Here is a 56,519-nt window from a genome sequence, read left to right as displayed (position 1 = left end):
AAGGCACGCAAGATCGACCGGATTGACGCGATGATCCCCGAAGGCACGCTCATCCCCGGTATCCTCGAAACTGCGATTAATAGCGATCTGCCGGGTCAGATCCGGGCAATCACGTCCCAGAACGTCTATTCCTTCGATGGTAGGCGCGTCCTGATCCCAACGGGCACGCGGCTGATTGGTGAATACCAGTCGGAGGTGACCCGAGGGCAGAAGCGCATCTTCGTCATCTGGACCAGGCTGCTGCGTGACGATGGCGTCACCGTGCGGCTGAACAGTATCGGAACGGACAGCCTCGCACGCTCCGGCCTCACCGGCATTGTCGACAACAAGTGGCGTGAGCGTTTTGGCTCCGCAATCCTGCTCTCGATTGTTGGCGCCGGCTCGTCTTACCTGACGGGTTACGGAAGCGGCCAATATAGCTCCGGCAGTGGCAACGGAGAATCCGATTCCGACCGGGCCGCAGACCTCGCACGCGAAACGATCGCCCAGACCTTCTCCGACATGGCAAACCAGGCGCTGTCGGAGAACCTCAAAATTCCACCGACCATCAGTGTGCTCCAGGGCGAGCGCATTTTCGTCTACGTCCGGCAGGATCTCGACTTTTCCGCCATGTATCCCGATCCGGTCGAGGAAGCACTGAAGGAGATCAAACATGAACGAGGCCTCGATCAAGGTCGTAGCCGGTAACGATCCGTATTATTTCCTGCGCCGCGCCCTGGCGCCGCTCGGCGAGTTCCTCAATGACCCCGGCGTCATCGAGATATCGGTCAATAGGCCAGGAGAAGTGTTTGTCGAACGCCTTGGCGCGGACGCAATGGAATTCCACGCCATTGCCGCCCTGACAGCTAAGGAGATCGAGCATATTGGCGAACGGGTCGCTTCGGCCAGCAACCAGTTCATCAGCCGGATCAATCCGTTGCTCAGTGCCGCACTTCCCACAGGCGAGCGCATCCAGATTGTCCTGCCTCCGGCTGCCGCGGACGGTGGCTCGATCTCGATCCGCAAACAGGTCGTCAACGACTTCACGCTGGCGGAATATCGCGACAACGGCGGGCTCGACAGGGTGTCCGTCACCGTTGGCGGCGCGAGCGAGATCGAGACGAGGCTGACCGCTCTGCTCGAAGCCGAGCGGATCCATGACTTTATTGAAACGGCGATCCGCGAACGTGTGTCGATGCTGATCAGTGGCGGCACATCGACGGGAAAGACGACGTTTTTCAACGCCTGCCTCAAAAGCATCGATCCGCATGAGCGCATCTTGACGCTTGAAGATACCCGTGAGCTTTTCCCGCCCCATCGCAACAGCGTGCATCTACTGGCGTCACGCGGCGACCAAGGCACGGCGCACGTCTCGATCCAGACCCTGCTTGAGGCATCGCTTCGTATGCGGCCGGATCGTTTGTTCGTCGGCGAGATCCGCGGCGCAGAAGCGTTCGCCTTTCTGCGTGCGATCAACACTGGCCACCCCGGAAGCATGTCGACGGTTCATGCCGATACGCCGGCGGGCGCATACGAGCAACTCGCGATGATGATGATGCAGGCCGGCATGTCCTCCGGCTACTCCAAGCAGGATCTGATGTCCTACATCCGCATGGTCATCCCGATCGTTATTCAGTTACGGCGCGACGGCGGGCGAAGAGGCGTCTCCGAGATCTTCTACGCCAGGCGTACAACATGAGCCGGGGATATGCCGCCGTCTACCTGTTCTTCTGCGCTTTGCTCGCAGTCGCAGTCTGGATGCTTACCTATTCGCTGATTTTGCAGGTCGTTTGGAAGGATGGGCGCGTCCTCCATATGATGACGACGACCAACCCGCTCGTGCCGTTTCAGCAATTTGCCGCTTATATCGGCAACCGGCCGCTTCAACTGGCCGCCTGCGCGGCCGCGATCCCAGCATTGGCTGCCGCTGTCGCAGCCGCGATGTTCGGACTTCGACGACCATCCAATCCGTTGGGAGACGCGGCGTTTCAGGATATGGCTACCCTGCGGCGCGCAGGCTGGTTCCGCAAGGATGGCCATGTCCTCGGCGCCTACGGTAGCAGTATCTTGAGGCGAAAGGACGATCGTCACCACCTGATCATCGGACCGACCCGCTCCGGCAAGGGTGTCGGCTATGTCATCCCGAATGCGCTGATGTTTCCAGGCTCGATGATCGTCACGGATCTGAAAGGCGAAATTTTCGAACTGACCGCCGGATACCGGAAATCGCGAGGGCATCAGGTATTTCTGTTTTCGCCAGGGTCGCCGAAAACGCATCGCTGGAATCCGCTTGACTTCGTCCGGTCCGATCGCGGCAGCCGCACGATCGATATCCAGAATATGTCAGCGATCTTGATACCGGAGACGGTCGGCTCGGAGAATGCCGTCTGGCAGGGCACGGCCCAGCAGGTCATTGCGGGTATCATCAGTTACATCCTGGAGAGCCGCCACTATCACAATCGGCGCAATTTCGGCGAGGTGAATGCTTTCTTCAATGCCGGCGTCGATCTCCAGGCCCTGATGAAGCTTATCAAAGAGAATGAAACGGATCTGTCCCGCTTCACGCTCGATAGCTTCAATGCCTACATCTCACTCAACGAACGCGCTGCGCGCTCGGCGCTCCTCGATATCCAGAAGGCGCTGGCTCCGTTCCGCAACGAGCGCGTGGTCGCGGCCACCGGTATCACCGACATCGACATCGCCTCTCTGCAGCGGCGACCGGTCACAATCTATCTCGCACCCAACATCACCGATATGACCATCCTTCGGCCACTGCTGACACTCTTCGTTCAGCAGATGATGGACCTCTTGACCCGCGAACATAATCCGGCTGCCCTGCCCGTCTACTTCCTTCTCGACGAATTCCGGCAGTTGAAACGAATGGACGAGATTCTCAACAAACTGCCCTATGTCGCGGGCTACAATATCAAACTAGCCTTCATCATTCAGGACCTGAAGAATATCGACGAAATCTACGGTGAAACCGCGCGGCACTCGCTGCTTGGCAATTGCGGCCTTCAACTCATCCTCGGCGCCAACGACCAGGCAACCGCCGATTATACCTCCCGTGCACTTGGGAAGCGGACGATCCGCTATCAGTCAGAATCGAGGACGCTCGAGTTGATGGGGCTTCCACGCCGCACCAAGGTCGAGCAGATTCGCGAGCGCGACTTGATGATGCCGCAGGAGATCAGACAAATGCCGGAGGAGAACGCGATCCTGCTGGTGGAAGGTCAACGGCCAATCCAGACCAAAAAGATCCGCTACTACAAGGTCGAACCGTTCAAGACCGCTGCTGCTGCTCCGTATCGCAATGTGGTCGAAATTCCTGAGGTCGAACTCACAGCGATGCCGATGGTGCCGGCTGCGCTGCAGGACTACGGACAGTCCCCCACCGAAAACCTTGAAAAGCCTGAACTCCCACAAGCAACCGACAAAGAAACGTCTCCTTCGAAAACGCCGAGAAGGACCCGCACTGTTGATCACGCTTCGGCGGGCAGCATCCCGATGCAACAGGCGCCTGAAAAACTCGTGACAGCGGAGCTGCGTCTCGTAAAGACGGCACAAAAATTGAAGGCCGCGGTCGAAAGAGTAGTCGATGACAATCCCAATCTGTCGCCAAAGCAGCGCAAGAGCATTCACGACATCCTTGCAAACACAGTGCCTGATCCGGCGGAGATTGACACCTAGCAACAGCATGCAGCCTACTATAGAACCTGCGCTGGCTCGCCGCTGGCACCATAATGCGTGTGTTGAGAGCGCCAATTCACGACACCATGGGAACGCTCCGTTAGCTGTCTTGCGCCATAGGTTTGTCCCGTTGACGGCAATCTAACGTCCGCAGTCACCACGACGACTAGCAGACCGCCCACATAGCCTTCCATCCCTCGAAGAGGCACACGGAAAGTCTGTCATCAGCTCTTTCACTTGAGGTCGACAAGACATCCTGCATCACGTCAAGCCCCTGCCTAGACGGTTGTCAGCGTTAGCTCTGGATCAACCAATGGAGCCGACAATTGCTTGAGACGGGCGCGACCCTCATCTGCCATCAAAACGGGAGAGCATGTTTCTCAATTGGTCGTTCTGTGTTTCCAGTTTTTCGGCAAGTGTGGCCCTGAGCTGTTTGATATCATCATCCAAGCTGAACGCTGCGGTGACATATTCCCCCCGCTCGTCACTTGGCGGCGTCTCAACGAGTTTGGTTGGGGCTTTGGCCCCTGCGGACTTCAAGGAGACCCGAGACGCCTTGGCCGCTTTCTTCTTAGTTCGAAGATCGTAGGTAGGTCGAGCATCGCTGATCGTTAGCGCATCCTCAGAAACTTGATGCGCATCTCCGGGCTCTTCCGCTACCTCGGTGTGCGTCAGCTGTTCAGTCACCGTCGAGTTTTCCGAGGATACGTGGTGGGCCGAGACCCTGAGGACGACGCGCTCATGCTCGCGTACCATCGCATCTGCAGCCGGGGCGGCCTGTGTGGTCCTCAACTCGTCAGAGGCAACGCTCAACGAGGCCTCTACGCTACGGGGAATTGCCGGCTCATGGGCTGGTTTTGCAGCTTGAGCCGGGGCCTTAGACCTAAATTTCGAGATAATGTTCCATGGCGACATCGACGTTCCCTCTCGCTTGACGCGCCAATATACGCGGCGCAGAGACCGGATCGGAAAGTCCGATCGGGCGAACGATTCTCTACATGGAGTTTAACCGATGGCGGATGCGAAGCAAACCATCCGCCATCGACAGGTGATCACTTCAGTCCAAGACGGCTGCGAAGATCAGCGTTCTCACCGCGAAGCTTTTCTGCCAGCGATTTGCGGAGGCGCTGATTTTCTTCCTCGAGCTGGAGAAGTTCCGCGAAGTCGTCTGCCAGAGGAGATGTGGCCGCTGTTGGATTCGCAGAACGGTTTGGCCCGCGTTTGCCTGTCGTTGGGCTTGCTGCTGTGCGCTTACCGCGGGTCGCTGTGGTGCTGGCAGCTGCCGGCGATGCAGCAACCTCGGTACGCTTGGGACGACCACCACGGTTTTTCTTAACGGGCTCCGCAACCGTTGCAGCTGCCTTCGCATCCGCCTTTTTGACACGAGGTGCACGTTTCTTCTTTGCCGGGGCTTCCGGCGCTACAGCGGCTGTGTCTGGAGCGATGCTTGGATTGTTTTCGTCGGCCATTGGCGTATCTCCTTGTTTGGCAATTTCGTTGTCGTTCGTAGATTCGAGGCTGTCAATATCGCATGCGATACTTCAGCACTCGAGCATAATGCCCAATCTAGTTTGCAATTGTCTTGATGCGCATCGTTGGAGATCTCACAGCGGCACCGAATGTCGGGCGAAAATGATGAGTGCGATGACACACCACACTAAGCCGCCTGACGCGAACGCGCCCTTCAGTACACCTAACGTGTGCCGGATTGTCAGCCCGAACGTCGTTCCAGAGATCACGACGAATACCGCGCCAAGCCCCAGAAGCATGTAAGGGGCAACTGGGCCGGCCCTCGGTGGGATTGATACCGCCGCCGTTTGATACCACGCCGCCTATAGCACCGCCCTACACGGCGGCGTCTAGACCGATGCTTACTGCGGTGAAGTTTTCCCTTACGTTCACGAGACTGCGCTCCTAATTATCCGGTTAGCGAGCGCACCGGATCGCCGTTCTATTGAGGCGACCGAAGTGCCCAAAAATTGAGAATAGGACTCTCCCCGCTCGGCTCTCCGACAGACAGTCAATTCGCAAAGGAGCACGCCTGTTACGAATACAGCGTCTTCGTATCGTCAATGTAGCCCATTTCGACGAGCTCCGAATTGATCAGATCGGAGCCCTCTCAATTGAGCGATTGAGGGCCCGAAGATCAATTTGCGACGATCGTCATCCACCGAGTCTATTTAGGTTTTTGGAGCGCACGCAGACCATACGAATCTCAGTGGAACTGGCCCGCAAAGGAAAACCCTGGCTTAGGCTACCCGCCTCCGCTCGGCCTCCGCCTTGATAGCGGCGTCCTTTGCCATTTTGATAAGGTACACAACAAACGGTTGATCGCTGAATTCGGCGAGTTTTTTGGCTGCTTCGAGATGATCAATCAGATGAACCTGCGACATATAAACCTCCGTTGCAAAGCGCATATTCAGTATTGCTAATGGACATTAATCAAAGCTTACGATGCGAGGTTTGGTCCGGCACCGTACAACTACAGGGGCTGTGGGTGGCGTCTCAGGATCGTCGTTGCCGACGATCAGGTGACGACGACGCAGTCGCGAGAATGGGATAGCGTGCAAACACTATGCCGAGCTCCAGCAGGGCGGCCACCACCTGATCCTTTGCCACCAATATGCTTTCCGGACATGGAACCAGATGGGAAAGAAGTCTATAGATCTGCACGGTCACTCACACGAGCGGTTGAAGTCCCTTCCCCGCCAATCGGCGTCGGAGTTGACGCACAGGGGCTGCGTCCAGTCACCCTCTGTGTGGTCCTTCGGAGAAGTCGGCGGCCGACGAGGAGTGAGGTAGCGTTGAGGACGATTAGCACGCGAGACGCCGGAGGACGAAAGCTGCCGGCGACCAATTCTACAGGCTATCGCGCCATTATGGCGAGTTATCTTCTGTCTTCGGTTAAAGTCGGAACATTCAACGCGCGTGCTCGTTCGCTACTAACCCAAAGAGGAGGAGCATTCATGACCAACGTCTACAACGAAAGCGCGCCCGTATACGCGGGTGACCTGGCCAAAAGTACTTTGACTGCATTCTTTGACAGCCGGAGCAACGCCGAGACTGCCATCGAAAAGCTGAGGTCGGCAGGCGTCGCCGACGTCCGTCTAATGCCGGGCTACGAGGCTGACGGCGAAAACGTTGCAAGCGAAAGGGAAGGTTCCGGGTTCTGGGCCGGGCTGGCCAACTGGTTCTTTCCCGACAATGACCGCGACGTCTATGCCGAGGGCCTTCGTCGCGGCGGCTTTCTCGTCTCCGCTTCGGTCGACGACAGCAACTACGACACGGCGCACGACATACTTGACGATGAGGGATCGATCGACATGGACGAGCGGGCAGACCTGTGGCGCGCCGAAGGCTGGTCTGCCGGCGGATATAACCAGCAGGCCTTAGCGTCTAAGGAGGACGTGTTCCAGGCTGATGCGACCGAAGGCAGCGCGACGGGCATCGGCCGATACAGCAGGAGTTCCAAAGCGACTTCGCCAAGGGTTCGCGGATACGATCTGGCTGAAGACGTTTCGAGCGACGTTGTCGACGACGTTATCCCGACCGGCCACCAACGCGACGTGTCAGAGGGCGACCGCAATGCTAACGAACGGATGTCGCAAAGCCAGTCGATCGACGACTTACGGCAGAGCCAGAGCCTGCCAGGCAGTCGCTGACGCCGAAGACGTTCGAAGCCGCGCACCGTCAGCGCGGCCTCGTATGACTGTATCTCTCAGTGCGTTCGATTTCCGCTGCCTTTGATGCAAGCGAGCGGCGGCTATGCGGCGAGCCCGATCAAGGTTTGAGCCAACGCCTTTCGATTGTATGGCTTTGTGAAGAAAATTCCGCGCTCCGGCATCTGGTGGAGGAGCGGTTTCGTCATCGCTGATACAACAAGTATCTCAATCGGCGGATATCGTTCACGCACGGCTGTTGCGAACACGAGGCCATTCATCGAGCCCGGGATGTCGATATCCGTCCAAATTATTCGAATACCAGGCTCCGCTTCCAATAGCCGTAGAGCGTCGTCCGCGTTGGTTGCTTCTAAAACCTCGAAACCAATATCTTCGACAAGGTCCAGCGCCATCATCAAAAGAAGCGGCTCGTCTTCGACGACTAATACTTGGATCACCGGATCCTCCCCGTTAAGTAGTGCGAACTGCCAGCCTGCAAGGGAGCCCCATAGCTTAATGACTATAATCGAAGGATGCATTATCGAACCTGAGCTCGCTGTCTGCGGCGTTCCGCGAGCTTGAAGCTCTGGGCCGCTCCACATCCACGCAAGAGGCGTCGGCCCTTGCTGCCGAACAAGCCTTAGGTGGTCTCGAATTCAGTGAAACCCGAGCAGAAACCTCAAATACGAGCGCTTTCAAAATAGTGGGAAACACCATATTAGCAGTATATTAGTGTTGGGGCGGGCAGCGTGAACGAAAACTTCCAAAAGGACATCGCTAAAGTCCAGCGAATTTCTGCGGTCCCATCGATACTCGATGTCGTTTGCCGATCGACAGGCATGGGGTTTGCTGCCGTAGCCCGCGTGACGGAAGAGCGATGGATCGCATGTCAGGTCTTGGACAATGCCGATTTCGGGTTGCCGGCGGGTGGCGAGCTGAATGTGGAGACCACTTTCTGTCATGAGATCCGGCAGTATCACGAGGTCATCGCCATCGATAATGTGGCTGAAGACCCGATCTACAGTGACCACCACACACCGCGGATCTACGGCCTCCAAAGCTACATCTCAGTGCCGATCATACTTCCCGACGGAACTTTTTTCGGCACTTTGTGCGCTATCCACTCCAAGGCAGCGAAGGTCAATAACCCCGAGACAATAGGTACCTTCAAGCTGTTCGCAGAACTGATCGCCTACCATCTTGACGCAAGTGACAGGCTAGATGCCGCACAACTAGATCTTGATCACGAAAGAAAGCAATCCGAGCTGCGTGAACAATTCATCGCCGTACTCGGCCACGATCTTCGCAACCCGATCGCCGGCGTGGACGCCGGGATCAATCGGCTTCTACGGGATGGCTGGACCGACAAGGCGCCGCAACTGTTACGCATGATGAAGGCAAGCCTGGTGCGCATGGCGGGACTGGTAGACAATGTCATGGATCTGGCGCGCGCGAGGCTCGGCGGCGGGATCAATCTTGACTTCGATCCCGACCGAACCGTTGAGGACACGATCGAGCACGTCGTTCAGGAGTTCAAAATCGCCCATCCCGAAAGAGAGATCGAGGTGTCGGTGGAAATCGAAGCTCCGCTGCGGATCGACCATGCGCGGATAGGACAGATGTTCTCCAATCTCCTTGGAAACGCCCTAACGCACGGTGCGCCAGACCATCCCGTGCGGGTGAAGGCACTCACCACGGATGACAAATTCGAGTTAAGCGTCGAAAATCGTGGCGAGCCTATTCCGCAGCAATCTCTCAATAAGCTTTTCCAACCTTTTGAAAGAGAGGAGGGTTCGAAGAGTCACGGGTTGGGGTTGGGCCTCTTTATTGCTTCAGAAATTGCCCGCGCCCACGGAGGGACGTTGGGGGTTCTGTCCGACGAGAAGATGACTCGCTTCAGCTTTTCCATGCCCAACGAGTTTGATCCCGTTGCAAGATTGGCTCCGAAATGAGCGCCGTTGGACACCAAGGCATTGCTGGCGCCGTTCAGGTCGCTCGCCGCCGCCGGACAGATACCGCGCCCACTTCCCGTTCTGGACGTTAGACACCGAGGCAGATCGCATCGGGCATGCATCGGGCATGCATCGGGCATGCATCGGGACGATGCTAGCCCACCGTACCTTGCTCGCAAGTGTAAACCTCGGATTTAATCACCGCTGTATCGAGGTAAGGAGCGAATATCTTGGGCCCAAGAGAGCTCCGATGAGCACCAAAACTGTGCGCGTGGTCTGAGATCTTGCCGCTGCGTTATGGTCCCAAGCCGGATTCCAACCTGATTGGCATCCTCGTGTTCGCCGCTCGTATAGATCGGCGAGCCGCAGTTGGAGCAAAAGTATTGCATTCTTCTGCGGCCGTTAGCGGCGGTCTTCACGTACAGCGTTGGATGGCCAGAAGTTAGGCGGAAGTTCTCACGTGAGGCCGTTACGGTCACGCGGTACGCCGCACCCGTAAGCCGCTGGCAGTCGTTACAATGGCAGATCGTGACGTCCTGGGCTTGGACCTTAGCGACGTACATGACCTGTCCACACTGGCACGCGCCGTCGATGTCGATATGCATCTCATCTCCAACCATTTATATCCTTGGCGAAATAGGGGTTGAATGCCTGATGTCGATGTGAGTGTGTCAGATTTTCAGGTCCCCTCACTGATAAAAATCGGAGTTCTTTGGAGCGCCTGCAATCCCAGCGAAACTCAGTGGGACCGAAAGGCTTGGCGGACACCTTGGCAATACCAAAACACGCACTACATGCGTAGTGGGCATGATGACTTCCCTCTTCGTCGTCTTGTCCGCTCCTAAGCTCAATTCCCGAGCACAATTCAGCGCCACCTCCCAGCGGCGCTATTTTTTTCCTTGAATTCTGGGCTATTCTGATTCCCGTGTGGAATTGCCAGTGTCGAGCGGCCGATCCTGACCGGACAAGTTTATGGTTGTGCTCGATTTTCGCCGGCGTTTGACGGCGACAAGGCTCCCCGGGGGCCGCAGACGGACACCACGGCACGCATCGTACAAAGGCCTCCGTGAAAAACAGGGCAGCGCCAATGCAGCGGTTTATGAGTTCACAACCGAGGAATTAGCAAGCCGCTACGCGAGCAAACCAGTGTCGACTTGGTCTTCACTTCACATTGTCCCACGGTTAGTCAGCGCGCTCGACAAAAATATAGACTTAACATGATGATGCCAAGATACCTCTTGACGTTGGACCGATACACCGGCAGACCCACAGCGGTCTTTCCACGGAAGCTAAACTCATAGATGTCTTGGCCGCGGAAGATCTGCCATCCATCATGCAGCCTGACGGGCTTGTTGCAACCATGCAGATGGATATCGAAGGAAGCGGCATCGCAATCCACGAGTCCGCTTTGGACGCCATCAACATGTGGAAGCTTGAACTAACGGTGGTTGCGTGATGATGATCGGTGCGGCCCAATTGAGCCGCACCGCGTAGAAGGCAAATAGCCGTGCATATCTGGCTTCAGAAGCTCCAAGACGCGGTCTACCAGTCTGCAGCGACGTTCAAAGCCGTCTTTGACTTCGTGTCTGCCTTCGCCAAACTCTGGAGAATTCGCTCGTCGGAAAACGGCTTCCCGACCACGTCGACTGCGCCGTCCAAGCCATGACCAACCTCTCGGGGCGTTCCGGTGACGAAGATCACTTTCGTACCATAGCGGTCAATCAACCTTCGGGCCAAGGCGGCTCCACTCAACCCATCTGCCAGACCAAGGTCGACCAGAGCAGCCTCGACACGAGGGGCATGAGCGAGCGCCTGTTCCACTGTGGAAACTGGACCGACCGCGGAATGCCCGGCGTCCGTAACAATCCGCTCAAGCTCCATAGCAATGAGCGTCTCATCTTCAACAATCAAAACCCGCATATGCTCCTCCTGAATATCCGGCGAGTTAGGTCACGTTTCATGCCCGTCGAGGTTTGTTCACGGGTTTTTGACGGCGAGCCAGCGGCTCGATGAGGAGATGTGTGCCGCTCGCAATGGTACGACCCGACGCTCCACATGCTACGGCGCGCTAGCCCTACCTTTAAGCAAGGCTGTGGTCGTAGCCCTCCCTTCCAGCTGCCCGTCATCAGCCCTGCCTGAAGCAAGGTTGCTTGCATAAGATGCCGCTCATGAACTTGGAGCCGCAAGATGCGAATTGTAATAGATACCATCGATACAGAAGGCGGGTGTCGTGCGTTGATCGTAGAACCGATCGATTGCGACGGCATCGTGCTGATTGTTCGGCGCAACGCGAGGGATATCCGAATTCCACTCTCGGCTATCGCAGACTGGAGCCCGGTAGACGGTGAAGAAGGGTCGCTTCCGCTTGATAGCTGGATTAAACGACGACACGATGTCGTTTGCTTCTGACGTTGTTTTTCTGGTTGCAGGCTTCAAAAAGCCATTGCATGTTGCTGCCCGTAAAAACGCCAAGGGGAACAAAAATGGCAACAGGTACAGTCAAATTTTTTAACATGGACAAGGGGTTCGGCTTCCTCACCCCGGATGGCGGCGGAGCGGATATCTTCGTCCACATCTCCGCGCTTCAGGCGTCCGGCATCCAATCCCTGCGCGATGGTCAGAAGGTTTCGTTCGATACGGAGCCTGACAAGAGGGGTAAGGGCCCCAGAGCCGTCAACGTGCAGCTTGAGACCGCATGAGGCTGTATGCCCCTGCGGTGCTGCCACAGAATTCTGTCGCAAGTAAACGGTGCCTTAGAAAGATAATCTTGGTCGGTTTCGGCACTCTACAACTACGCTTCGGAATTGAAAGCCGAGGGATTGGGCGTCTTCAAGCCAAGGCGAACGCTTTGGCCTGATGCCCACGAAAGTGCAAAATGAATGCCTGAAAAATCCTGCTCGGTGACCTTGCCCAGCTCGGTCACCCGAACGATGTATCTGTCTCCGCGAAGGATGAGATCAACAGCCGACTGTTTCATTTTTTCGTCCCATGATCAGTGGAAATACAGTTTCGTGCGTCGGGATCGTGCGAACCACTAAGGTTGACGCGCTTCGCCCAACGCAGCCAGCAACTCGCTTTTGGTTGTATATCCGGCCTGCAAAAGGTCGAAGAGGCGCGATACCAACGAGCATCCCTCCTGGCTGTTCGGACTGACGCGGTGAGTTTCACACCACTCAGCCATGGCCTCAAATACCGGTGTCACGTCATCACTGAACGAAATCGCGCGGAATAGCTCCGACATAGATCGCCCTCCTTGTTAGAGGGGCGAGAGCTCGTATTAACTCCCAAGCGGCCGTTGCCATTGCATTCCAGCCGACGAACAAACATACGCTTATCGGTCGATGCCGCCAATTAATTTTGACATGGTACGGTCTCACAAATTGCCCAACCTCAGAAAAGACTCTGAACTCTGCCGTGACGTCATGGTCAACGCGCTCGTTTGGGGATCTTCATACATTGGAGGGCAAAAAGTGAAACGGATCGAGCCTCGGCGTACAATTTTGGCGCAATATCGCCCATCGATAGTGAAAAGCTAACTAACCGAAACCAAGTCCGGAGTTGCCGATGTCCGACAAATCCTGCCCAGTCCCAACGCCCGAAGAGCGAAAATACATTGAGATCAAGGACGCCGCAGAGCGCGCGATGCTCGACAAGGTTTTCGCGGCTATCAATGACGCTGCCGCGGAGGTCGCGGACAGATTTAGAGAGGCCGGACTGGCGTTCGAGCCAACAAGCGCCGACTATTTTAAGTTCACGGTCCAGCAGGTCATGTTCGTGAGCTTGAGCGGGGGAGATCCCAACACTATGGAGGGCGGCGATGCCGAGATCGGCCAGCGCATTGTCAACAACGGTCAGCATATTATCGACCACTACTGGCGGAGCGCTGGCGAGATAACTAACGACGGCTAGAGCCTTGGCGTCATCCGTTCCGGCATGAAAGCCATATCCTCTTCGTCTGAGCTACCGCGCCGCTTCTCGACGAGGGGCCTGATGTCCTCGGTAGCCACGTAACGGAGCCTGTCGATACCGTCAGTCGCAGCGTCGTATATGACATTCGCAACCTGTTTGCTCGTCGCCAAGCCACGCTTCTGGGCCTCAGCAATTGCTGGCCTCTTGGTCGACCTGCAGATGATTGACTTTGGTCTCACCGAATACCGCCGCAGAACTGATCTCTACCCCACGGTCACCTTGGAGCCGGGATCGCTGATGGTCGTTCACACGGAAGGCGAGCAAGCATACGCTGACATGGTAAGAGGCAATCCTCCGACCTTCAACCGTTCAGGGCGGGCGGCAGTCGATCGACTGAGATCAAGATGTTCTGTCAGCGCGGACCACGGTGGTCGCTTGAATGACGCTCTGAACGGCGCTCACTGCCATCATCGATTGTAGGACTTGGCTGGAACCGTGCATCCGCAGGCAGGTCGCTGCGTGAAACATCCACCCTTTATGACGTCACCGCGATGCCAACGCGGGGGATCGGGCTAACCAGCATCTTCGCGAGGTCAATGCCGCTCAGTCCGCCGGGCATATCGACATCGGTGAAAACCGCGTCGATATCGAGCACGTCTGCCAAGAAGAGGCGGATGAGCGGCTCATGTTCTACGACGCGTTACAGCTTATTCATCTCGGTTCCCCGTGGTTGTTCAGGGAGGTAACGCGATACGGGGCTCGGCTCCCAGGGGATCACGGTGTGGTGGTCCCGTTGTTTTCTAGCAACGTCGTCTGATGCCCCCGAGAGCGCGCGCGCTCGTCGCCCCAATAGCGTCTGTCGCAGTCTGCTACCTTTTCGCATGACCTGTTTCCGGACCCTACCCCCAACGCTCCCCGCCCCGCACCGCGCCTCTTAGGCGATTGCCCGACGGTGCCAGTGGGCAGACGTAACGGCTGGAGTACGAGCAGGACGGGAAATAAGCAAAGTTGAAGTCGAGAATGGCGCTTCCGTCCGGGCGCAACGTACCGAGGTCTGCGCCCTTGATCGTATCGAGAAGGTAGCGCCCGCCTCCGTAAGTTTCGTTGCCTGAGGTGGAGTCAGTGAAAGGTAGGAATACGCCGCCGCCGTAGCCCTCGATCCAGTAAAGCGTCAGTTCTCCTCCGAGCACATCCTGTAACCCGCCGGTACGTGCGAAGGCGCGCATGGTCAACTCGCCATCAGCGCCCGTCGCAACGGTGATCCGCTCCTCGCGTGTCTCCTCGAGGCGAACAGTCAGGCGCAGCGAAGGATCATAGGGAAACACAGCAGGCCCCTGATAACCTTGTCGGTCCTGGGCCTCGATGGGTGATTGGGGATGCCCCCGGAACAGTTGGGAACGGGTGTCGCACCACGTTTGCCAGGCGATCGCGGGGTCTTCGCTCGTTCGGATATTACAGTAGAGATCCGCAATGGTTTGCCGCCACTCCCACAGTTGCTCGATCGAGTTCACCGGACGCTCCTTTTGTAAAACCTTGCCTTCGCCGCCCGACCCGGTGGTCGTCGCGATCACTTGGGACTCGGCTTCATCAAACATAGGAACGGCCATCCGAAAGCCAACCGGATTCCCGCTAACTTCCGGTCTGGTCGAGACCAAAAAAATATGGCTCATAAAGCGGGAGAGGTTTGCCGGCGGCTTTGGCGAAGGCGCGACCGCTATCGCCCCCTGAATCCCGTGATGCTACGCGAAACCTTAGAGCCAGCGCAAACACCTCGATGGCTATTCCTTTTGGCAGTAGTTCGGAATCTCTAGTTACAACGTGGCGGTGTTCTCAAAAGAAAGCGTGTCCACACGAAAATCCGAATAGCCGATCAGCGGCGATCAAGGTCCTCGGGCGATTGCTTTCGTCTTCGGCTATGATCGTAATCGTGTCATTCGCGTCCGTCGACGCTCTTTACACTTCGCTACGCTTCAAAAGGTAGTCCAGGCCGCCGGATCGATACCAACGGAAGCCGTACGGCTCGAGCACCATTCGATGCTTTCCGCCTTGGTCGATATGGTTATCGTGGCCGTCGAGAATGTCGATCAGCACCGACGCGTCTTCGTTGTCTTCGAACCGGAAACTGATCTCGACAGGCTTGTCGTGGAAGCTGTGGATAATCGCCAATACGTTCCTCCTCCATTCGTAACGCAGGATCAGGACACCGGGATCATCGCAGTCGATGACTGCGAATTCGCCCCAGCCGATCTCCGGTGCCTCTTTCCGCATGCGGATCATCCGCTCGGTCCAGTTCAGCATGGATTCGCTGTCTCGGCGCTGAAACGCGACATTGACGTGATCGTATCCATATGGCCCATCGGAAATCACCGGTAGGACCGGCTTCTCGCCTTTGGTGAAACCTCCTTGCGGTTCGTTGGACCACTGCATCGGGGTGCGCGCGCAATTCCGCTCGGGAAGCGTCAGGTCATCGCCCATTCCGATTTCGTCGCCATATCGGAGGACGGGTGTGCCAGGCAGCGAATACATCAGGCTGTAAGCCAGCTTGAGCCGGCGGACGTCTCCCCCAAGCATGGGCGCAAGCCTGCGCCGAATGCCGCGGTCGTATAGCTGCATGTCCTTCTCTGGCCCGAACGCGGAAAACACCGTTTGCCGCTGACTTTCCGTGAGCCGGCCAAGGTCAAGTTCGTCGTGATTCCTCAAGAATACGCCCCATTGCCCGGTCTTCGGCCGCCTTTCAGTATCACGCATCGCTTTGACGAGCGGTCGAGTGTCAGCACTTGCCATCGCATAAAACAGCGCTTGGTTGACATGGAAATTGAACATCATCTGCATGCGGTCGCCGTCGTCGCCGAAATATTCAAGGTTTTCCTTTGGCACGACATTGGCCTCGGCGAGAATGATGCTGTCGCCCTTCCGCCACTGAAGAAATTCACGGAACGCTCGGAGCATTTCGAACTGCTCCCTGGGTTTCTTGACGTCTGCGCCCTTCTCGGCGATGACGAAAGGCACGGCGTCCATGCGAAAGCCCGAAACGCCGAGCTGAATCCAAAAACCCATAATTTTTAGAATTTCAGCCTGGACGAGCGGGTTCGCGGTGTTCAGGTCGGGTTGGAAATCGTAGAAGCGGTGGAAATAGTACTCGCCGGATTGCTTGTCCCGCGTCCACGTTGACTTCTGGACACCTGGAAACACCATCCCTTCGTCGGCGTTTTCCGGCTTCGTCTTCGACCAAACATACCAGTCTCGGTAACGGGAGTCCTTATCCGCCCTTGCCTCCTTGAACCAGGGGTGCTCGTCGGACGTATGGTTGACGACGAGATCGATAAGAACGCGAATGCCCCGTTGTTTCGCGCCATGAGTGAACTCGACAAAATCACCGAGCGTGCCGTAACGAGGATCGACGTTATAGTAGTCGGACACGTCGTAGCCGTCATCTCGTCCTGGTGACGTTTGGAAGGGCATGAGCCATATCGCTGTGATGCCAAGGCCCGCCAAATAGTCAAGACGGCGCTGCAGCCCCTGGAAATCGCCGACGCCGTCACCGTTCGAGTCCATAAACGTTTCGACCGACAAGCAGTAGACAACGGCGTTCTTGTACCAAAGATCGTTAATCATGCGTGTTGCTCCTGCCACCGAAGATGGTGACGGAAGCGCTTTAGAGCCCGAAAGGTTCCGAGCGCCGCGGAGCGGTTCCTATCGGTGAGTGTCTGGCGACTACATCTTTGAAGATGCGACTATCTGCCTCGTTACTCGCCGAAGGTCACGAGGCATGCGTGGCCGTCGGCGTCGTCGACGTAACTACGAAAGCCCCGTGGCCGGGCGCGTCAACTTTGCGGATGAGTTCCCTAGCCTGCACCAACTTTTCGGGGAGCGGCTCTACTTCGTCCTGTCTGGGGACGTTGTGCGAAAGCGATGTTGCTGCTGGACCGGGACCAGCCTTGCGAGAGATGTCGTCCTCCAACGACGATCTGCGGAAAGTCCGAGGACGAACCCGCTCTTTGGCAGAAGACTATTTCGTCATTCTCAAATATCGGCTTCCAGCCGAAACCCTCCGAGAAAATCGGTGGGAGCGTTTGAGGTCGGAAGCACCAAGCGCGAAATAGCGGAAATTTTCTGTTGCATGACCAACACCTCTCATTCGTGGCGCACACCGTCGATTCACGGGCAGAATCCGTGGCTTACGACCTCTCATTCACGGAATATAGGAAGATCGGACCAGCTGTGGCGGGAGGTCTTTTTCCCAGTCAGCCAGGTGAAACCGGCGATCGCCAGCCAAGCGACGTGCCGATCGGCGCTCGGCTTCAGCTCGAAAAGGTCACACCCTTAACAGCTGGTCAGCGACAGCGGCGACATCTTCGCCGAGAGGGCGGTCTTCCTCAACGAACGGCGACAAAATGCGAACGAACGAATGCGTCTTTGCCGTCTCTCGACCACACCGATGGTGCGGACGCAGGTCGACTGCCTGAGCGGCGGCGAGTAATTCGCAGGCAATGACAAGCCGCCACAGGTCGAGCATCTTGCCGAATTTTCGAACGGCAAGCGCCGATTGCGTCGCATGGTCTTCCACGCCCTCGGACACGGTGAGGAAATCGAGGATCACCGGGTTGGCCTTGTGCCGGATATCAGCCATCAGCGCCGCGACCGTCTTCTGCAAGGGCACGAAGCCGGCCGATGGTCCGCCGGTGGGAGAAAGGTAGCGCGGCAAGCCATTTCTGGCCGAACCGGTCAGCTGGATGAAACGGCCAGCGGAGGCCGAAGCCGCTTGAGCGACCGCGAGGCCAAGTGTCTCGAAAGCCAGTGCAAGCGATGGTGTATGAAAATTGCCGCTCGACAGAACCCGCTTTTCGTCGATCAGCACCACCGGGTTGTCGGAGGCCGCGTTAAGCTCGGTCTCGACAGTGGCCCTGGCTGCAGAGAGCGCCGTCGCCAGGGAACCGTGAATGGGTGCGAGGCAGCGAAGGCTGAGAGGGTCCTGCAGCGCCGTTGTTGTCTCGAACAGTGTCGATCCCTCGAGCGCGCTCAGCAGGCACGCCGCTTCCTCTGCCTGCCCGGTTGCCGGACGGGCGGACTGTATTCCTGGAGACAGGATAAGCGGATTTCCACTAAGCGCCTCGAATGTCAGGCTTGCTGCCTTCCGCTGGGCGTCGAAAATGCGCTCCGCATCGAAGAGGAACAGAGCGCCTGTTCCGACGGATAAGGCGGAAGCGTTGATGAGGGAAATTCCATCCTTCGGCAGCAAGCGGGCAGGCGAAAGGCCGGCCAGCCGCAAAGCCTCCTTCGCAGGGTGGAGCTTCCCCAGGAACTCAGCCTCGCCCTCACCCACAAGCGAGCGGGCCATGGCAGAAAGGACGACGAGATCGCCCGCGCCGATCGAACCCAGCGACGGCATGACAGGATGCACCCTGGCATTCAGCATCGCAAGCAGCGCCTCGAAGGCCTCAAGCGAGATGCCCGAGCCGCCAACTGCCAGCGTGGCGATCCGCGTGGCCAACACCGCGCGCGTCGCGTCGCGTTTCAGCGGCTCGCCGACGGCCATCCCCCGTCCACGAATGAGGGTCAGCTGGAAAGCCTCGAAATCGCCAGTGACCGCCGTCTTGAGGTTTGCCCCAAGGCCGGTATTCATCCCGTAGATTTGTTGCCCGGCTGCTGCCGCCTCCTCGAGGATGCGGCGAGCGGTCAGTAGACGGCCGCGAACGGTTGAGGATGCGGCGACCTCCTGATCATCTCTGGCAATCGCGGCGATATCCTCGATCGTGACATCTGCGCCGGAGAACTCGATCGTCATGCGAATCTGAGCCTCTGGCCGATGCCTTCCTTATTGGCCTTCATCAACAATGCATGCCCAAGGGCTATATCGCTCAGCGACAGGCCACGATGCCAAAGTAGGATTGTCTCGTCGTCGTTCGCGCGCCCCGTCTTTAACCCGGCGACGACCTGGCCAAGCTCGGCATGCAATGTCTGTTCCGAAAGGCGGCCGGTCTCCACGTGAGCCCTCAGCGAGCCGAATTTGCCGGATTTGCATTGGCCCCAGTCATCGACGACCAGCTTGTCCATAATATCCGTCAGCGATAGTTCGACGGCGCTCATCGTCCCATACGGGACGACGAAAGCACCCTTCTTGATCCATTCCGTCTTCAGCATCGGCTCTGGTTTGGAAAGACGCGATGCCTCGACGACGATGTCGGCGTCCTCCACGCAGTCGCGCCAGTTGTCGACGACGGTTATCTTCTTCCCGAGATCGGCTTCCAGCTTCGCACCGAAGGCTTCGCGGCTTTCAGTTCGTCGCGAATGAACGCGAATTTCGTCGAAATCGAAGAGATGGTCGAGAAGACGGACATTCCAGTAGGCCGTACCCCGCGCACCGATATGACCAAGCACCTTGGAGTTCTTTTTCGCGAGGTGGCGCGCGCCGAGCGCGGTAACCGCGCCGGTGCGCATATCAGTAATGACAGTCGCGTCGAGGATCGCTTTCGGCACGCCCGTGCGCGGGTCGAAGAGGTTGAGCACGCCGAATTCGGAGGGATAGCCAAGTTTATAGTTGTCGACGTAATCGCCGACGACCTTGACCCCTGCAAGGCCGATCGGTGCAACATAGCCGCGCAACACGTTGAAATGTCCGTGGAAACTCGCGTCGGGCTCGAGGTGGACCCGTGGCTCGATGACGGTCTGGCCATTGCCCTGGGCTTTGAGCGATGTCTCGATGGCAGCGAGGATTTCGGCGTCCGTCAATGCCAGTGCTTCGATGTCGAAGGCGTCCAGGTAGTCGATATAGATCGGGTCCATTGTCATCTCTTTTATCGTCCGGAAGGGGCACCGACGCCGAGGTTTTGGCGCAGGGTGCTGCCCTCATAAGTTTCGCGGAAGACGCCACGGCGGCGTAGTTCCGGCACAACATGGGTAACGAAATCCTCAAGCCCCGAAGGAAACAGCGGTGCCATGACATTGAAACCGTCAGCAGCCCCTGCCCTGAAACGCTCTTCCATCGCGTCGGCGATCTGTTCGGGTGTCCCAACGACCTGCCAGTGGCCGCGCGCACCGGCGAAATGGCGAGCCAATTCGCGAATGGAGAGGTTCTCGCGCCGGCCGAGATCGATGATCAACTGCTGTCGGCTCTGGATCAGATTGGTCGGTGGCATGTCGGGTAGAGGCCCGTCGAGCGGATAGGCCGAGAGGTCCTGGATACTGAGATAGCTCGCCAGCAAGGCGACGCCGACCGCGTCCGGGATCAGTTCCTGGAGCTCGCGATATTTGGCCTTCGCCTCGCCTTCGGTGGACCCAATGATCGGCGAGATGCCCGGCATGATCTTGATGTCGTCTGGCTGGCGGCCGTATTTGGCCATCCGCGCTTTGACGTCGTCGTAGTAAGCCTTGGCCTCCCCCAGCGTCTGCGACGCGGCGAACACCACATCGGCAGTACGCGCCGCCAGTTCCTTGCCGACGTCGGAAGCTCCTGCCTGAACCATGATGGGGCGGCCCTGCGGCGACCTTTGGCTCTGGAGCACCCCCCCGACGGTGAAGTGCTTTCCGCGATGGGAGAGCGGATGGAGCCTGTCGTGGTCGAAGAACCTCCCTTCCCCCCGCGGAAGATACGCCCCCTGGTCGACGCCATCCCACAGAGCGAGCGCCGCGTTGGCGAACTCTTCGGCACGCTCATACCGCTCCGAATGCGGACGCAAGCCGCTGCTTGCGAAATTCTCGGCCTCCAGCTCGCTCGCCGACGTCACGAGGTTCCACCCCGCCCGACCGCCGCTCAGTTGATCGAGCGAGGCGAAGGTCCGGGCCAGCCCGTAGGGATCGTTGTAGGTGGTCGACGCCGTTGCGACGAGGCCGACATGCGAGGTGTTGACGGCAAGGGCCGCCAGCAGGCTCAAGGGCTCGAACCCGGTGGAGCGGGCCGCCTGGCTCGCTATATCCGGATTTCGCTCGCGGATTGCGGCTGCGTCCTCCACGAAGATCATGTCGAACTTGCCACGTTCCGCTGTGCGCGCAAGCTCGATGAAATGGGCAATATCGACACCAGCCGGCGCGTGAGCGTCGGGATGACGCCAGGCAGAGATATGATGGCCGCCGGCCATCAGAAAGGCCCCAAGACGCATCTTGCGATCGCTGCTCATGATGCGCTCTCTTCAGTGGCAGGATGGGGAGGACGTGGAAGTCCAAGCTGCGACCGCAACGTCTTGCCTGTTTTTGCCTCGATCAGCCCTCGCCTGCGCAATTCCGGCACAACGTCGGCAGTGAAAGCGTCCGCGGCCGACAATGTCGGCGGCAGGATCGTGAAACCATCGACCTTCGCCACTGTCTGCCACGTCTGAAGCGCGTCGGCGATTTCGGTGAAGCTGCCGATCGGAACAAGCCCCGCAGGCCCACCGGAATCTATGCTCTGCAGGCTGTCATACTGTTCCTGCGCCATCTCGCGGGTGGCGGCGGCAAAGGGAACGACGTTCGACAGCAGCCGCACATCGCCGCGCGAGCGACCAGCCGCCTCCAGCGCGGCCTCGAACAATTGAACAGCTTCGACTGTGCCTTCTCCCGATGTCTCCTGAAGCAGGACCACTTCGCCGAACTCGGCAGCGAGGGCATAGTCCTCAGTCGTCAAAAGGTGCGCGATAACCGGCCGGCCCTGAGGCGACCTGTTGACGTTGAGCGGTCCCCGGACCGAGAAACGTTCGCCCTGATGATTGAGAACATGCATCTTGGTGGGATCGAAGAAGCGGGCATTCTGCTTGTCGTACACAAACGCGTCGTCCTCGAAACTGTCCCAGAGAGCCCGGACGAGATCGATATACTCACTGTCGCGCGCGGGCTCACCCGCTGACGGGATGTTAAACCAGCCGCTGCGGCCCTGGCTGATCTGATCGAGCGATGCAAAGCGGCGTGCAAGATTGTAGGGCTCGTGCTGAAATGTGGCCGCTGCTGCGAGCAACCCGAGACGCTCAAGCTTGGTGGCAAACGCGGCAACGAGCGTCGTGGGCTCGAAGGGTGTCGCGATAGAAGACAGCGCATCCAGCGGCCTAGCACCATGGAGGTCCGCGATCAGCGCGAAGTCGAAGCCGGCGTTCTCGACCTTTACCAGCTGCGACAGAAGCGCCTCAAATGAAAGCCCTTTTACGTCCGCGCCGTCGCGCCACGCCGACAAGTGATGTCCGAAAGGAGTAAGCGAAAATCCGAGAAGCATGGACATTTCCATTTTCAAATCGAAAAGATCGCATCGCGCGTCAGTCTCCCGATGACCTCATCACCGTCGACGACCGCCAGCTGGTCGCAATCTGCTGCAACCATGAGCGACAGGGCTTCGCGCAGATTGGCGTTACTTGGAACACTGGGGGCCGTCATCGGTGACGGTCCCGCCGTCATCGCGTCTTCAACTGAAAACAGACTGAGACGTTTGATCGCCCTGTCGATGCCCACGAAACTCGATACGAAAGCGTTTGCCGGGCGCGAGAGGATAGCGTCCGGCGTATCGTATTGGACGATCTTGCCCGACTTCATGATGGCGATACGATCACCCAGTCGAATCGCCTCGTCGAGATCGTGGGTCACGAGCACCACGGTCTTGCGAACGCGTTTCAGGATTTGGCGAAACTCGTCCTGGAGGCGTGTCCGGGCGATTGGATCGATCGCTCCAAAGGGCTCGTCCATGAGCAGCACGGATGGATCGGCCGCAAGAGCGCGGGCAACACCGATACGCTGCCGCTGGCCACCCGAAAGCTGACGCGGATAACGCTTGAGCATTTCGCCCGGATCGAGCCCTACCAGATCGAGTAATTCATCGACGCGCTTGGCGGTTCGGGCTTGTTCCCACCCTAGCAGGTTCGGAACCGCGGCGACGTTCTCGCCGATCGTCATGTGGGGAAAAAGCCCGACGTTCTGGATGACGTAACCGATATGCCGGCGCAGTTTCACGGGATCAGCCTCCGTGACATTTTCGCCGTTTACGAAAATCCGTCCTTCCGTCGGCTCGATCAGGCGGTTGATCATCCGCATCGTCGTCGTCTTGCCGCAACCGGACGGGCCGATCAACGCGACTGTCGAGCCCTCGGGCACGTCGAGCGTCAGGTTATCGACCGACGGCGCAGTGCTTTCGCCGTAGCGCTTGGTGACGTTCTCCATGCGGATCATACGGCAGCTCTCTCTGAAAAAAGCAGTTTCTCAACGCGCCCCAGCACGAATTCGGTCGTCAGCGCGAGTATGGCGATCGGCACAGCGCCGACCAGAAGACGGGACATGTCCATCACGCCGATGCCGGTAGCGATAAAATCGCCGAGCCCGCCACCGCCGATGAAAGGAGCAAGCGTCGCACCTGCCAGAACCTGGACGGCAGCGGTGCGGGCACCGGCAAACATCGCGGGCGCGGCGAGCGGAATGCGGATTTTTCGCAATAGCTGGCTGCGGCTCATTCCCATGCCGATTGCAGCTTCGACCGCGTCCGCGTCGACGTCGCGCAGGCCAACAAAGGAGTTCAGGAGGATAGGTGGCAGCGCGAGCACGGTGAGAGCCACGATTGACGGCATGAGCCCAATGCCGAGAAGCGGCAGCATGATCGCTAGGATCGCCAGGCTCGGGACCGTCCTCAAGCCGTTGATGACATTGATCACGGCGAACGCCAGTCGGCCATAGGTCACGATCAGCACCGCAAGCGGCAACGCAATCACCAGCGCGATGGCAAGTGAAATGCCCGACATCAGGAGGTGCTGCCCAAGGGCGCGGAAAAACTCCGTCTGATGGTCGACAATCCAGAAGAAGGCCGTGCTCAGCATCGCCAACCTCACTGCCAGCCGACGAGCCGCTTTTCAGCGCGCGTCAGAAGGAAATCGAAGATGATCGCGAGAAGCGCCGTCAGAATGCCACCAACAAATATTTTCTCGGGATACTCCTGGTCGATGCCGATCAGGATGATGGTTCCAAGCCCGCCACCGTCGATGAACGCCGCAACCGTGGCAATGCCTATCACCGTGACAAGCGCGATGCGCGTCCCTGATATGATCAGCGGCATGGCAAGCGGCAGCTCGACCCGAAAAAGCCTCTGCCAGCGGCCGTAGCCCATGCCGTCCGCAGCCTCGAGCACGTCGGCCGGAACGCCGCGAATGCCTGTAACGACGTTTCGCAGGAGGATCAGCAGACAGTAGGAGGACAACCCGATAAGCGCCGGCTCCATGCCAAGCCCGACGAATGGGATCAAGAGTGCAAACAGCGCAAGGCTTGGAATAACGAAGATGATATTCGTCACAGTCAGTGCAAAGGCGTAGAGCCTTGGACGCCTCGCGCAAGCAATTCCGAGCACAAGCGCAATCACCATGCCGATCAGCACCGACGTGATCGACAGGAGAAGGTGCTGCCAGACGGCAAGCGCTATCTCGGGAATGTGCTTAGGTGCCCAGTTCAAATGGAAACGATCCTGCCTGCTGTCACGCCGATACGGCCAAGCAGTGAACTTGGCCGCATTTTGCTTCCGGGGGAATGAAAACCTTCACCGCAATCAGATGCCCTGCGACTTCAAGAATTCCGCGGCGACGTCTGCCGGTTCTTCCTTGTCGCGGTCGACCTTGGCGTTGAGACCACGCATCGTGTCATTGTCGAGCAGCGGGCTGATCTTGTTCAGTACCTCGGCAATCTTGGGGTTCTTAGCGAGAGCGTCCTGGCGGACCACAGGCACGAGATAGTAAGGCGGGAAGAGGTTCTTGTCGTCGTCAAGGATGACGAGCTTGTTGTCTGAGATCTGCCAATCCGTCGCGAAACCGTAGGAGACATCGAGGTCCTTGCTGGTCAAGGCGCTGTAACGAATTCCGAGCTTTGCGAATATCTTGAACTCCTTGAATTCGATACCGTAGGTCTGCTTCAAGCCCGGCAGACCGTCCTTGCGTTCGCTGAACCCGCCCTCTGCGCCGAAGGTCAGGTCCTTGGAAACAGGGCCAAGGTCGCTCAAGGTCTTGAGCTTGTACTTCTCGGCCGTCTCCGGCAGCGTAATAATCGCGTAGCCGTTATTGATCTTTGTCGGCTCGAGAAGCGTCAGCTTCAGGTTCTTCTCGTAATAACCCTTGACGTCGGAATAGATCTTGTCGGCGGAGCCCGACAGGTCGCCCTTGACCACTGCCGCGAGAGCGGTGCCGGTATATTCCGGATAGAGATCGATTTCGCCGTTGGTCAAAGCGGTGTGCGCAACAAGCGTCGCGCCAAGATTCAGATGACGATCCACTTCAACGCCCGCCTTCTCCAAAGCCTGGGCATAGATTTCAGCGACGACGAACTGCTCGGTAAAATTCTTGCTGCCGATCTTAACCGCATCGGCATGGGCCGGTGCGATGGCTGCGACGGCAACGAAAGTGCCCGCAATCATCGCTGCCAAGGTCTTCGAAATCATTGCATTCCCCTCTTCGTTGACTTCACCACGTGTTTTAAAAGCTCTGAATGACTTCGGCGCGCAAACGCGTGCCAATTTCTGCCTATCTAGGAGAAAATTGCCTTTGGGCCAGAGCTCGGCTTTCATCCGCGGTGACCGACCCGTGGGGGTTCAAATTTGGTTTTGCCGGCAGAATTGCTTCGCAAAAATCATGATATGGTAGAATCGACTACATCTTGCGTGTTGATGACGGGTGGACGGACTCGGCGGCGGCCATCTTCATGAAAGCGTACTCCCATAAGGGTTTCGCTGTAGCCCATTCGTCGCTAGGACAATTTTATGACTGCACACTAGACGCTCCGCTGGTCCAACTAGCGAATGCAACACTAATCGAGGTGATTTCGAGACAGTGACCGGTCGGATTTGTCGTCTCATTGTGCCCGAAGGACTGCCTATCCGGTTCTGCGTCTGATCCCTTATTCCAACACATACAAATAACCAATCACTTAGGGACTGAACCTATGCTCTCCAACGATCAGAAGCTTTCTTTCGCAGAGCTCTTCACGAGCCGCCGTCCGACGACCGAAGGCGAGGCAGATGCCTATCTTGAGGTGGAAAGCTTTCAGATGTTCGCCCCCCTTCATGACGGTAGCCATTTGGCCCGGCTTGCCTTGTCCAGTACAGAGACCATGGACATCGCGGTCAATCCGATCTGTGCACTTCGACTAGCGGCGATCCTTCTTGATCAGCTTGCCAAGTCAGGGGACTTTGTCGTCGATCTTTCGATTTACGATGCCGAGACGGGAGATCAGTTGGCACGTGTTCGCCCTTCAGGCTCCGTCATTTCGTGAGCTTCGCCACATGTGAGACACGTCCACTTGAGAAGTTTCTATTTTGGGATGGAAGACAGACATGCTGCCTGTGCAAAAAGCGATAATCGGACGACTGGGCGTCTCCAGAGTATTCAGCCTGGATGCGGAAGCGGCAAAACGCATATCTTTCCTGGAGAACTACATGCGGGCATCGGCATGCCGCGTTTATGTCCTGGGTATCAGTGGAGGCGTCGACTCCCTCACCGCCGGGTTGTTGGCACAGCGCGCAGTCACGAATCTCCGAGCTTCTGGCTACGATGCGCGGTTTGCCGCTGTGAGGCTGCCTTACGGCGACCAGGCAGACGAGGTCGACGCGCAACTGTCGTTGGATACCATCAAACCCGACAGGATCGTCACCATTGATGTCAAGCCGGCCGCCGACGCTATGATGGCGGCCATATCAAAAGACGCAGGTGACCTTCTGGAGGTTGACCGCTTCCACTTCCATTTGGGGAACGTTAAAGCTCGCCAGCGCATGATCGCCCAGTACGCTCTAGCGGGTGCCACGCGCGGCCTCGTAATCGGCACCGACCATGCAGCGGAAGCATTGATGGGCTTCTACACGAAGTTCGGAGACGGAGCGGCCGACATCCTACCCTTGTCGGGCCTCAACAAGCGTCGTGTTCGTGCCCTCGCCTAACATCTCGGCGCACCCGAGCAACTCGTGTTCAAAACCCCCACGGCCGACCTAGAGAGCGATGCTCCGTTGAGGCCCGACGAAGATGCCTACGGTGTAACCTACGACGAGATCGACGATTTTCTGGAAGGCAAGGAAATCAAACAAAGCTCGCTGGACCGCATCGTGACGATGTATCGTGCGTCGGAGCACAAACGCGCCCTGCCCGCTGCACCATCGGAGTAAGCGCTAGACGATGGCAGCCCAAGGGGGCCAATCGCTATTTCGGATAAATTTTCGGCGGCCATTGCGTGTCCCAAACGGTTTTGGCTGTAACAGGATCATTCGCGATCGCCGCCGTCTGAGCACTGACTGGCAATCGCGCCCACCCATGGAGCCCAGATAGATAGCGGCTCCACGCCCATGGCGAAATCTAGGGATACCGGAGCACTCTCGTTCCGTTACGTTAGGCGACGACAGTGTCCGCTGTCAGTCGGCCGATGGCGACCTCCATTGACCGATCTCCTGACATTTACGGCCCTCTTCACCCCCCGTGAGAGGGCCTTTTTTTCGGCTATTGGCCTTCTCCGAAACCAAAGGGTCCGAGGGCGCTCGACCTTCAGGAAAGGGAGCGACCCTCTCACCCCGCGCGCAAGCCTCACGCATGCGCCGGCGGACGCCGCTGCGGAGGCTCGTGTGATGTGGGGTGGCCGATCTAAAATGGGGTCTTGGCGCTCCCTTCTCAAGACCGTGACGTGACGCGTCCGTTACAGGACAAAGCGTGTTGATGCGTTTGAAGGAGCGGCCACACCTTCCCATATGGACGAAATCCCCAAAGGAAAAATTATCATGGTGAGCAGGATCAGAAAGACACTGACTGTGGAACAACGGGCGGCAGCTTTCGAACATACCAACAAGATTGCTACGGACTTCGCCGACGAAGAGCGCCGGCTTCGCCACGAAAAGAGCGAGCGTCTACGCCGGATGAGGCTCGCCGCGAACCAAAATCCGACCTCGAAATAGTTCGGCGGAACCAGAATTCTGCTTCGCCGTTAAATGCGGCGAGAAGGAGCATTGAAATGGATCAGATTTCGCACATACCGCAGTCGACAGCTGCCAGCCTGAAGGCGTCTCGTATAGCCAAAAACTACAGCTTGGAGGACCTCGCGATCGCCACTGGACTGACCGTATCCGAGATTTCAGTCGCCGAGGATGAGCTGGGCACAGCTCCGTCATCTCATGTTGAGCGCATCAAACACGCGTTGGCATGAACTTATGACGCCAACTCGATTGGCGCTCTCCGCCCCACACCCTTATGGGACACCCAAGGGGAAGTCTTATGCCCGGCACTTTTTCTTCCATCAGCGTATTCGCATTCGACCTCGATGACCGCGGCCAGGCCGTACAGGCTTGGGAGACTGTTGTTGACGCCTCCGACACTGAAGGGATCGAGGAGGCGAAACAGATGGCGTCCAGCCACGCTGGCGTCCTTGTCGTTCGTCGTGATGGAAATCCGGTCGTCGGCGAAGAAGGCGACCCGGTTGTCGTGTATCGCTCCGGAAAGACGGACGGTTTCGACTGACGGTCTACGGCCGCTGCTCTTGAGGGCAACGACACCTTCGTACTCAATGTCATGAAAAGGCAGCCATATTGGACCAAACTGGGAACCGTCGATGGGGATTGCCGATAGGCAGTCTCGAACCATGGAGAATAAGATGGCACAGGAAACTACTCTCGGAAATCCAATCCCTGTCGGAGTTATCAGCTCTGGCGCTGATGACACCCAGCCTGCACTTCCCGCTCCTAGAGGACTGGAGGGCCTTGCTTGGCCGGAGTTTTTGGCCGCCGACACACTGTGGCTCATGCCGTTGAAAATCGGCCTCGCGACAACGCTGGCCGCGACGGCATTTGCCCTCAACCCGTTCTTCGCTTTCAATGTCGGTGATTCCGATAAAATCGCACCATGAGCTGTGGCGGGCAGGAATGGATGGTATCTGGGCAGGAGGCCGTATCCTCGCGACCTTCGAGCGGAATCGAATAATCGTTCACCAAGATAATAACGTTGTTGGAGTTCATTAGACTAGCTGCAATTTATTTCCGCAATGACAGCGAGTACCGGGTATGCCGACGTTCGCCGGTACGCGTCAGCGCACCGATCTCCACGAGCTGCTGAAGATCGCGTGTTGCTGTAGCGCGGGATGTAGCTGTGATCGAGATGTAGTTTTCGGCACTTAGCCCCCCCTTGAAGCCTGCCGTGCCTTCCTTGAAGATGCGCGCGACTACCTTTTCCTGGCGCTCGTTGAGCCGGCCCCGGAAACGATCATAGAACTGTGCTTTCTGAATGAAGAAATCGATGCGCTCAAGCGTCGCCCGTTGAGCATCCAGGATCGTTTTCGAGAAGAAAATGATCCAGTCTGTGATATCAAGTTTGCGTTGGTGCCGCTCAAGCTCTGAGTAGTAGGCCTTCCGGCTCTTCTCGATTGTGAAGGCGAGTGAAATGAGGCTTGGCTGCCCTATGTTTTGCGCCAGGGATTTCTCGGCGAGCGCGCGCCCAATTCGGCCGTTGCCATCCTCGAATGGATGTATGCTTTCAAAGTAAAGATGGCCTACTGCTGCGCGCGTCAAAGCTTGAAGCGACATGTGGCCATCTGGCCCGGATTGATTGAACCATGCGATGAAGGTCTCCATCTCAGTGGTAACCTGGCGGGACGGGGGAGCCTCGAAGTGGATTGTGGGCTTCTCGAATGGACCTGACACGATCTGCATGGCGTCTTCATGCTTGCGATAAGCGCCAACCGTTTCAATATATCGATTTCCGGCCATCAGCATTGAATGCCACTGGAACAGTCCCTCACGACGCAGCGGCCTACGCCAACTTCGATAGACATCCGCCATCATCTCGGCGATCCCCCGCTCTTGTGGGCGGATCTGTCTGCCATCAGTGTCTAGCCCGAACTGCCGACGGAGCGATGACTGAACACTCGCGCGGTCCAGAAATTCCCCCTCAATCTCTGAGGTCTTGACCGCTTCGTCGCTCAGCAACTCAATGCGAAGTTGGTTGCTGTCGTCATCGTTGAAATGTCGAACAGCACCGATAACCTCGCCGGCGGATTGCAAGAATTTCTGCTCCAATGGTACCAGGCTTGCGGTATCGTACCTGAAGTTTGGCCAATCGGGGTTCTGCCAGTTCCATTTCATGAGTTATAGCCGCCTTCTCTATAACTCATAATTATTGCCATAGGTGAGTTATTGCAAGCCTATCTATGCCTCAGCACAAAAATCTGCAGCGCCCCATTCAAGAGCCAGCGATCGACAGGTAACCACTTGCCCTAAACATATTTTGTCAACGGGCGCCCCTATTTCCGCTTGGTGTCGACAGAAACGGAATGAGCATGACAAAACACGACCCGTCATCACGTCAGTGAAAAAGTTCGGAATTCTGCGAGCTTCGCATCGCCCCAATCACATCAAGGCGAGTGTTGGTGAATATACGGCCATCTCTGGCCAGATTGATCACCTACCGGAAATCGCCCCCGCTTCTGAATGGCCGTATCGACTGGACGATGTTCATTCAGGCCTGTGGGATCGAAGCAGGGTTGACGGCAGAACTGAAAAAGTAGCTCCGGCCAGGCCCAGATGCAATCATCCACGGACCATCCAATAAAAGGTGGGTCCCTGGATACTAAGCATGCCGGGCCTTGCGGGCGGCATAACGTCTGTCGCGCTCGGCTTTGCGAGCGGCCTCATCTTGAACAACCCGTGATATCCGGGCATTCTCTGCCGCCTGTCGCGCCTCGATCTCTGCCGCAGCTGCTGCCTCGATCGCCGCCTGTTCTTGAGCCGCAAGGGTCTCGACCCGGGTAAGCTCCTCATGCTTTAGCCGATCCCGTTCCGCACGGCGCGCCTCGCGCGCTTCAACAAGAGAGATGCGCTCGGCCTGTCTGGCGGCCTGTGACGGCTCAGCCGCCGTCTTTGCAGCTCGGTAGCTCGTGAGAAGAGCTGTCTTGGCGTCCGCAGCAGCGGAGCGTCGGTCGGTAAGTTCGTTGTTTCTGGCGTGTCTCAAATTTTTATCCTGATAGTTGTCGTTGGGATGATCAGCCGGCCTTGGCTCGTTTGGCAAGCAGCGCAGATGTTGCAGATATCCGGTCGGCTTGCTCCTTGGCGAGGCGCGCTTCGCGCAGCCTGAACGTCTTGGCATCGCGCGCCTGGGCCACGGATTCAAGCTCTTCCGCCGCATTGTTCTTGGCGAAGAACTCCGTCTGAAGATGGCCGAAGGCGGTCTCGGCCTGCTGGCGAGATTTACTATATGTCTCTGTCATTGAATGTCCTCGATGTCAGCTATGACGCCAAAACGAAAAAGGCCAGGCGAATTGCCTGGCCTCAAACTGATAGTTGCCTCCGGCGATGCCAGTACATCCGTGGTCAAAGGGAAGCAGATATCTATTAAGCGTTCTGCAGATTGCAGGCCGACATCTTGCCCGACTTGTTGTCGCGCTCGAGTTCAAAGCCGATCTTCTGGCCTTCGACCAGCTCACGCATTCCTGCGCGTTCGACGGCAGAGATGTGGACAAAAGCGTCAGCGCCGCCATTGTCAGGCTGGATGAAGCCGAAGCCCTTGGTTGAATTGAACCATTTTACTGTGCCAGTGGTCATGATGAACCCTTTCAAAGCATAGAGTGAGGAACCGCGAAGCTTATGCCACGCAGACAAAAACCGACTATTTTTGAAAGGGAAGTTCGCTTAAAACGCGGTGCCAATCGCGCGGTAGACAAAGCTCGGCAAGCAAAAGATCGATAAGCTACCTTATACGACAGGGGAGCGGGTTCGTCAACGGTTAGTTTTCGAGGACCGTGCTATTCGTCTTCTGGTTGAGCTCTCGCGCGCAAGACCCACGCCTAGTCGGGCGATAGACCGACGTTCCTCTTCTTAGCAGTTCCTTCAGATTTCGTTCAGCTTTTCCTTCTTCAAGGTCCAGAGTTATACGCCAGTGTGCATCATGCAAAATGGTCGACGCTGTTTGGCCAGAAAATGAAAGATCGACCTTTGCCAAGCACTGCAATGCTCTTAATCGTGCTGCAGTGTGAAAACTGGTCAGACAAATGGGATCGAGGCTTCCAGTGAGGCTGCAACGAAGGCCTGCCGGGAGAGCTCCAGATCCCCCTCCGTCTCAAGCGCGGCGTGACACCGGTTTATGGCGCGTTCGAAAAACCAGCCGCCCCCTGCCGGCCACTCCCGTAGCGACCGTAAGGCATCTGCCGGGCCGTATATCAATCGCGCTGCCCCGTCACCGAGGCCAAGTTGGACGGGCCGCGCCCAAGATAAGACTTGCTGCATTGCACAATTCCTTTCTGTCAAGAACATTCCGGCCGGGCGAATGTTCCGTGAACGGCTTCCAGTTAGATGAAGGGTGGTGCTTCCTGGACGGAAGCAAATCCGTTTTCGGTATGACGAAGGCTTGCTCTGATCACCGCGACGACGTTTGAGCCAAGTTCGAAATCTCAGTTGATGCCCTGGTTCGCACAGCCCGAGAACTCATCGGTAGCGCTTGCGACGGAAAATCCGGATACCCGGTTGAATGACCAATTTCTCTCCGGGAACTTAACGACAGGCGGAAGGTTTGGGTACCTGTGAAGGTCTGCCGATTTGCAGGACAAGCGCATCGGAAGCGTTCAGAAGAATCTACGCGCACGCGCACAGCAGACTAAGGAAGATGGCGCGTAAACGCGTTATCCCGCACTGTATGCGGACGTCAGGTCGCTCTGTCAGAGGCCGCAATAAGCACGAAAGGTATATCCTATGACGAAGACAATAATACCGCCGGAGACTGATGACGCCCGAGCTTTTGACAGCGCGGATGCCGACCGGCGCCGCGAGAAGCTTGGGAAGGAGGCTGGAAAGGGTCTGCGCATAGCCATGCCAGACAAGCGCGACCGGGACACGGAAAAGATCAAGACACCTGTCGAAACCGCTGCTTCCTCCGCGATCGGCACGCCAGCCGAGGGAATGGTCGAAGATGGGGAGGGGTAATCTCCCAACAGTGCCGGGTCCCAGTCGTCAGGAGGGTGCCGGCGATGACAGAAAGCCATCATGGGCTTGCTGGTAAAGCGAAACAGGCGGGTGAGAATCCTATCGGAAAAGAGGATGGAGGGATACCGATAGTGACAAGTGAGCCGGATGGGAGATCAGAAGCGAGAGCTTCCCGACCGTTGAAAGTCGAAGCGCTGTTACAAATCCTGACTCATTGAGTCCATCGATGACCAACCTTTTGAACTCAGTCTACAAATGCGCCAGTGCTTAATACTGCACTCTGGATTTTCCCAAAACCCACGAAGGAGCGGAAAATGCCCAACCGATCTGCGTTCGAAGTAGCAGGACAAAACATAACCGAGGACCAGCGCAATATAGCCGCTTCTGAGGCCGAAATCGCCGAGGGTTTAATTCGCGGCGAAACTACCGCGATCGCTCGTGCCGACCTCTTAAAATGGCGGCAGTCTCTTCGATATCACTTGTTTGCGCGCGATCTAATGCAGGCAACCACCAAATCACAGCTTCGCCGGCCGCCTGAAACCTGATTGTCGCTGTCACGCAGGTTGAACCACCTGCCAACTGACCTTTTTAACACCACTCTAATTCTAGTGATGCAGGCCTGCTGTAGGTTTGTTTCAGCGTCGCTATCGCCGACTCTAAGTCTCGAACCACCGCTGGCGATTTCGTCCATTTACCTGGCTTCTTCGCCGACGGCATGGCCCCAGCAGATGATAGACGTCGTCTTCGGCTTCATAATTAATTTTAGCCAATGCAGCGCGCCAGATACCATGACTGGCGCCTTCGCATCGGGAATGACCTGGGCAACCTTTGCAATGACGAGATGGAGCGCTGTTGCTTTTCAGGCGGGAGCATCTCGACCGTTTTATCTGGTCCACCTCGCGTCAGGAAGATATTCGTCGAACCGCTCGTTTGCCGACCATGTCCGGAGACACGAGACCGAAAATACTTGAACTCCGTGACGGTATTGGGGGCCCCAGCGCGCTTTCCCTACGCGGTACGACGAAGCATGCGCGCGAGTGCGATCAGGATACAGGCGCCGATGAAGCCAGCTATCAGGTAACCAAGCCAGCCGCCTAGCGCGACACCGAAGAGCGACAGGAGAAAGTTGGCGACGATCGCGCCGACAATGCCCAGGATGACGTTCATCAGGACGCCCATGTTCGACTTCATGAACATCTCGGCGAGCCAGCCTGCGAGGCCGCCGATAATGATGGCCGCGATCCAGCCGATTTGTGCGTTTTCCATGTTGATCTCCGATGATTTCGAATGCCGCCGGCCGCGAAATTGCTGATCGGTCAGCACCGAAACACACGCAACCACCGTTTGTTCCGCCCGAGGGCGTTTCAGTCGCAGTGGGCCAGTCGTTTGCAGTGTCGACTCCGTCGCGCTACCTCGTTGCCATACCCGGAGTTCAAGTTTGAGGTGACCGGTCTGCGCGCTACCCGGAAAAGCACCGGGTTTGGAGAACGGCATGACAATCGCGCTCAAGGGCAAAGTCGTTTCGCCCGGTGACGCCACCGTGGTCGAACTCGGCGCCCGCCGTTGCTTCCGGTGGAAGTCGTCTGAGCCCCGAGGGTGACGTCTCGCTACCGGGTCTCGCCTTCGTTCATGTTGGCTGGATCATAGTTGATGTCCCAGTCCTTGACGGGCTTCTTACCTGGCGGCGTCTTATGCTCCGTCGCGTCTTCCGATCCGGTGACGACGGTTGGCTTGGCGCTGGCCACACCGGTTGCCTTTCGATTACCGACCGACTTCGCATATTGGCCGTTCGCATCCTTTTCAACGTCCGTCATCTCATTCGCCCTTCTGCTTGAGGCCGTGGGAAACTTTCTTGACCACTGGATTGGCATTGGTTTCCCCATTGGCATCTTCGGCGCGGTCCGGATCGTCCTTCGCGGGCATGTATCCTCGCGGCGTGTTTTCCTGTGGGCCCTCCCAACGAGGAGACTGGTCGGTGGTGCCTGGCGCACCGTCTTTCGGCTTATTCATTCCCATGATGCTTACTCCTTCTGCGAGGCTAACCTTCATCGCGAACGGATGTTCCGCTCTCGCACCTACGTCGGACTTTCTAAAAGAATGGCCAGACCACGATTTCTTTCCGAAGCGACGGCGGAGATGGAACCTCAGCTCTTGGGCGGACTTCCTGAGCAGACAGAAGAATGACGATGCCCGACCGAAAAATTCCCCAGCAGTGCAGTCTATTGAAATCGAACAGGCCGAAGAGCGCGACGCGTCTTGAAGGAATGGTTGAAGAGCCCCTCCGATCATCCGGGAGCGCCGTCACTCGGATCGCTTCTACGAGAGTCGCGATGCTCTTGGTGCGCTTCAACGAGATGTAGATCGCATGGCGGGCGGCCCTGCAACAGAGATGGCGTCCGGCGCGACATCTCCCGCCATGTCGGAGGCTCGCACGTTTGTGAAGAGCGTCGAGGACAAGATCCGCAAGAGGCCGATCGCAGCAGTCGCCGTCGTATCAGCCCTCGCGTTCGTGTTCGGTGCGGCGCCTAGAAGCGGCTCGCATCACAGCGAACGGATGTTATTCATGCGGCCGGGACCTGCCTCAGGGCTTTATAGAGGAGGCAGCGATGGCGGACGATCTACAGCTGGCGCGGCGCACGTGGTTTAAGACGCTCAAATTCGTGCGCTCCCGCAGGAGATCGTCTCGCTCCGGGTGGATCGTAGATCGCGGCCTTTCCCTGTAATACTGCTGGGAAGGACCAAGCTCGTGCCACTGTCAGCAAGTTCTGCGCGCTCGCGCGACGACGGCGTCGCATAAGCCGCGCGTGGTCGACGGCGAGGAGCCACAGCGGCGGTCGGTGACGGCGGCGACCGCCGCTATTTCTTCCGGCTGAGGAATGTCGACACTTCGAGCGCTGGTGTCGGCGCTTGAAAAACGGGCGGCATCTTCTGTAGACCCCAGACCGCCACTACACCGTCGTTGGCGGGATACTTTGGCGAAGGGCAAAACTTCGTCTCCTAGAGAAAGAACGGAAACGCTTTATGTCAGAGCTGATCTCGGCGCGCAGCGCAGTGAAGGTAGCCGCAGGCGTGGACGAGCGGGTGCGAGCCGCGCGGAAGGCCGTGGACGCGGCGAAGATAGTCGTGGAGAGCGCGGGCCAGGGGTGATGGACCGACGGAGCGCTGGATCTCAAGTGGCATCTGGCGCGCACGACTGAGTATGCGGACTAGTACTCGAAACAGCATATCAGTGGCTGTTAGACGAACAAAAAGTGGTCGTCGAAGGTCTCTGCGCGTTTATTCGAGGGGGGTCTCCGCCCTCATCGTCGTCGGTGGTCGCTCGCTTAGCCTTGGCAGGCTCAGCGGGTCCACTTTTGAAGACATCATTTGAAGGCCTTCTCTTGCATTTTTTGCTAAGTCGTCTGGGCGCTTGTTAGATTCCGGGGTATCCGACGATCTGGTATCGTCGGTTTCCCGGTTCGCGGTCTTTTCGGTCACGATGCCTTTTTTGGTGAGGCTCGGCCCTTTATTTGGAGGTAAGGCCTTGGACGCGAACGAGATGCATCCGCAGATCGGGCAAAATCTTTCCCGCGGTGTTCTTAAGCTGTCCATCCGGACCAGATTTTGAGTATTGTTCGAAGAGTTTGACGGCGTCCTGATGGGCCGTAAGCTGAGTCGAGAGATAGGCCTGATCGAGATTTGCACTGTCGGCAGACGCCAGGGCATCCACCTTCTTTTTGCTGTCGGCATCGATCGAGGTGGGGACGGTTACGCCGTCGGCCTTCGCGGCGGCTTCCAACTCCGGGCCGGCCTTCCCGTGGTCCTTGAGCATGTCCGCAGCAAACTGCTTTGCGGGGCCGTCCTTGCCTTTTGCGGCTTCGACTTTCGCAGCCTCGATTTCGAACATGTTGGCGGAGGCTGCTTTCGTGGCGAACTCCTGAGCTGCCTGCTTCGGTCGTTCAGCCGCGAGGCAGGCCGTGCCTGCGAGGGTTGCTGCAATCGTGATGGGTGCGATCTTCGAGATATTCATGGTGCTTTACACTCCGTTGCGCTCCTAAACCTCCAGTAGAGAGCGATGTTCCCGCCGCCAGGCATTCTTTGGTCTGCGCCCCCGGCCATTAGAAAAAGGGCCGGTACCTTGAAGTTTTGAAGGTTTATCGTGGAACCAGAGGATGGAGGAGCTTGCTGCCCTAGCCTCCCGGCCCGGCAGGCGGGCCTCACCGCGCGCCGAGACCCAGCGAACGTTGGATGCCTCCGTTAATATCCGAAAATCGATTTTGTAGGGGCCGAAGAGCGCTCTGGTCGCAACGAACGCGGCGCGCACGGGGGTCGCGGTTTGCCGGATGAATCTTTTCAAACAAATGCACGAACGTCAGCTCCCCGTTTCCTATAGCCGGCACCCCTTTTCATCCATCACCAGCGTGTCGTCGTTGACGTCTCACGTCCACAGCGCGACTCCCGCGGCTTTGGCGCCGCGAAGCTGAGAGAGTTCGGTTCGTTACTGTTTGTTACGGACACTCTTCTTGTGGGAGTACGCCTTCATGGGAGTGGCACGAACGTAAAGAAAACACCTTTTGCGCGTACCGTTGAATATCGGTTGCTGACGTCTGGCGCGACCGGCTGGGAGACCGTTTTGCTCTTGCCTCATCAGGAAGAGCGATATGCAAAATCCCAACTCGTCCCCTTATCGAAACAACCTGCTGATCCGAATGAACCCAGAAGACTTGGCGCGCATAGCGCCGCACCTTCAGTTCCTGGATCTGCCCCGGAGCCTGGCCCTCGCCGAACCTGGTAAAGCGGGGGACTTCACGTATTTTCCCGAGAGTGGGATCGGATCTGTCGTCGTTCCATCAACGACCGAACCAGAAGCCGAAATCGGTCTGTTTGGTCGGGAGGGCCTGACACCTGCCGCCGGCGTCTCCGGTGTTCTTTCCAGTCCGTACCACGTCTTCATGCAAGTCCCGGGCGCCGGACACCGTATCGAGAACGTGCGCCTCCAAGCAGCAATGGCCGAAAGCGTCACCCTGCGGAATCTCCTCACCCGCTATCTGCATTCGGCGTCCATACAGGTCGCCTATACGGCCTTCTCCAACGCCACCCAGCATATTGAGGCGCGTCTGGCCCGATGGCTGCTGATGTGCCACGACCGATCCGAGGGCGACGATATCGAACTGACCCACGAGTTCATCGGCATCATGCTGGCGGTGCGCAGACAGAGTGTGACGACGACTATCCATATTCTCGAAGGCAAACGCCTGATCACGGCCTCCAGAGCGTCCATAACCATTCGCGACAGAGCCGGTCTGAAAATGCTTGCGGGGGACGCCTATGGTATACCGGAGCGCGACTACGAGGCGAATGTGGGCGGCCTCGTGACGAAGGAGTGAGCGCGTCAGCCTCGATTAGACTTCGTTTCCGTTGACGTCCGGCTAGAAACAGCTCTATCGGCCTCCTGTTGTCGTCTGAAGATGCGTGCGACGATCATGATAACCTCCGTCGTGGACGTTCCCTTTTCCATTTCGGCCCTGATACGGGCCATAACGAGCCGGTGATTGTCGGTCATGCTCTGACACCCGTCATCGCCATGCCTATCGCCTTGACAATGTCGGCCGAAATCGACGGCTTCGAGAGCCAATATCCCCTTGCGAAAGCCGGTTCCTCTTCCACTAGGGAATGGTCGTCGCCCGAGTGGACGACGAAGGGTATTTTGCTCTCGGCCAGCAGCCACACCTCGGCGTTGCAGAAGCAATCGCGAAGACCGGGATCGATGATCACGACGACCGGTGCCCTTGGCCAGCCAGGTGGCGGCGTCGCCGGACGACAATATGTTCCGCACGACATTAACCGGCCTCGTTGAGGACGTCTTCGACGTCGAGCGCAATCGTTGGCTCGTCCCTCAAGCAGCAGGACGGTGCCTGCGCTGCACTGCAACTGCTGATGCATCGATTAAACTGACTGGCACACGGTGCCTGCTGGGAAACGTTCGCACGACGCATGGGACGCCGTCGTTAAGTCAGCATTCAACCGCCTCGGTGCACCCCATCGGTGCGGGGAGGCAAGCTCGAAAGACCGCTTTCGATCTTCTCTCGGCCACCGGAGGATGCTCGATCAAATGCACGGTACCGGACATTGCTTTGAATGTCACTGACAATCGGTCGAGCAACCACCCTGCTAGCGTCCTGCGCCGCCGTGGAGGACGTTCACCTTACGACGACCGTCGTCGTATTGGCGAAGGCCCAGGAGCGCCACACCGCGAGCTTGGCATCTTGTTAAGAGCCGCGTTCGTGTCGCGTGTCCCACGACAGCAATCAGTACGGGAAACACCATCCACCGACCGATTAGATCTTAGAAAGCCGGGCTGGAATATGGGGCTGCATGCGCCCCCCGGTACAATAGGGTGCGCCCCTCTTCTTTCGCATTCTGGGATTGACGCCGCGCCGCAATCAGCTGATGGCTGCCTCCGGAGGCTTCCTGCTCCCGGTTCCTATTCGGCTGGCTGCAAGGGGCGCTCGTGCTCCCCTTCCGGGCTGCTGTTTGGCTTCCCAAATTCGAGCGTGTGTTTTCTGATTTTGTCGATAGCTATCGCCTGTTCTCTGTAATGAGGGCTTAGTTCGCCTGTCCATCTCGGCAAACACTACGATTCACTGGCCAATCTGGCGGAAGTCACATTGAGACGGGCTCTTGTCCGGCCGCCACCGCAAGAACTTGGTGCCATGTCGGAAACGATGTCCCGTCACCTGGTCAAAGCGCACTTCGACAACAAGCTCCGGTTTCAGCGGCTGCCAGTCGGATGAACGCTCGGTGCTCCACCGACTCGGTCCGCCGGGTGCCTTACCCGTGAATCCCGGCGGCTCGCGCAATGCCTCCAGCCGCCTTGTCAGTTCTGGCTTCTCTGCATCCAAAATGGCTGACGTGAAGCCCACGTGGTCGAGCTCGCCATTATCATTGTAAAGTCCGAGCAGAAGCGAACCCACTAGGTGACTATCATTCCCGTAGCGAAATCCACCGACCACACAGTCGGCGGTACGCACTCGCTTGACTTTTACCATTGCCCGTTCACCAGGGCGATAGGGCTCATCCAGCCGTTTGCAAACAACGCCATCGGTGTCGCCGCCGGATCCTGAAAGCCAGCTCGCAGCTTCCTCACGATTGCGCGTGAACGGGGATACCACGAACTGACGGGGATTAGTGGGGATTGTCTTGCCAAACTCTTCCAGCCGAGCTCGGCGATCGGCAAGATGCTGATCGAGAAGCAGTACGCCGTCTTTGCCCATGAGCATATCAAAGGCCACAAGCCGCGCTGGCGTCTCGTTAGAAAGCTTGCGAATTCTGCTTTCGGCTGGATGAAGGCGCGCCTGGAGAGCGTCAAAGGACAACCTCCCGTCGATCTCAACGACCAACTCGCCGTCTATGACGAAGCGGTCAACCGGGAGACTGGCCAGGAAGGCGATCAGTTCCGGAAAATAGCGCCCCAGCGGTTTTCCAGACTTTGATCGAAGGTCGACACGGCCGCCACTCCTGAACGCGATGCACCTGAAACCATCCCATTTCGGCTCGAACTGCCAACCCATACCAGTTGGCAGGGCCTCCGCAGACTTGGCCTCCATCGCTTCAATCTCGACCGACATGCCGAGGTTGGCCCGTTTTTCCGCCGACTGTCTTGCCATCACGCCACAACTTTCATCGCTTCACCGTTTGTTGCATCGAAATGTCAAACTTACAGGGCGAGACTGAGCATCTCTGCTAGTCTCTTGGCATTTTTGATTGAATGACCGTCACGATCGTTGTTGAAATACGCCCATATCGTTTTCGCTCCGCTCCTGCTTATGCGCTCGGCCCAAACCATGAGCTCATCGTCAGAATAGTCGTGGCGATACCATTGTTCGATCCCGTGGAACCGAATGTAGATATCATCGGCGGTACATACGAGTTCGTCAGGCAACCGAGGACCGCTGCAAGAGCAAAAGATTGCCCCCGCTGCCTTGAAGGCGTTGAAAACCTCTTGGTTCCACCAGCTTTTGTGACGAAACTCGACGACATTCCTGTGGCGTGAATCAAGCTGCGCCAGAATGGACTGCAGCATGTCCGGATTGTAATGGACGCTCGGCGGCAGCTGAAACAGAAAGCATCCCATCTGCGGGCCGAGAAGATCGGCGATATAGCCGAAATCCTCAATCAGGGTCTTAGTCTTCTCAAACCGCTCGATGTGGGTGATCAGCTCGCAGACCTTGATGGTGTAGACGAAGCCCGGCCCGGCTTGGCGGATCCAGGTCTTGACCGAACTGATGGTCGGCCAGGAATAGAACGGCGCGTTGAGCTCGACTGTCGCGAAATGCTCTTGATAGATCGAGAAATATTGGCCCGGCGAAACATCCGAGGGATAGAAATTCCCTTTCCAATGCCAGTAGTACCACCCGGAGCAGCCGATATGGACGCGACCTAGGAGGCGATCCTCGGGCATTGGTTTGCCAGTCGGAGGAGCGGCAATCCGCACCTGATGCATCTTGGCGGCGCGATTGATGTTGGCCTCGCGCTGCTTCAGCCGCCGTTCAGCGCGTCGCACGCGTCGTGCCGCGATTTCCTCCGCGGTTCGATCCTCGACCCCAGCCGTCATCACGGTTGGCTCGCAGAGGCGTCGGTAGTTTCGCGCAGAGCAAGGACATCATTCATCTTGTGAGATTTCCTCAAGCGCTTCAGTCGCCAAATTGCCCTGATGCTCTATCGCTATGTCGCCGAGTGAGATGATGCCGGAAAGCTCGCCCTCACTGTTGAACACGACGAGCCGGCGCATCTGTAATTCGGCCATTCTCCTCGCAGCCTCAGCAATGTCGTCATCCTCAAGGCAGCTTTCGACCCCCTGCGTCATAACTTCGGAGACAGGCGTGAAACCATCCTTGCGCTCAGCGATGACGCGTATGACGATATCGCGATCAGTGATCATCCCAATGACGAGGTCATCTTCAATCACCGGAATGGCGCCGCTATCTATCTCAGACATCATCCTTGCCACATCTTCGACGGTATCGGTCGGTTTGGCAGCGACCACCTGAGCAGTCATAAATTCTCGTACTTTCATCCAAAATCTCCTGTAGGTTGCGTTCTCGGTTCGCTGGCGATGCGTCGAGCCATTGGCGACAGTAATGCCCGCCGAAGCGGCTTGCGATCGCTCTGTTACTTTGAGTTATTGTGGCTTTGTTCGCCCGCTTTTACGTGCTGCTCGTGCGAGCCACCCTGCTTGCCTGACGACGAGCTTGAGCTTTCCTTCGAGGACGCACTCTTGGCGCCACCAGACTTGCTACCGGCTTTGCTGCCGTGCGATCCCCTTGTCGATGCCATGATTTTATTTCCTCCATGAGAGATCGGATTGATCTCGGAGCACTAACCCGGGCAAGAGCACAGTGTTCCTTCGGGCTGAAAGTCACCACACGGTGTGCGACGATCGGAATAGACAAGCGACCAGATCTTCAAGTGAATGTCGCCATTGCCGGTCAGCGTGCTGAAGACCAGGCGGCGGATGAACTCGGCCACATCAGCCGTGCCCGTCTCGATTCCCAGAACACGACTGATCATTCGGGCGCTGTAGGCCGACGTCGTTCTTGTCAGCCGTAAAGCGTGCAACGACGAGGAACTGCAGAAACGCGTCATGGATGGCGCTTTGTTCGATACGCCGACGCCGGTCATCATCAACCGCGGAAGGCGGCCGCTCTCGCCCAATTACAAATCGATAGTGCTGGCATATCGGCGCCTGGCTCTCCTCCATTCACCCGCTTTCGCGAGAGCGGATCGACCATCGTGACGGTGACGCGAGACATGATCGAGCCGAGCAGCATGCCAATATTCATGGCGCACTGAGGGGACGCCGTGGATAGCGGCTGATGCAATCGTCGGTGATAGACTGCTGCAGGTTCTGCACGACTGGACGCGGCATTTCCTGGCTTGTGCCTCCACTACCCGCAGAACGCTATCTCGGTACGAGCATGCAATCCTTCCTCAACTTCCGAGCGTTTAAAAGGGCTCGATGACGACAGCCCGAACGCGACGGCTGTCATGGTGCGTCCGGCCCGTTGTGTCAGCAAGGTCAAAACTAGCTGGATCGTCAAGAGCCTCCGGCTGCGATATCCCGGACGATCTTTGAACAGCCGCCTTATATAACCTGAAGTGTCAAATTAAGTGTGGTGCTGATCCACAGTGGACGTGCTACGCTATGCCAGAGCGTCCGTTTAGGTCTCCGTTGGCGGCGTTCCTGCCGAGTGATGGCTCGCTGAGCGAGTTTTCGGCCCCTGAGGGCCATTTCCATGTCAAGAGAACCGATTGCTCATTTTGAAGCGGCGAGCACGCTTGCCATAGTGGTCTCGTCGAACGAGCCGCTGCTTTTCCTGTCCGCAGACCAAAAGGTTATTGCAGCCAGTGCATCGTTCTGCCGGACCTTTGAGATCAATCCCGCGACAATTCCCGGCAGGGCGCTCAGTGAGCTCGGAGACGGCGAATGGGCAATGCCGAAGCTTGCCTCGCTGCTAAAGGCGACCGCCTCCGGCAGTGCCAGGATAGAAGCCTACGAGATCGACCTCAAACGGTTTGAGCGGAAGACACGACAGTTGATCGTCAATGCGCAGGTTCTGGACGACGGCAACAAGGACCATATCCGACTGCTGGTGGCGATCACCGACGTGGCCGATGCACGAGCCTAAGAGAAACAGAAAGACGACTTGGTCCGGGAGAAGGCAATCCTCGTTCAGGAAGTTCAGCACCGGGTGGCAAACAGTGTTCAGATTATCGCGAGCGTTCTCATGCAGAGTGCGCGTCGGGTGCAGTCAGAGGAAGCTCGTGGACATCTTCACAACGCCCATAACCGGGTTATGTCGATCGCAGCGGTGCAACGACAACTCTCAACATCATCTGTCGGCATCGTCGAGCTTCGCAGCTATTTCACGCAACTTGGCGAGAGCATTGGCGCTTCGATGATTGCCGATGAGGACCGGCTCTCTATCGCCGTCACCGTCGATGATAGCGCCGTTGAAGCTGACGTATCCGTCAGCCTGGGACTGATCGTCACGGAATTAGTGATTAATGCCCTGAAGCACGCCTTCCCGAAACAGGAGACGGGCAGGATTGTGATCGATTATCGCTCGGAGGCCAATGACTGGATCCTAACCGTCTCTGACAACGGCGTCGGCATGCCAGCAGGCAGCGCTACACCCAAGGCCGGCCTTGGCACTGGCATCGTCGAAGCGCTGGCAAGGAATTTGCAGAGCGAGATAAAGCTGTCTGATGCCAATCCCGGAACTGTCGTTACTATCAGTCACCGCGGCGGCGCCGACCGCCGAACCAGGATCCCGGCCGCGGCATAAAAACCGATCACTCACTGAACGCTAACCGCCCGGACTTTCCAGGCTCACACAGAAATCGAGTGGCATATGTTGAATGGCAAGGCAGTCGTGCTGGTGGTCGAAGACACCGCAATTCTTCGGATGGAAGCCGTCGACCTGGTGCAATCTGCAGGCTACGAGGCGCTTGAAGCAAACAGCGCCGACGAGGCAATTCGCATCCTGGAATCGAGAGCCGATATCGACCTGGTATTCACCGACGTGCAGATGCCGGGGACGATGGATGGTATCAAGCTATCCCACTACATCCGCAATCGATGGCCGCCGGTGAAGTTGATCGTGGTTTCCGGCATGGAGATCCTCGAAGAGAGTAGCCTTCCCGAGGGAAGCCGGTTTTCCCAAAGCCCTACACCAATCATGCTATAGCAGATGCAATGGCCCGCACGCTTCGAGTGACTCCAAGATTCCCAACGCATAAGGAGCCGCCTCACCTGCCGAAGCTGTCTTGTGCTTAATTCGTCTATGGCTGGTGAAAAAAGAAACTGGCGGGGAGCAACGCAGGCATGTCAATTCAGCGTACGAGCTTTTACGTTCTTCTGGCAGTTGTGACGATCGCGTTCATCTGGCTGCTCATTCCCTATTATAGCGCTGTCTTCTGGGCCGTCATCCTCGCAATCATTTTCTTTCCAGTGCATAAGCGGCTGGAGCATTTGTTAGGCGGCCGCCGCGGCATTGCCGCCCTGCTGACGGTGCTGATGTGCATATGCCTCGTGATCGTGCCTGCAATGATCATTCTAGGTTCACTTATCCAGGAAGGAACCAGCCTGTACCAACGTATCAGCAGCAACGAAATTGATCTCAACGGATCTCTGGTCCGGATCCAGAATGCCCTGCCGCCCTTTATAGACAACTGGCTGACCTCATTGAAGCTCGGCGGGTTTCCCGAATTGGGCACGAACATTTCGTCTGCCGCCGTACAGGCGAGCCGGTCGATCGGCGGCAGCGTGCTCAGCTTTGGTCAAAATACCCTGCAGTTGTTCATCAGCTTCGGCATCATGCTTTACCTGCTTTTCTTCCTGTTCAGAGATGGCGCTGACCTCAGCGGCAAAGTCCGGCATGCCATCCCGCTCAGCGACGATTACACGCGGCAGTTTCTCGACAAGTTTTCCGCAGTGGTGCGCGCTACCGTAAAGGGAAACGTCATCATAGCGATCATCCAGGGCACGATCGGCGGCGTGGCATTTTGGGCTCTTGGTGTAGAGGCTGCTCTGTTGTGGGGTGTGACGATGACGTTCCTATCGATGCTTCCTGCAATCGGAGCCGCACTTGTATGGGGTCCGGCTGCCATCTGGTTGGTCCTCACAGGTGCCTGGCTGAAAGCATCGATCCTGGTCCTCGTCGGCATCTTCGTTATCGGGCTGGTCGATAATCTGCTGCGCCCACCGTTGGTGGGAAAGGGAACGCGGCTGCCCGATTACGTGGTGCTGATCTCGACAGTCGGCGGCATCTCCCTCTTCGGTATCAACGGCTTCGTCATCGGCCCCTTGATCGCGGCTTTGTTCATCGCCGCATGGTCGATTTTCGCCGAACAGCGCAATGCTGACCGATCAATGGCAAAACTATTGAATGAGGGTTCACCGACCGCCCGGCACTTGGCACGACGAGAGTGATGAAGGCTGGTGATCGGACGAGCTTGCGAGCCTGTCCGATAGATCTGGCGGCGGTTCGCCTCCACGCTGACGCCCGGCAACTGGGACCAGTAATCACAATCCGCGGCGCCATCGCAGATCGAAAACATCGTCGTCACGATCGGCGACGCGCTGAACCGGGTTGCGTAAGAGCTTGATGCGGGCCGATGACCAGCCCGCACCACAGCCACACGACCGGAGAAAAGGTGATAGCACCTCCGCGCCGGTGCGCCGACTAAACCGGCCCGGCAAATGCCCGGCCCCGAAAAATTAGGCGGGGTCTTAGCTCGTTTCCTGCCGAGCAAGTTTGAGACGGCGGCCCTCGCCTCGTGCCCCAGATCGCCATCCGCCTACATGCTCGCCTTGGACGGTTAGAACCGGCGACCTTTGTTATCGATCAGGCGCATCAAATCCAAAATACTCGGCAATGGTCGTTGATGAGATCGGCTCCATGGCGGACGCGGTGGAAGTGTTTCGGCAGGCAGCAATTGAAAACACCAAGCTTCAGCGCGAAGCCCAGGCCTCGCGCGAGGAGGCGGAGCAAATGAGAATCTCCACTCAGGAGAAAGCCGAGCGGGAAGCAAGCGAGCGGCTGAAGATTGCCACTTCGGGTTTGGCGGCTGGCTTGGAACGAATGGCGTCGGGCGATCTGGCATTCCAGCTCCTAGAGCCATTTTCTCAAGAGTTCGAGGGCTTGCGCCAGGACTTTAACCAGTCGGTGTTACGTCTGGGCTCCGTGTTGGCCGCCGTCACCAACAGCGTGAACTCTATCGACGCTAGCACCCGCGAGATTTCTTTGGGCGCGCAGGATCTTTCGCGCCGAACCGAACAACAGGCGGCTTCGCTTGAAGAAACCGCAGCGGCTCTGGACGAGATTACGGCGAATGTGGCCGCATCGAGCAAGAGGACCGAGGAGGTACGTTCCTTTGCGACGCAGGCCAATGGAGGTGCGGTCGAGTCGGCGCAAGTTGTAGCTCAAGCGGAGGACGCGATGCAGCGCATAGAAGGCAGCTCTCAACAGATCTCTAACATTATTGGTGTGATCGATGAGATCGCGTTCCAGACAAATCTCCTGGCACTGAATGCGGGAGTGGAAGCGGCACGTGCTGGCGAAGCTGGTAAAGGCTTTGCGGTTGTCGCCCAAGAAGTTCGTGAACTGGCGCAAAGGTCGGCACAGGCGGCGAAAGAGATCAAGGGCCTCATTCGAAACTCAACCGACCAGGTCGGAAGTGGCGTCGTACTGGTGCGGGAAGCTGGAGAGGCTCTCAAAAGCATCGGCAACTACATCGCCGAGATCAACGCACAGATGGACTCGGTGGCGACGTCTTCACGGGAGCAGAATATTGGTCTTGTGGAGGTGAATTCCGCTGTGAATCTCTTGGATCAGACAACACAGCGAAACGCCGCGATGGTTGAGCAATCGACTGCGGCTTCCAATGCCCTGGCCGCCGAGCGACGCGCCTCCGCGAATTGGTCGGTGCTTTTATTGTTCCCTCCGCGCCCACGTCCTCGAATGCGCACGAGCCCGAAAAGCATTTCCGTGCACATAACATCTCATACCTGACACGCGAGAATAGACGGCGGAATGCCTGAATCTCACTGCAACTCCGCCGTCGCCGGCGGAGTGTTCATTTGTGCGTGTCAGCAGTCTGCGTCTTATCAGGCCTCGGTCATCTTCGCCCTAACCTCGTATTCGTAGGGATGGCGCGTCTTGCATGCAACGCATACTGGTTTTTACCTTTCAATTCCGAATTGACGTCATTTTAGACATCAGTTGCTTTCAAACAGGCTAATATGCCCATAATTTGATCGCGCATATTTTTTCATCACAAAATGGCGTGATATACCCCTAATTTGGCTTAAAACGCACTGTGTCAGACATTGTGCGACAACTACGTTTAGCTTGTAATTCTCCCACACCCGCCAAGGGTACCAAACACTTCCAGACCAATCTGGGCGCTGAGCCAGACCCCCTCACACCGGGGAACGGACACGTGCGCGCTAAGACGGAGAACGGCAATGTCAAAGATCAAGACCACCATTATAACCGGCTTCTTGGGCGCAGGCAAAACCACACTGCTAAACCGGATCCTGACTGAGACAGAAAGCGAGCGAGTCGCTGTCATCGTCAATGAATATGGTGAAGTAGGTATCGATGGAAAGCTCGTTGTCAGCACGCAAGACGACGTCGTCGAACTAAATAACGGATGCATATGTTGCACCGTTCGGGACGATCTGATTTCCGCAATCCATGGCCTTCTGCGCTCGGGCCGTCAGATCGACCGTTTCGTCATAGAAACCTCCGGCCTTGCCGACCCTGCGCCGGTCATTCAGTCATTCATATTAGACGAAATGCTGTCTGCAAGACTCCAGCTCGACGCGATCCTTACTGTCGTGGATGCACGTCACATTGAACGCCAGCTAGCACAAGACGAAGCAGTAGAGCAGATAAGCTTCGCTGACCTGATCCTGTTGAACAAAGTCGATCTTGAATCTGAAGAGCACGCTGCGCAGACCGAAAGAACCATCCGTCTCCTCAACCCTCTTGCAAAAATTGTCTGCACAAGCCGATGCAACATCGAACCGCGTGAGATTTTGGATATCGGTGCATTTGACCTCAAGAACATCTTGAACATTGACCCTTTTGTTCTCGATGACCACGAACACGAGCACGATCAGGCCGTATCGTGCGTCGCCTTCAAAGAAACCTCCCCTCTTGATCCGACACTTTTCAATGGGTGGCTTTCTCGACTTACCCAAGAGATCGGACAGGACCTCTTCAGAATGAAGGGGGTCATAAACTTCGCCAACGAAGCTCGCCGCTATGTGTTTCATGGCGTCCACATGACCCTAGAAGGTCGCCCCGGGAAACCGTGGATGTCGGACGAGAGATTGACCGAGATCGTGTTCATCGGCCGCAACCTTGACGAAGCAATGCTCAGACACGGTTTCCTGAGCTGCCGCATGCCCCTCCCCGCACTCGCTTCCTAACCACCGTAACAAGGAGATGATGAAATGCCACCACTTATCGCCGCAATGATCAGCCTGGGCGTACTGGGCGCAATCGATACCTACATCACCGCCACTGTGTTCCCGGTCCCCGTTTGGGTGACGTTCATCGCTTGGGCATCATTCTTCGCCTGTGGCGGGGGCCAGCATGGCTTGGCCAAATCAATCGTCTCGAATTGGACAGGGATCATAATCGCGTCCATCACGCTGCTTGTCATACAATTCGGTCCAGAGCATCCAATCTTTGCCGCCATTCTTGTAGGGGCTGGCACATCGGCGATGGTTCTCGTCTCCGCGATCCCGATCCTGAATTTCCCCCCGGCTATTGTATTCGGATTTGCGTCCTTCGTCGGGACGACAGCAGCGACGGGAACAACCGTCACTACCTCGGGACTGAACCACCCGACCCTTGTAGCGATGGCCGCAATGCTTCTCGGTGGCGTGTTCGGCTTGCTTTCCGAGATCGGTACAAACCTCCTCGCGGCCAAGAAGACCGCCACGGCATAAACTTACCTGCAACCAACGAAAGGGTAATCGAATGAAACTCCAACACTATCTCGGGGGCCTTGAGGGCCTCGGCCCCGTAAGCACCGAGACCCGCGTGTTCGTTGAAGAGTGGGAGACCCGCATTTTCGGTATTCACACCGCGATGATGGCGCTGTCCTCCCAACTTCCGCTTCCTGCGACACCTTCGACCTTCACCACGGTCTGGACCTGGGCCGACCTGCGCAAGGGAGCCGAAAGCCTCAACCCGTTCGACTATTTCAAGTATCGCTACTACGAAAAGTGGCTGGGCGGCATCTCGGGTTATTTTATCGAGCGTGGATACATCACCGCTCAGGAGCTCGATGCGCTCACCGAGGAATACTATGCTGACGCGGCCAAGCCGCTCCCTCAGCGCGAAGAGCGGGCAATTGATGATCGCGTTGTCCGGTATCTGGTTGAAGGGGATAGCCCCAAGCGCGACGTCGCTGTCGAGTTCGATTTCGCCGTTGGTGATCAGGTTTCCATCAAGGATGTGCCTAGCGTCGAGCACACTCGCCTGCCGGGCTTTCTTCGAAATCAGACCGGCGTGATCGAGACCGTCTACCCGGGGGCCTACACTTATCTCTGCGATACCGGCTCGGATGGCATCGGGGCGGCGATGCCGGTCTACTGCGTCAAGTTTGAGCCGGGCGAACTCTGGCCTGACAACGCTGAGCCGAACTTCAGCCTCTACGCGGACCTCTACTCTCACTACGTCGCGGCACCAGAGGCAGTTGCGACTGCTCGAGCAGCCTAACTCGGAACAGACAGAAACCTGGAGAAAACACATGTTAGATCGCTTTCAATACCGAGCCGATCGCGAGGCATATAGCGCCGCGCGGGTCCGCGCGCTCGAAGCCCTCCTGATCCAAAAGGGGGTTATTACCGACAAAACCGTCGATACGGTTCTCGCTTTCTTCGAGACTAAGATGGGGCCTTTCAACGGCGCGAAAATCGTAGCGCGCGCATGGGTCGATCCCTCGTTTAAGGATCGACTGGTTGCAGACACTCCCAAGGCAATCGCCGAACTTAAGCTTCCGGAAGGAATGGCGGGTGCAGAGGGTGAACATATGCGTGCGGTCGCCAATGAGCCGGGCATTCACAATCTCATCATCTGCACACTGTGCTCCTGCTATCCCTGGCCGGTCCTGGGTCTTCCACCGTATTGGTACAAGGATCCGACATTCCGGAGTCGCGCAGCTCGCGAGCCGCGGGCCGTGCTTTCAGAGTTCGGGCTCCCTATCAGCAACGAAGTCGAAGTCAAAGTATGGGATTCCAGTGCTCAGATTCGATGGTTTGTCATTCCGGAGCGGCCGGCAGGGACAGACAATATGTCCGAGCAGGAGCTGGAAGCCCTTGTAACTCCCGAAGCTATGATGGGCGTTGCCATATCCAAGGCAGCCTGAGGACGACCAGATGCTCACTCAGTTCGAACACTTCGCTGTAACCGAGATGATGGGAGAGGCAGACAACCCTCCAAGGGCAAACGGCACCCTCTGCTTTGGCTCTGAATGGGAACGATCGTCCTTCGGAATGGCGTTAGCCCTCGCGAAGCACGGATACTTCGAGTGGGATGACTTCAGAGATGAGCTAATCGCTTCCATCAAGTCTTGGGAGGATGCTCACCCAGACGATCGGTCTTCGTGGAACTACTACGATCAGTTCTTGACGGCTCTCGAAACTGCCGTTGTGAAGGCCGGCATCATCAACCCCGACGAGATCAAGGCCGCTTTGGCGGCCTGATCAACCACCAACTCTCAAAAGTGGAGATTTCCATGTCAGCTTCTACGACCCATTCCGCCACCCGCCCCGCCATTTCCATTGGGGCATCGAGACTCTTGCAATCCGCAGCAGCAGCATTCTTCGGCATTGCTATCGTCGGCTTTGTTGGGTTCTCGCATTTGGAAGCGGTGCACAACGCCGCCCACGATACGCGCCACGCAAACGCATTCCCCTGCCACTAGGAGTTTTGGTGATGCCGCTTTTCAGATCCATCGTATTCGCTTCAGTTCTGGTCGGGCTGATAGTTGGAACAGCAACAACAGCTGTGCAGTTTTTTGGAACCATTCAGCTCATCGCCCAAGCGGAGGTGTACGAGAGAGCTGGCAGCGAGCATCACCACGACGCAGATAGCGTTGCCGAGCCAACGACAGCTCATTCGCATCAACATGAAGAGGCCGCGTGGGAGCCCAGCGACGGCGTTGAAAGGTTGTCCTTCACGCTTGTCGCAAACATTCTGACGTCAATAGGCTACGCTCTCGTGCTTATCGGGCTGGTGGCGCTTCGCGGCAAGCGCGTAACTTGGCGGGAAGGCATCTTCTGGGGACTCGCAGCGTTTGCGTCGGTAATGCTCGCGCCGATGCTGGGTCTGCCGCCAGAGCTACCGGGCACGCCCTCCGCTCCGCTTGATGCTCGTCAGCTGTGGTGGGTGGGCACAGCCGTTGCGACGGCGGCCGGGATCGCCCTAATCGCATTCAACAGAACGGCGTGGGCCGCGGTGCTCGCCACTATTATGATCGCTCTCCCGCACCTGATCGGAGCACCAGTTGCACCAGAGGGTGAGCATGGTCTTGCTCCTGCTGCACTTGAGCAGCAGTTCATCGCGGCCGCCGTGATTACAAGCTTCCTTTTCTGGGTCATGCTCGGCTCGTTAGGCGCAGCAGTCTACGGTCGGTTTGGAGTGGAGAAGTGACCCTGCAATGGGTCCACGACCTCGACGCTCTGCAGTTTCCCGCCCCCAACGGCGGGATCTGCTTCATTCACCGCCGTGCTTTTCGCGCTGTCTTTGGTCGCGAGCCGCAGCCAGCGGATTGCCTTGCCTTCGTACGGCAACACGCGGTGGAAATCGAGGACGCAGCTACGGAAAGACTTGCGGAGCTTACTATCGGCTACGGAAAAAACTATCATCTGAATAGTCGCCATATCCGAAGAACAACCATCTGGCGCGCGGCTTGCATGTCAAAAGTATCACATTCCCCAATGGAAAGGTCTGAACCATGCGGATAGTCATCCTCTCTCCCCCGGGAGTTCAGTCTCTCGATATCGTCGGGCCGGCCGAGGTCTTTTGGGAGGCCGCGAGGCGGCTTGGTGACATGACGAAGTACGACATTCAAATAATGTCGACGGGCGGGCCATCGATCAGCGGGACGGGCCAACTAAGGTTTGTTGCGGACTGTACAATATTTGATGACGATGAACCGATCGATACGCTCCTCGTAGCGGGAGACCCTTCGTTTCAGGCAATCGATCCGCAAGTGATCATTTGGTTGCGCCGCCGCGTTCCGACTGTTCGACGTTTCGGCTCGATATGCACGGGTGTCTTCCTCCTGGCTGCCGCAGGCTTACTAGACGGGAAGCGCGTTACGACACACTGGGAGTGTGCACCAAAGTTCAGCCGCGATTTCCCGGATATCGAGATGGACGCAGATGCCATCTATATTCGCGACGGTTCGCTTATTACCGCGGCAGGAGTCACTGCTGGCATCGATCTCGCCTTGGCACTCGTTGAAGAGGATTACGGTCGAGAGGTCGCGCTAATTGTGGCGCGGTATATGGTGATGTTTATGAAGCGCCCCGGCGGCCAATCACAGTTCAGCGCTCATCTCGTGGGGCAAATGTCGGAAACAACGCTGATCCAGCGAGCTCAGGATTACATCCTGGCAAATTTAGCCACTTCATTATCGATTGAAACGGTAGCGACTAAGGTTGGAATGAGTACTAGAAATTTCGGCCGCGTATTCAGGCAGGAACTTGGCATAACGCCGATCGATTTCATCACTGCAGCGAGAACCGATGCAGCGAGGAGACTGTTGGAGGACACCAACCAGCCGCTGCAGCGCATTGCGACGGTATCGGGTTTTGGAGACGTGCACGCAATGCGTCGGGCATTCGCTAAGACAATCGGCGTGAGCCCAAACGAATACCGCTCGAGGTTTCAACCGGCCACGTCATGGAGCAGATCCAAAATTACTGCGGTTAAATCTGAGCTGGAGCACGCAGCCCAGGTTTGACCTCCATGGCGTCAGCGCTCACCGACGCGTCCGCGCCCATCGCGCTTCGCATCGTAGAGCGCTTTGTCGGCGACCGCCAATAATGCGTTGGATGGCCCCTCGTCCGCTGTAGCGATTCCGATACTAAGACCAATCGTGTAAGCGCGCCCTCCAACTGAAAGAGGCTTGCTGAAAGCGGTCAGAAGGTTTGCCGCCGCAGTGCGGGCGATCGCTCTGGCGTTCGAGGCGAGTATTATCGCGACGAATTCGTCTCCGCCAAGGCGTGCCAAGACGCTAGCTTCTGGGAGGTTATTGAACAGCCTCACCGCGGCGATTCTCAGTATTTCATCGCCAACAGCGTGACCATCAGTGTCGTTCACTTCCTTAAAATGGTCGAGATCGATCTGCAAACAGGCCGCACGCTTCCCCGCATGCTCCTTGCTAGTTATAAATCGCTCCAGATACCGGCGGTTCGGCAGATTTGTTAGCGGGTCGTGGAGCACCAATCGCTCCATCTCATAATGTGCTGCTTCCAATCTCTCGTTTTGCGCCTTCGCGCGCAGGGCCGATGCTCGTAGCTCTTCCTGAATCGCCACGTCTTCCGTGACGTCCCAATTGGCTCCGACCATGATCGTTTCGCCACTGGGTAATTGAAATGGCATTCCGCTCACTCGGATATGGCGCGTTTCACCAGCCGGACGTGTTATCCTGAACTGCCCGCTGAGCTTGCGACCTGTCTCAAGCGATGTCGACAAAGCGCTTTCGACAACCGCGATGTCGTCCGTATGGAGGGAGTTCTTGAAGATTTCGTAGGTCGGGCCATCGGTCGCATCCAGCACACCGAACAGTTCACGCATCCGTCGGTCCCAAAGAAGTTCACCCGATCCCGGGCGATATTCCCACACTCCTGCCTCCAACGCTTCCAAGGCTAATTCTAGTCGAAGTGTCAGATGCTCTAGCTGGTTCTCGGTACTTCCCGGAAAGCGGCGGGCGATCTCCTCTCGACGCTCTTCGAAGTTGGTTTTGAAATCGTCGTCGAGAAACTGCACCGCGAGAACTCCGGGTGGGGTCGATTCTTTGTAAAGCTGAGCCATGATATTTCAAGTCGAAATTGGCGAGCCCAAGTTTTCGTGGGCCGTCGCTACGTTGATAACTATGTAAAAGATATGAATTTCACGTTAACTTCGATCTCCGGAAGGCCGGCCCGCCAGACGTGCGATCTCGTCCGCTGTGACAGGCGGACTAAACAAATATCCTTGCAAAACATCGCAGCCGAGCTCCTCAAGTAGGTCGGCGTGCTCGCTGGTCTCAACACCCTCCGCGATTACTTCGATGTTGAGGGCCTTCGCAATCTCGATAAGCGAGGCAAGTAAGGCCCTCTGCGCCCTGTTGGCGACGATTGGAGCGACTAACTTTCGATCAATTTTCAGCCTGTCTGGCTTCAAATCCATCAAGCTAACTATCGAAGCGTGACCCGTGCCAAAATCATCGAGTTCAATCTGAATCCCAAGCCCCCGAATTTTGTCAACAGCTTGCGAAAGCTGCACGTCACGCTCGTCGAAGGAGATGGACTCTAGCAGTTCGAACGATAACACGCCCGCACGGTTCCCGATTGATCCCAATGTTTTTATAAAGTCGTCGTCCTTCAGCCGTTGGGCAGAGATGTTCACGCTTATCCTGGGGATCTGCACCCCGTCGCGTTGCCAGCGATCGAACGTCGCCAAGGCTTTCTCTAAGATCATGCCATCGAGATCTCCCAGCCGCCCCACCTGCTCGGCCGCCGATAGGAATCTGGTCGGAGGTAAAATTCCGTCGTAGGGATGCGACCATCGAGCAAGCGCTTCAGCTCCCAGAATCTTCCTTGTTTTTGCGTCAATCTGCGGCTGAAAGAACGGAACGAACTCAGACCGCTCTAGACCGCTCAGCACCTCCTCGGCAAGCTCCCGCTCATTTACTGCTTTCTCCCTGAGCCGCGGCGAGAAGACAGAGTAGCGACCTCCTCCCCGACGTTTAGCTTCGTACAACGCAATGTCAGCGTCGGAGATGAGCGTTGCTAGGGGCGAGCCAGCATTCTGGAAGGCAATTCCTACGCTTGCACCGAGGCGAAAGCTGCGACGACCGATTCTTATCGGCTCCCGACATGCAGCAACAATCGCCGCCGCGGTAGCAGTGACTTCCCCGCGCTCTGCTTCGCATTTTTGGAGTATGACGAATTCATCTCCGCCTGTGCGCGCAATAATATCCTCGCTGCCACAAATGGTTCTCAGTCGGCCAGCCATTGCTTGAAGCACAGAGTCACCTAGCGCATGGCCACCTGTGTCATTGACCGACTTAAAGCGATCAAGATCGACATGGAGACAAGCGATCGTGTCCTTCGGCGCTATCCGTTTGAAAAGTAGATGTGGGTCAAGCTCAATACTCCGGCGATTTGCCAGCCCCGTGAGTGAGTCATGCAAAGCTTGGAACTCCAGCTCAGCCCTTATCTCCTGAAGTTCCTCATTCTGTTTCCTTGCGCGTTCCTCCGCTAGGCGAGCCTCGCGCTGCGCAAGGACATCACCCGTGATGTCCCAATTTGCGCCGATCAGAATACGCTCGCCGTCCTCAAGAGTGTGGACAATTCCGTGGGCGCGGACATGCCTCAGATTCCCGTCGGCATTGAAGATCCTAAATTCGCCCTTGAGCGGCATATTCCCGGTGAAAGCCGCATTTAGTGCATCCTCGACAAGGGACAGGTCTTCCGGGTGAACCATCGCTCGAAAGTGCTCGTACCCAAGCGTCTCGGCTAACGCTGTTATACCGAAGATCTCGCGCATCCGGTCGTCCCAAACCATTACGCCGTCGAAGGGGTGAAACTCCCACGATCCTACACCCGATGCCTGTAGCGTAAGATCTAGACGCTTTGATAACAGCAGGAGCCGCGCCTCCCGGTCTCTTAGTAAGGTCTCAACCTCGCGGGTTGGAGCG

The 56,519-nt window shown here is 57.2% G+C and carries 56 protein-coding genes and 5 pseudogenes (2 of these 61 running past the window's edge); 27 read left to right on the top strand and 34 right to left on the bottom strand.

Annotated elements, in window-relative coordinates:
* The 3 genes in view from virB10 to J2X43_RS16410 are tightly spaced (each overlapping or abutting the next) and all read left to right on the top strand, a layout consistent with a single transcriptional unit that may run on beyond the window.
* A protein-coding gene (virB10, locus tag J2X43_RS16420) for a type IV secretion system protein VirB10 (RefSeq protein WP_310295366.1) crosses the window boundary here: on the top strand, positions 1 to 687 show its 3' portion. It extends 552 nt beyond the left edge of the window; only the last 687 of its 1,239 coding nucleotides appear in the window; the start codon falls outside the window, past its left edge; it ends in the stop codon at positions 685 to 687.
* Positions 668 to 1,678 carry a P-type DNA transfer ATPase VirB11 gene (virB11, locus tag J2X43_RS16415; RefSeq protein ID WP_405049614.1) on the top strand — a complete coding sequence of 337 codons (1,011 nt, stop codon included), beginning with the start codon at positions 668 to 670 and terminating at the stop codon, positions 1,676 to 1,678. Before virB10 ends, virB11 begins: the two co-directional genes overlap by 20 nt.
* Positions 1,675 to 3,669 carry a type IV secretory system conjugative DNA transfer family protein gene (locus J2X43_RS16410; RefSeq protein WP_310295362.1) on the top strand — a complete coding sequence of 665 codons (1,995 nt, stop codon included), beginning with the start codon at positions 1,675 to 1,677 and terminating at the stop codon, positions 3,667 to 3,669. Before virB11 ends, J2X43_RS16410 begins: the two co-directional genes overlap by 4 nt.
* A 348-nt stretch (positions 3,670 to 4,017) precedes the next feature.
* On the opposite strand, the gene J2X43_RS16405 is transcribed toward J2X43_RS16410, so the two are convergent.
* The 3 genes from J2X43_RS16405 to J2X43_RS16395 all read right to left on the bottom strand — a co-directional run bounded on the left by J2X43_RS16405 (position 4,018) and on the right by J2X43_RS16395 (position 6,062).
* A complete protein-coding gene (locus tag J2X43_RS16405; RefSeq protein ID WP_310295360.1) occupies positions 4,018 to 4,356 on the bottom strand; it encodes a hypothetical protein in 339 nt (112 codons plus the stop codon).
* Positions 4,357 to 4,721: 365 nt separating this feature from the next.
* Positions 4,722 to 5,138 (bottom strand): hypothetical protein, encoded by a 417-nt coding sequence (locus tag J2X43_RS16400; RefSeq protein ID WP_310295358.1) that lies wholly within the window; start codon positions 5,136 to 5,138, stop codon positions 4,722 to 4,724.
* Between the two features lie 780 nt (positions 5,139 to 5,918).
* Entirely contained in the window at positions 5,919 to 6,062 is a 144-nt protein-coding gene (locus J2X43_RS16395) for a hypothetical protein (RefSeq protein ID WP_162706025.1), read from the bottom strand.
* Between the two features lie 573 nt (positions 6,063 to 6,635).
* Here J2X43_RS16395 and J2X43_RS16385 point away from each other — a divergent pair.
* On the top strand, positions 6,636 to 7,331 hold the full coding sequence (locus tag J2X43_RS16385) for a hypothetical protein (protein ID WP_310296011.1): 696 nt from the start codon (positions 6,636 to 6,638) through the stop codon (positions 7,329 to 7,331).
* Between the two features lie 101 nt (positions 7,332 to 7,432).
* Here the strand turns inward: J2X43_RS16385 and J2X43_RS16380 are convergent, their stop codons facing one another.
* The gene (locus tag J2X43_RS16380) at positions 7,433 to 7,786 is read right to left on the bottom strand and encodes a response regulator (RefSeq protein ID WP_310295356.1); all 354 of its coding nucleotides are present in this window, start codon (positions 7,784 to 7,786) and stop codon (positions 7,433 to 7,435) included.
* Between the two features lie 291 nt (positions 7,787 to 8,077).
* On the opposite strand from J2X43_RS16380, the gene J2X43_RS16375 reads away from it, so the two are divergent.
* Entirely contained in the window at positions 8,078 to 9,280 is a 1,203-nt protein-coding gene (locus J2X43_RS16375; protein ID WP_310295354.1) for a GAF domain-containing sensor histidine kinase, read from the top strand.
* 194 nt (positions 9,281 to 9,474) lie between these two features.
* On the opposite strand, the gene J2X43_RS16370 is transcribed toward J2X43_RS16375, so the two are convergent.
* Together J2X43_RS16370 and J2X43_RS16365 are read right to left on the bottom strand one after the other, a co-directional pair.
* Entirely contained in the window at positions 9,475 to 9,879 is a 405-nt protein-coding gene (locus tag J2X43_RS16370; protein ID WP_405049613.1) for a GFA family protein, read from the bottom strand.
* A gap of 943 nt (positions 9,880 to 10,822) precedes the next feature.
* The gene (locus J2X43_RS16365) at positions 10,823 to 11,200 is read right to left on the bottom strand and encodes a response regulator (protein WP_112389241.1); all 378 of its coding nucleotides are present in this window, start codon (positions 11,198 to 11,200) and stop codon (positions 10,823 to 10,825) included.
* A gap of 563 nt (positions 11,201 to 11,763) precedes the next feature.
* Between J2X43_RS16365 and J2X43_RS16360 the strand changes: the two genes are divergently transcribed.
* Positions 11,764 to 11,979, top strand: a complete 216-nt coding sequence (locus J2X43_RS16360; RefSeq protein ID WP_112389242.1) for a cold-shock protein — start codon at positions 11,764 to 11,766, stop codon at positions 11,977 to 11,979.
* 92 nt (positions 11,980 to 12,071) lie between these two features.
* Here the strand turns inward: J2X43_RS16360 and J2X43_RS16355 are convergent, their stop codons facing one another.
* Together J2X43_RS16355 and J2X43_RS16350 are read right to left on the bottom strand one after the other, a co-directional pair.
* Positions 12,072 to 12,257: a hypothetical protein gene (locus tag J2X43_RS16355; RefSeq protein ID WP_310295352.1), complete on the bottom strand. Its 186-nt coding sequence runs from the start codon at positions 12,255 to 12,257 to the stop codon at positions 12,072 to 12,074.
* Between the two features lie 57 nt (positions 12,258 to 12,314).
* Complete coding sequence (locus tag J2X43_RS16350; protein WP_112389243.1) at positions 12,315 to 12,521, bottom strand: hypothetical protein; 207 nt, start codon at positions 12,519 to 12,521, stop codon at positions 12,315 to 12,317.
* Positions 12,522 to 12,844: 323 nt separating this feature from the next.
* On the opposite strand from J2X43_RS16350, the gene J2X43_RS16345 reads away from it, so the two are divergent.
* Complete coding sequence (locus J2X43_RS16345) at positions 12,845 to 13,189, top strand: hypothetical protein (protein WP_112389244.1); 345 nt, start codon at positions 12,845 to 12,847, stop codon at positions 13,187 to 13,189.
* A gap of 899 nt (positions 13,190 to 14,088) precedes the next feature.
* On the opposite strand, the gene J2X43_RS16340 is transcribed toward J2X43_RS16345, so the two are convergent.
* From J2X43_RS16340 to J2X43_RS16295, 10 genes are all read right to left on the bottom strand, one after another.
* On the bottom strand, positions 14,089 to 14,784 hold the full coding sequence (locus tag J2X43_RS16340; protein ID WP_310295347.1) for a DUF1684 domain-containing protein: 696 nt from the start codon (positions 14,782 to 14,784) through the stop codon (positions 14,089 to 14,091).
* Positions 14,785 to 15,142: 358 nt separating this feature from the next.
* Entirely contained in the window at positions 15,143 to 16,804 is a 1,662-nt protein-coding gene (locus J2X43_RS16335; protein ID WP_310295345.1) for an alpha-amylase family protein, read from the bottom strand.
* 700 nt (positions 16,805 to 17,504) lie between these two features.
* Positions 17,505 to 18,974 (bottom strand): histidine ammonia-lyase, encoded by a 1,470-nt coding sequence (hutH, locus tag J2X43_RS16330; RefSeq protein WP_310295343.1) that lies wholly within the window; start codon positions 18,972 to 18,974, stop codon positions 17,505 to 17,507.
* Positions 18,971 to 19,972: an ornithine cyclodeaminase family protein gene (locus J2X43_RS16325; protein ID WP_310295341.1), complete on the bottom strand. Its 1,002-nt coding sequence runs from the start codon at positions 19,970 to 19,972 to the stop codon at positions 18,971 to 18,973. The genes hutH and J2X43_RS16325 overlap by 4 nt, the downstream gene beginning before the upstream one ends.
* 11 nt (positions 19,973 to 19,983) lie before the next feature.
* Positions 19,984 to 21,303 (bottom strand): LLM class flavin-dependent oxidoreductase, encoded by a 1,320-nt coding sequence (locus J2X43_RS16320; RefSeq protein WP_310295338.1) that lies wholly within the window; start codon positions 21,301 to 21,303, stop codon positions 19,984 to 19,986.
* Entirely contained in the window at positions 21,300 to 22,364 is a 1,065-nt protein-coding gene (locus tag J2X43_RS16315; RefSeq protein ID WP_310295336.1) for an LLM class flavin-dependent oxidoreductase, read from the bottom strand. Before J2X43_RS16315 ends, J2X43_RS16320 begins: the two co-directional genes overlap by 4 nt.
* A 14-nt stretch (positions 22,365 to 22,378) precedes the next feature.
* On the bottom strand, positions 22,379 to 23,308 hold the full coding sequence (locus J2X43_RS16310) for an ABC transporter ATP-binding protein (protein ID WP_310295334.1): 930 nt from the start codon (positions 23,306 to 23,308) through the stop codon (positions 22,379 to 22,381).
* Entirely contained in the window at positions 23,305 to 23,946 is a 642-nt protein-coding gene (locus J2X43_RS16305) for an ABC transporter permease (protein WP_112389526.1), read from the bottom strand. The genes J2X43_RS16310 and J2X43_RS16305 overlap by 4 nt, the downstream gene beginning before the upstream one ends.
* Before the next feature lie 8 nt (positions 23,947 to 23,954).
* Entirely contained in the window at positions 23,955 to 24,572 is a 618-nt protein-coding gene (locus J2X43_RS16300; RefSeq protein ID WP_112389250.1) for an ABC transporter permease, read from the bottom strand.
* 93 nt (positions 24,573 to 24,665) lie between these two features.
* Positions 24,666 to 25,547 (bottom strand): glycine betaine ABC transporter substrate-binding protein, encoded by an 882-nt coding sequence (locus J2X43_RS16295; RefSeq protein WP_112446071.1) that lies wholly within the window; start codon positions 25,545 to 25,547, stop codon positions 24,666 to 24,668.
* Between the two features lie 500 nt (positions 25,548 to 26,047).
* Here J2X43_RS16295 and J2X43_RS16290 point away from each other — a divergent pair, with 500 nt between their 5' ends.
* From J2X43_RS16290 to J2X43_RS16270, 5 genes and pseudogenes are all read left to right on the top strand, one after another.
* On the top strand, positions 26,048 to 26,377 hold the full coding sequence (locus J2X43_RS16290) for a hypothetical protein (protein WP_310295329.1): 330 nt from the start codon (positions 26,048 to 26,050) through the stop codon (positions 26,375 to 26,377).
* Positions 26,378 to 26,438: 61 nt separating this feature from the next.
* Positions 26,439 to 27,260 (top strand): annotated as a pseudogene (nadE, locus tag J2X43_RS16285) (ammonia-dependent NAD(+) synthetase).
* An 833-nt stretch (positions 27,261 to 28,093) separates the two neighbouring features.
* A complete protein-coding gene (locus J2X43_RS16280; protein WP_112389254.1) occupies positions 28,094 to 28,285 on the top strand; it encodes an XRE family transcriptional regulator in 192 nt (63 codons plus the stop codon).
* A gap of 68 nt (positions 28,286 to 28,353) precedes the next feature.
* Positions 28,354 to 28,596, top strand: coding sequence for a hypothetical protein (locus J2X43_RS16275; protein WP_112389255.1), 243 nt, complete (start codon positions 28,354 to 28,356; stop codon positions 28,594 to 28,596).
* 133 nt (positions 28,597 to 28,729) lie between these two features.
* Positions 28,730 to 28,981 carry a hypothetical protein gene (locus J2X43_RS16270; RefSeq protein ID WP_310295327.1) on the top strand — a complete coding sequence of 84 codons (252 nt, stop codon included), beginning with the start codon at positions 28,730 to 28,732 and terminating at the stop codon, positions 28,979 to 28,981.
* 124 nt (positions 28,982 to 29,105) lie between these two features.
* On the opposite strand, the gene J2X43_RS16265 is transcribed toward J2X43_RS16270, so the two are convergent.
* The 5 genes from J2X43_RS16265 to J2X43_RS31120 form a co-directional block, all read right to left on the bottom strand.
* Positions 29,106 to 30,212, bottom strand: a complete 1,107-nt coding sequence (locus J2X43_RS16265; RefSeq protein WP_112446146.1) for a Fic family protein — start codon at positions 30,210 to 30,212, stop codon at positions 29,106 to 29,108.
* Between the two features lie 484 nt (positions 30,213 to 30,696).
* The gene (locus J2X43_RS16260) at positions 30,697 to 31,077 is read right to left on the bottom strand and encodes a DUF6481 family protein (RefSeq protein ID WP_112389258.1); all 381 of its coding nucleotides are present in this window, start codon (positions 31,075 to 31,077) and stop codon (positions 30,697 to 30,699) included.
* A 31-nt stretch (positions 31,078 to 31,108) separates the two neighbouring features.
* Entirely contained in the window at positions 31,109 to 31,333 is a 225-nt protein-coding gene (locus J2X43_RS16255; RefSeq protein WP_112389259.1) for a hypothetical protein, read from the bottom strand.
* Positions 31,334 to 31,457: 124 nt separating this feature from the next.
* The gene (locus J2X43_RS16250; RefSeq protein WP_037135461.1) at positions 31,458 to 31,667 is read right to left on the bottom strand and encodes a cold-shock protein; all 210 of its coding nucleotides are present in this window, start codon (positions 31,665 to 31,667) and stop codon (positions 31,458 to 31,460) included.
* Positions 31,668 to 32,105: 438 nt separating this feature from the next.
* Positions 32,106 to 32,348: a DUF982 domain-containing protein gene (locus J2X43_RS31120; RefSeq protein WP_162698826.1), complete on the bottom strand. Its 243-nt coding sequence runs from the start codon at positions 32,346 to 32,348 to the stop codon at positions 32,106 to 32,108.
* Positions 32,349 to 32,810: 462 nt separating this feature from the next.
* Here J2X43_RS31120 and J2X43_RS16245 point away from each other — a divergent pair, with 462 nt between their 5' ends.
* Both J2X43_RS16245 and J2X43_RS16240 read left to right on the top strand, forming a co-directional pair.
* Positions 32,811 to 33,041, top strand: coding sequence for a hypothetical protein (locus tag J2X43_RS16245; protein WP_112389261.1), 231 nt, complete (start codon positions 32,811 to 32,813; stop codon positions 33,039 to 33,041).
* A gap of 314 nt (positions 33,042 to 33,355) precedes the next feature.
* A complete protein-coding gene (locus J2X43_RS16240; RefSeq protein WP_310295324.1) occupies positions 33,356 to 33,586 on the top strand; it encodes a hypothetical protein in 231 nt (76 codons plus the stop codon).
* 463 nt (positions 33,587 to 34,049) lie between these two features.
* On the opposite strand, the gene J2X43_RS16235 is transcribed toward J2X43_RS16240, so the two are convergent.
* From J2X43_RS16235 to J2X43_RS16220, 4 genes are all read right to left on the bottom strand, one after another.
* Positions 34,050 to 34,307 carry a GlsB/YeaQ/YmgE family stress response membrane protein gene (locus J2X43_RS16235; protein ID WP_112389527.1) on the bottom strand — a complete coding sequence of 86 codons (258 nt, stop codon included), beginning with the start codon at positions 34,305 to 34,307 and terminating at the stop codon, positions 34,050 to 34,052.
* Positions 34,308 to 34,648: 341 nt separating this feature from the next.
* Positions 34,649 to 34,855, bottom strand: coding sequence for a hypothetical protein (locus tag J2X43_RS16230; protein WP_112389263.1), 207 nt, complete (start codon positions 34,853 to 34,855; stop codon positions 34,649 to 34,651).
* Position 34,856: 1 nt separating this feature from the next.
* On the bottom strand, positions 34,857 to 35,057 hold the full coding sequence (locus J2X43_RS16225) for a hypothetical protein (protein WP_112389264.1): 201 nt from the start codon (positions 35,055 to 35,057) through the stop codon (positions 34,857 to 34,859).
* Positions 35,058 to 36,546: 1,489 nt separating this feature from the next.
* Entirely contained in the window at positions 36,547 to 37,050 is a 504-nt protein-coding gene (locus J2X43_RS16220; RefSeq protein ID WP_112389265.1) for a DUF4142 domain-containing protein, read from the bottom strand.
* 631 nt (positions 37,051 to 37,681) lie between these two features.
* On the opposite strand from J2X43_RS16220, the gene J2X43_RS16215 reads away from it, so the two are divergent.
* The gene (locus tag J2X43_RS16215) at positions 37,682 to 38,407 is read left to right on the top strand and encodes a Crp/Fnr family transcriptional regulator (RefSeq protein ID WP_112389266.1); all 726 of its coding nucleotides are present in this window, start codon (positions 37,682 to 37,684) and stop codon (positions 38,405 to 38,407) included.
* Positions 38,408 to 38,579: 172 nt separating this feature from the next.
* Here the strand turns inward: J2X43_RS16215 and J2X43_RS16210 are convergent, their stop codons facing one another.
* From J2X43_RS16210 to J2X43_RS31115, 5 genes and pseudogenes are all read right to left on the bottom strand, one after another.
* A complete protein-coding gene (locus J2X43_RS16210) occupies positions 38,580 to 38,795 on the bottom strand; it encodes a hypothetical protein (protein WP_112389267.1) in 216 nt (71 codons plus the stop codon).
* 866 nt (positions 38,796 to 39,661) lie between these two features.
* The gene (locus J2X43_RS16205) at positions 39,662 to 40,687 is read right to left on the bottom strand and encodes an ATP-dependent DNA ligase (protein ID WP_112389268.1); all 1,026 of its coding nucleotides are present in this window, start codon (positions 40,685 to 40,687) and stop codon (positions 39,662 to 39,664) included.
* A gap of 50 nt (positions 40,688 to 40,737) precedes the next feature.
* The gene (locus tag J2X43_RS16200) at positions 40,738 to 41,634 is read right to left on the bottom strand and encodes a DUF72 domain-containing protein (RefSeq protein WP_310295319.1); all 897 of its coding nucleotides are present in this window, start codon (positions 41,632 to 41,634) and stop codon (positions 40,738 to 40,740) included.
* Between the two features lie 48 nt (positions 41,635 to 41,682).
* Positions 41,683 to 42,096, bottom strand: coding sequence for a CBS domain-containing protein (locus J2X43_RS16195; RefSeq protein WP_112389269.1), 414 nt, complete (start codon positions 42,094 to 42,096; stop codon positions 41,683 to 41,685).
* Positions 42,097 to 42,446: 350 nt separating this feature from the next.
* Positions 42,447 to 42,593, bottom strand: a pseudogene (locus J2X43_RS31115) (type II toxin-antitoxin system HipA family toxin); the annotation flags it as partial.
* 722 nt (positions 42,594 to 43,315) lie between these two features.
* Between J2X43_RS31115 and J2X43_RS16185 the strand changes: the two are divergent.
* The 12 genes and pseudogenes from J2X43_RS16185 to J2X43_RS16130 all read left to right on the top strand — a co-directional run bounded on the left by J2X43_RS16185 (position 43,316) and on the right by J2X43_RS16130 (position 53,576).
* A pseudogene (locus J2X43_RS16185) lies at positions 43,316 to 44,368 on the top strand (sensor histidine kinase).
* A gap of 66 nt (positions 44,369 to 44,434) precedes the next feature.
* A pseudogene (locus J2X43_RS16180) lies at positions 44,435 to 44,859 on the top strand (response regulator).
* Between the two features lie 48 nt (positions 44,860 to 44,907).
* Positions 44,908 to 46,014: an AI-2E family transporter gene (locus tag J2X43_RS16175; RefSeq protein WP_112389271.1), complete on the top strand. Its 1,107-nt coding sequence runs from the start codon at positions 44,908 to 44,910 to the stop codon at positions 46,012 to 46,014.
* Positions 46,015 to 46,468: 454 nt separating this feature from the next.
* Positions 46,469 to 47,625: pseudogene (locus J2X43_RS16170) on the top strand (methyl-accepting chemotaxis protein); the annotation flags it as partial.
* 426 nt (positions 47,626 to 48,051) lie between these two features.
* The gene (locus J2X43_RS16165) at positions 48,052 to 49,023 is read left to right on the top strand and encodes a GTP-binding protein (RefSeq protein WP_112389272.1); all 972 of its coding nucleotides are present in this window, start codon (positions 48,052 to 48,054) and stop codon (positions 49,021 to 49,023) included.
* 24 nt (positions 49,024 to 49,047) lie between these two features.
* Positions 49,048 to 49,548: a DUF1097 domain-containing protein gene (locus tag J2X43_RS16160; protein WP_112389273.1), complete on the top strand. Its 501-nt coding sequence runs from the start codon at positions 49,048 to 49,050 to the stop codon at positions 49,546 to 49,548.
* Between the two features lie 31 nt (positions 49,549 to 49,579).
* Positions 49,580 to 50,323 (top strand): nitrile hydratase subunit beta, encoded by a 744-nt coding sequence (gene nthB, locus J2X43_RS16155; RefSeq protein ID WP_112389274.1) that lies wholly within the window; start codon positions 49,580 to 49,582, stop codon positions 50,321 to 50,323.
* 31 nt (positions 50,324 to 50,354) lie between these two features.
* Positions 50,355 to 50,972 (top strand): nitrile hydratase subunit alpha, encoded by a 618-nt coding sequence (nthA, locus tag J2X43_RS16150; RefSeq protein WP_112389275.1) that lies wholly within the window; start codon positions 50,355 to 50,357, stop codon positions 50,970 to 50,972.
* A 10-nt stretch (positions 50,973 to 50,982) separates the two neighbouring features.
* Positions 50,983 to 51,309, top strand: a complete 327-nt coding sequence (locus J2X43_RS16145; protein WP_112389276.1) for a nitrile hydratase accessory protein — start codon at positions 50,983 to 50,985, stop codon at positions 51,307 to 51,309.
* Between the two features lie 26 nt (positions 51,310 to 51,335).
* Complete coding sequence (locus tag J2X43_RS16140) at positions 51,336 to 51,530, top strand: CbtB domain-containing protein (protein WP_405049612.1); 195 nt, start codon at positions 51,336 to 51,338, stop codon at positions 51,528 to 51,530.
* An 11-nt stretch (positions 51,531 to 51,541) separates the two neighbouring features.
* Positions 51,542 to 52,258 carry a CbtA family protein gene (locus tag J2X43_RS16135; RefSeq protein WP_112389278.1) on the top strand — a complete coding sequence of 239 codons (717 nt, stop codon included), beginning with the start codon at positions 51,542 to 51,544 and terminating at the stop codon, positions 52,256 to 52,258.
* Positions 52,259 to 52,562: 304 nt separating this feature from the next.
* A complete protein-coding gene (locus J2X43_RS16130) occupies positions 52,563 to 53,576 on the top strand; it encodes a GlxA family transcriptional regulator (protein ID WP_112389279.1) in 1,014 nt (337 codons plus the stop codon).
* A gap of 11 nt (positions 53,577 to 53,587) precedes the next feature.
* Here J2X43_RS16130 and J2X43_RS16125 read toward each other — a convergent pair whose 3' ends face one another.
* Together J2X43_RS16125 and J2X43_RS16120 are read right to left on the bottom strand one after the other, a co-directional pair.
* The gene (locus tag J2X43_RS16125) at positions 53,588 to 54,649 is read right to left on the bottom strand and encodes a sensor domain-containing diguanylate cyclase (protein ID WP_112389280.1); all 1,062 of its coding nucleotides are present in this window, start codon (positions 54,647 to 54,649) and stop codon (positions 53,588 to 53,590) included.
* An 84-nt stretch (positions 54,650 to 54,733) separates the two neighbouring features.
* Positions 54,734 to 56,519 carry the 3' portion of an EAL domain-containing protein gene (locus tag J2X43_RS16120; protein WP_310295311.1) on the bottom strand. 80 nt of this gene lie beyond the right edge of the window, so 1,786 of the gene's 1,866 nt are visible here — the last part of the coding sequence; its start codon lies beyond the right edge, outside the window; its stop codon occupies positions 54,734 to 54,736.

Origin of the sequence: Rhizobium sp. BE258 (genome assembly GCF_031457345.1) — a bacterium.
GTDB lineage: Bacteria > Pseudomonadota > Alphaproteobacteria > Rhizobiales > Rhizobiaceae > Rhizobium.
The sequence above is the reverse complement of the archived record's forward strand: the minus strand, read 5'-3'. Positions and strand labels throughout refer to the sequence as shown.

Coding starts and splice junctions, on each gene's coding strand:
- J2X43_RS16135 (WP_112389278.1), top strand. CDS start 51,542: ATGCCGCTTTTCAGATCCATCGTATTCGCTTCAGTTCTGGTCGGGCTG.
- J2X43_RS16205 (WP_112389268.1), bottom strand. CDS start 40,687: ATGGCAAGACAGTCGGCGGAAAAACGGGCCAACCTCGGCATGTCGGTC.
- J2X43_RS16175 (WP_112389271.1), top strand. CDS start 44,908: ATGTCAATTCAGCGTACGAGCTTTTACGTTCTTCTGGCAGTTGTGACG.
- J2X43_RS16385 (WP_310296011.1), top strand. CDS start 6,636: ATGACCAACGTCTACAACGAAAGCGCGCCCGTATACGCGGGTGACCTG.
- J2X43_RS16165 (WP_112389272.1), top strand. CDS start 48,052: ATGTCAAAGATCAAGACCACCATTATAACCGGCTTCTTGGGCGCAGGC.
- J2X43_RS16365 (WP_112389241.1), bottom strand. CDS start 11,200: ATGCGGGTTTTGATTGTTGAAGATGAGACGCTCATTGCTATGGAGCTT.
- J2X43_RS16220 (WP_112389265.1), bottom strand. CDS start 37,050: ATGAATATCTCGAAGATCGCACCCATCACGATTGCAGCAACCCTCGCA.
- J2X43_RS16245 (WP_112389261.1), top strand. CDS start 32,811: ATGACGAAGACAATAATACCGCCGGAGACTGATGACGCCCGAGCTTTT.
- J2X43_RS16310 (WP_310295334.1), bottom strand. CDS start 23,308: ATGATCCGCATGGAGAACGTCACCAAGCGCTACGGCGAAAGCACTGCG.
- J2X43_RS16360 (WP_112389242.1), top strand. CDS start 11,764: ATGGCAACAGGTACAGTCAAATTTTTTAACATGGACAAGGGGTTCGGC.
- nthB (WP_112389274.1), top strand. CDS start 49,580: ATGAAACTCCAACACTATCTCGGGGGCCTTGAGGGCCTCGGCCCCGTA.
- J2X43_RS16225 (WP_112389264.1), bottom strand. CDS start 35,057: ATGGGAATGAATAAGCCGAAAGACGGTGCGCCAGGCACCACCGACCAG.
- J2X43_RS16130 (WP_112389279.1), top strand. CDS start 52,563: ATGCGGATAGTCATCCTCTCTCCCCCGGGAGTTCAGTCTCTCGATATC.
- J2X43_RS16125 (WP_112389280.1), bottom strand. CDS start 54,649: ATGGCTCAGCTTTACAAAGAATCGACCCCACCCGGAGTTCTCGCGGTG.
- J2X43_RS31120 (WP_162698826.1), bottom strand. CDS start 32,348: ATGCAGCAAGTCTTATCTTGGGCGCGGCCCGTCCAACTTGGCCTCGGT.
- J2X43_RS16345 (WP_112389244.1), top strand. CDS start 12,845: ATGTCCGACAAATCCTGCCCAGTCCCAACGCCCGAAGAGCGAAAATAC.
- J2X43_RS16235 (WP_112389527.1), bottom strand. CDS start 34,307: ATGGAAAACGCACAAATCGGCTGGATCGCGGCCATCATTATCGGCGGC.
- J2X43_RS16315 (WP_310295336.1), bottom strand. CDS start 22,364: ATGCTTCTCGGATTTTCGCTTACTCCTTTCGGACATCACTTGTCGGCG.
- J2X43_RS16275 (WP_112389255.1), top strand. CDS start 28,354: ATGCCCGGCACTTTTTCTTCCATCAGCGTATTCGCATTCGACCTCGAT.
- nthA (WP_112389275.1), top strand. CDS start 50,355: ATGTTAGATCGCTTTCAATACCGAGCCGATCGCGAGGCATATAGCGCC.
- J2X43_RS16320 (WP_310295338.1), bottom strand. CDS start 21,303: ATGAGCAGCGATCGCAAGATGCGTCTTGGGGCCTTTCTGATGGCCGGC.
- J2X43_RS16350 (WP_112389243.1), bottom strand. CDS start 12,521: ATGTCGGAGCTATTCCGCGCGATTTCGTTCAGTGATGACGTGACACCG.
- J2X43_RS16295 (WP_112446071.1), bottom strand. CDS start 25,547: ATGATTTCGAAGACCTTGGCAGCGATGATTGCGGGCACTTTCGTTGCC.
- J2X43_RS16250 (WP_037135461.1), bottom strand. CDS start 31,667: ATGACCACTGGCACAGTAAAATGGTTCAATTCAACCAAGGGCTTCGGC.
- J2X43_RS16410 (WP_310295362.1), top strand. CDS start 1,675: ATGAGCCGGGGATATGCCGCCGTCTACCTGTTCTTCTGCGCTTTGCTC.
- hutH (WP_310295343.1), bottom strand. CDS start 18,974: ATGACGATCGAGTTCTCCGGCGCAGATGTCACGATCGAGGATATCGCC.
- J2X43_RS16335 (WP_310295345.1), bottom strand. CDS start 16,804: ATGATTAACGATCTTTGGTACAAGAACGCCGTTGTCTACTGCTTGTCG.
- J2X43_RS16395 (WP_162706025.1), bottom strand. CDS start 6,062: ATGTCGCAGGTTCATCTGATTGATCATCTCGAAGCAGCCAAAAAACTC.
- J2X43_RS16280 (WP_112389254.1), top strand. CDS start 28,094: ATGGATCAGATTTCGCACATACCGCAGTCGACAGCTGCCAGCCTGAAG.
- J2X43_RS16255 (WP_112389259.1), bottom strand. CDS start 31,333: ATGACAGAGACATATAGTAAATCTCGCCAGCAGGCCGAGACCGCCTTC.
- J2X43_RS16290 (WP_310295329.1), top strand. CDS start 26,048: ATGCTCTCCAACGATCAGAAGCTTTCTTTCGCAGAGCTCTTCACGAGC.
- J2X43_RS16270 (WP_310295327.1), top strand. CDS start 28,730: ATGGCACAGGAAACTACTCTCGGAAATCCAATCCCTGTCGGAGTTATC.
- J2X43_RS16160 (WP_112389273.1), top strand. CDS start 49,048: ATGCCACCACTTATCGCCGCAATGATCAGCCTGGGCGTACTGGGCGCA.
- J2X43_RS16240 (WP_310295324.1), top strand. CDS start 33,356: ATGCCCAACCGATCTGCGTTCGAAGTAGCAGGACAAAACATAACCGAG.
- J2X43_RS16215 (WP_112389266.1), top strand. CDS start 37,682: ATGCAAAATCCCAACTCGTCCCCTTATCGAAACAACCTGCTGATCCGA.
- J2X43_RS16340 (WP_310295347.1), bottom strand. CDS start 14,784: ATGTTTGATGAAGCCGAGTCCCAAGTGATCGCGACGACCACCGGGTCG.
- J2X43_RS16265 (WP_112446146.1), bottom strand. CDS start 30,212: ATGAAATGGAACTGGCAGAACCCCGATTGGCCAAACTTCAGGTACGAT.
- J2X43_RS16200 (WP_310295319.1), bottom strand. CDS start 41,634: ATGACGGCTGGGGTCGAGGATCGAACCGCGGAGGAAATCGCGGCACGA.
- J2X43_RS16305 (WP_112389526.1), bottom strand. CDS start 23,946: ATGCTGAGCACGGCCTTCTTCTGGATTGTCGACCATCAGACGGAGTTT.
- J2X43_RS16230 (WP_112389263.1), bottom strand. CDS start 34,855: ATGACGGACGTTGAAAAGGATGCGAACGGCCAATATGCGAAGTCGGTC.
- J2X43_RS16400 (WP_310295358.1), bottom strand. CDS start 5,138: ATGGCCGACGAAAACAATCCAAGCATCGCTCCAGACACAGCCGCTGTA.
- J2X43_RS16145 (WP_112389276.1), top strand. CDS start 50,983: ATGCTCACTCAGTTCGAACACTTCGCTGTAACCGAGATGATGGGAGAG.
- J2X43_RS16355 (WP_310295352.1), bottom strand. CDS start 12,257: ATGAAACAGTCGGCTGTTGATCTCATCCTTCGCGGAGACAGATACATC.
- J2X43_RS16195 (WP_112389269.1), bottom strand. CDS start 42,096: ATGAAAGTACGAGAATTTATGACTGCTCAGGTGGTCGCTGCCAAACCG.
- J2X43_RS16325 (WP_310295341.1), bottom strand. CDS start 19,972: ATGGACCCGATCTATATCGACTACCTGGACGCCTTCGACATCGAAGCA.